The sequence below is a fragment of the Flavihumibacter solisilvae genome (genome assembly GCF_000814475.1).
GTDB lineage: Bacteria > Bacteroidota > Bacteroidia > Chitinophagales > Chitinophagaceae > Flavihumibacter > Flavihumibacter solisilvae.
In genome coordinates this window covers 115,343-157,855 of sequence record NZ_JSVC01000024.1, presented here as the reverse complement: position 1 = coordinate 157,855, position 42,513 = coordinate 115,343, and the positions used below count along the sequence as shown (strand labels likewise).

The following is a 42,513-nucleotide window of genomic DNA, read 5'->3' as shown; positions in this document are numbered from 1 at the left end:
ACTAAAACCGCCAATTACTCCATTAATTCAGTCCTTACCTGCCGGCAATACAGTTAACCGTTTAATCAGAATATAAACTTCAGTTTACAGTAAAACGAACCCGGAAATAACAGTTAAGCTGTTTACATCAGCAAAGGTTTCAGCGTGCAGGTTAATTTTAGATCCTGCATTTAAACTTAAGTGATGATCTGGTTGCAATTGGCGGTTTTAGTTATCATGATTCTCATAGGTTCGAGACTGAAAGGAATTGCGCTCGGACTTATGGGGATCCTTGGTATGTTCATCTTCGTGCAGGTTTTCAGGATGCGGCCCACCGCACCGCCGGGCGATGTGATGCTCATCATCATTTCCATTGTAACTACGGCCGCGGCATTGCAGGCAGCAGGCGGACTTGATTATCTTGTTTACCTCGCGGAAAAAATCATCCGCAAGCAACCTAAAGGCATCATTTTTATTGCTCCTTTTACGGTTTATGCCTTATGTCTTTTTGCCGGCACCGCGCATATCGTTTATTCTTTGTTACCTGTAATATCTGAAGTGTCAACAAATACCAGGATCAGGCCGGAACGGCCGCTGAGTATTTCGGTGATCGCATCGCAGTTTGCCATGACCGGAAGTCCAATGAGCGCTGCAACTGCCGCCATGGCTGCATTGCTGATGGTTCCCGGTGCCTCGCTTATGATCATGAAAGTTTGTATTCCCGCCTGCATTATCGGGTTGCTGGCAGGCGCCCTTTCCGTTTATAAGATGGGAAAGGAACTGAAAGATGATCCCGTGTTCCAGGAAAAGATGAAGGACCCTGAATTCGAAAAAGCTATGACTGCCGCGGCAGCGGAAACAAAGCGGGTAATAAAACCGGGCGCAAAAACTGCGGTGCTCATCTTCGCAATCGCCATCGCAATGGTAGTACTCGGCGGATCTTTTCCTCATCTTGTTCCCAATATGGCAGAGGGTGTTCCGAATTTCAGCGTCAATGCCGACGGTACGTTAAAGATGGTCACCATTATCGAAATTGTAACCTTATCTGCAGCTGCACTAATTATGCTGATCACGAAAACCAGTGCAGCTGATATCGTTAAAGCAAGTCTCTTCAACTCTATGGCTTCGGCCGTGATCAGCGTATTCGGCGTTGTATGGATGAGCAGCACTTTCATGGCGCATAATGAAGAAGTGATAAAGCAGGCGATGGGTGGACTTACAGCCAATTATCCTTGGACTTTCGCCATTGCCGTTTTCCTGATGGGAACGCTGATGTTCAGCCAGAGTGCAACCGCAAAGGCGATGATGCCGCTGGGCATGACACTGGGACTTCCGGTCCCTGTTCTCATTGCCATGTTCCCCGCAACAAACAGTTATTTCTTCCTGCCCGGTTATCCTACACTGGTTGCCGCTATCAACATCGACAGAACGGGATCAACGAAAATTGGCAAGTATGTACTTAACCACAGCTTTATGCGCGCCGGGCTGGTTACAACTACCGTGTCTATCGTGGTTGGCTTATTGCTGAACAGGCTGTATGGTTAGAATTTTTTATTGCAAATAAACAAGACATGCGACAAAGCAACGATCGCAACCTGCTGTCAGGTGAACGTTCACTATCCGATGAGCTTCGTGATTCCCATAAAGCCATGTCTGACCTGTGGCAGGGCGTAACCACGTTTTCCAATGTCAAAAACTGCGTTACGTTTTATGGTTCTGCAAGGTTCGGCGATGGTAATAAGTTTTACCAGCTTGCCAGGGAAACTGCCAGGCTGCTTGCCTCCAGTGGCTTTACCATTATGACGGGAGGCGGACCGGGAATTATGGAAGCAGCAAACCGCGGGGCTAAAGAAGGCGGTGGACTATCACTCGGTTGTAATATCAAACTGCCGTTTGAACAAAAGTTGAATCCTTATGTCGATCTGCAGGTTGAATTTGAATTCTTTTTCACCCGTAAAGTTATTCTCCGGAAAAATTCAATTGCCTATGTGCTGCTGCCGGGCGGCTTTGGAACCATGGATGAAATTTTTGAAGTGCTTACCCTGATCCAGACAGGCAGGCTTCCGCAACGTCCTGTTGTTTGCATGGGCACAGAATACTGGCAACATCTGCGCAATTTCCTGCGCGAAACCATGGTGGAGAATGGTACCATTTCGCCAACCGACCTGGAACTTGCATTTGTGACTGACGATCCGGAAGCGGTGCTCAGCTATATAAGGGAAAGAACTTCACCCCCGATGTATGCTGACACGGAGCATAATGACGTTTATTGAAGAAATGTATAATTCAAAAGGGCTTTCTATAAATCTGAGGTTATGAAAGATAAAGACAATAAAGACAAAATACGCGTTGAAGAAATTAACGCACTTAACAAGAAAGAACTGATTAAGAGAGCGAAAAAGTTTTCGCAGCAGTTTTGTGTATCAGATGGAGATGGATTCCGGTTGAAGGATTTTGATCCTTCTGAAGATGGAGGCATAGGTCCGGAGGGAAAAGCGGCGGCCAAAGAGATCCTGCAGCAAGGTGTGGAGGCGCTGGCTGCGATGCAGGACATCCTCTACGCGCAGGACAGGTGGGCCATCCTGCTCATTTTCCAGGCCATGGATGCTGCGGGTAAGGACGGCGCGATCAAACATGTGATGTCGGGTGTGAACCCCCAGGGGTGTCATGTTACTTCATACAAAGCGCCATCTGCAGAAGATCTCGACCATGACTACATGTGGCGTTGTACGAAGAATTTGCCGGAAAGAGGCAGGATCGGCATCTTTAACCGATCTTACTACGAAGAGGTGCTGGTGGTTCGCGTGCACGAGAAACTCTTAAGGTCACAAAAATTGCCGGAAGAACTGATCACGAAAGATATCTGGGAAGACCGGCTGAAAGATATCCGCAACTTCGAACGTTACCTCAACCGGAACGGCGTGCTGGTTTGTAAGTTCTTCCTCAATGTGTCCCGCAAGGAACAAAAGAAGCGTTTCCTCGAACGAATTGAGAACCCCGACAAGAACTGGAAGTTCTCAGCTTCGGATGCCCGGGAGCGGAAATACTGGAAGGACTACATGGAAGCATACGAAGACCTGATCACGCATACAGCCACTAAAAATTCGCCGTGGTACGTGGTGCCGGCTGATAATAAGGCTTTCGGTCGCATCGTAGTAGCCTCTGCAATTATCAATACCCTCGATTCCCTCGGGCTGGAATACCCGAAACTGAGCGAAGAAAAGCTGGCAGAACTGCAGGCCGTTAAACAGGAATTGCTGGCAGAGGAATAGGAAAATGTGTCGTTCGGGACAGTTGCCGCCTGAAATTTTTGCCGTTCATGCAGATTTCTCCGGTGATTGTATAACCGTTCTGTATGCTCGCCATATCCTTTCAATTGTGTTTTACGTTCCCGGCATCGCTTTTTGATGTTTGCCGATAGCTTCTTCTTAGCTTCTTCATAGCTTCTTCCTTCGGTCTTCCTATGGTTCGGTGTATATCGATGGGCGGCCTTTTGACTTAAATCGTGTCACTCGTGCAGGCGTTACACATAAATCTTAGTGTCACTCATACCATCTGTACAGGTCACTCATACAGATTTGTCCCTTCGCGCTATACTCATTCTCCCTTATTCCTCCCTTTATTTCCGCTTCGGCGCAGGCTCGGCGTAGCCTTGTTGTTACCTTTTTCTATAGTCAGGACGGCTTTAAGACGGCTTTGGGACGGCCTCAGGGCAATTTTTAGTTTTTCTCTACCGCGCCCCGTTTTCCAGCAAAAAACGAACCATATCCTCCTGTCCGTATTTAATCGCATAACCCAGCGGGGTAGCAGACAGCTCTTCATCAACGGCGTTTATATCCGCTCCATGTTTCAGGAAGATCTTAGCATTTTCAAGATCTCCTTTTTTCGCAAAGGTGTGAAGCGGTGTAATTCCCAGCCAGTTCCGGTAAGAAGCGTTCATGCCATGCCGGAACAGCAGTTCAATCAGCGACTCAGACTGTGCAACATCCTGTGGTCCCTGGCTGCGGACGCCCACTGCGATCTTCGAAGGAAGGCCTGGCTGATACCGGAGCATCAGCTTTACAAATGATTCGTGTCCTTCCATGACCGCACATTCCAACGCATAGGGATCATTAGCCATTTCCGGGTTGGCTGCAAAAACAGCCGCAGCAGTTTTAATATCGCCGTAGTAGGCGAGTATCGGAACATCCCGCGCTGCACCATAGGAACAGAGCAATTCAACAAGCCCGGGATCATCCTGCTCCAAAGCCATTGTGAGTGTATCTGCCGAGCTTTCTACAGGAACGTTCGGGTGTGCGCCATGGTTCAGCAGCAGTTCTACAATTTCGCGATGCCTGTTCACAACAGCTTCGTGTAAGGCCCGGCCTTTTGGTGCAATCCCTTCTTCGGGTAGGTTTGGGTCAGCACCACGTTCGAGTAAGAGCTTTACGATCTCAATGTGTCCGCCCTGCGCAGCATTCTTTATGGCCGGACCTGACCCTGCATAATAGGTCACATATTCCATATGATTCACGAGGGCAGGATTGTCGTCCAGCAGTTCACGAACGCGACTGATATTTCCAGTAAGCGCCGCCATGCCAATGTCCAGGTAAGCTCCCTCAGCAATCAAAAGGTTGAACATGTCGCGAGGTGTTGCAGCGACATCTTTCGGTACATCACGCCAGCCACGGAAATCGTAGTCGCCATTGCATAACTGTAATGGTCGTGCACTGTCCGCACGTTTCGCGTCAATGTCTGCTCCATGTGCAAGCAACTCCTTTACCATTTCAGGCTGCCTCGTCATCATAGCCCAATGAATGGGTTGATTGGAACGACTATCACGGGCATGGACGATTGACCCATCTCTATGCAACAGTTCCTTCAAAGCTGTTAAGTCACGGCTGCGGATCACTGCCGCAATTTTTTCTCCGCCGGGAGTGGCCTGGTGGTTGCCCGCAAGTGCTTTTTCCAGCATCGTGGCGAGTTCTGCGTAACCGCGATCTTTAGCCATTTGTAACAGCGTATCTGAAGTGCCGCTGTTTACCGGGTTCGCACCACGTTCCAGCAACAAGGCAGCCGCTGCTACCTGGTTTTCGCGGACAGCGAAATACATCGGCGTGCGGTAATCGTAATGACAGCGTACAAGCGAAGGGTCTTTTTCGAGAAGTGTGCGGATCGCACCGATATCTCCATCCCTGCACGCACAGAATAAGGCCCACACATCGGTACCGGTGCCGGTCGACCAGGTCAGTGGTTCGTTTTTACTTAGTGTTTCGGGTTGGGTCACATTTGAAAGTTAGAAGTAAAAATGCAAATTTTAAAAGGGGGTTACTAGATTTGATTAACCATGCGTCAGACTGCGAACCATACGATTTTACAACGGGCCACAAAGGCGGAATGGGAACAGGCCGCGGCCGAGAACCACCGGCAACTATTCTGCAGCGGCGCAATTGCCGCAGGTGGCGAAGTGCATAGTGAAGGGGGCATTACCTGGACTTACGCCGGTCCGGGCAAAGCTGCAAACATTGCTTTCCCCGATTTGGATCCGGAAACTGCGGGTGAATACATGGACAGGGCGATGGATTTTTATCGCCGCCATGAGGCTGTAAACGTGGGTTGCTGGTCATTGGATCCGCCCACTCCTGCCGACATCGGCATCCGGCTTCTTGCCCGCGGGTTCCAGCCCGGCTGGCAACCTTGCTGGATGGTGATGGATCTGCATGAGTTGACTGATGAAGAATTGCCGGCGGGTCTTCAGATTGAAGCGGACAATGATTCAGACATAACCCGGGTACCGGACCTTCCTTACGCTGATGATAACGCCTATATGTCGCGTACATTGCTGCAATCGCAGCCGGAAGCAGCACAGCGGCTGATCGCAAGAGTGGATAATGTTATCATTGGTCAGACCTGCCTGTTCATGACAACCGGTCCATTGGGCATTGCGGGTATATACAACGTCGGCGTTATCCCGTTCAAACGCAAACGGGGAATTGGAAAGGCATTGGTTATTGCCGCCTGCAAACTTGCCCGCAACAAAGGGTATCGCTATGCGATGCTGAATGCCAACCATCTCGGCAGACCGCTTTATGAAAAAGTAGGATTTCAGCTTGTTGGCTATGGTGCCACATGGTGGCTCATGAACAGCAATTATATTTCCACTCCCGCTCCCGAAGAATTGATTGCATTGACAGAATCCTGCGGCAGGGGCGACATTGCTGCAATGGAAACCGCTGGTGCCAGGCTCCCCCAAACTGTATTAAACACAGCCCTAAATAACGGAATGACGTTGTTGCAGGTTGCCGCCATGTACCGGCAGCCGGCTGCCGCCGAATGGCTGGTAGCGCATGGCGCAAATTTTACAGCTCTCGACGCCTGGGACCTGCAATGGGAAGAACGTGCCACAAACCTGCTGCTGGCAGACCCCGGAGAGGTTAACCGCCGCTACTTCGAATGGAATGGAACTTTGCTTCATATCGCCGCAGAACGGAACGACCTCCGGCTGGCACAGCTTGCCCTGTCAGCGGGAGCAGACCTCAGCATCCAGGATACAATCCATCATGGCAATGCTCTTGACTGGGCCATATTCTTTAAACGCCCCGAAATTATCTCCCTGATCAGGGAAAAGGGTCAACCCACAGCTCGCATGTGATTTATGCCGGTATAACTTGACTACGACAATTTCCCGGTGGGAAAATTCTTCGATTAAGGTATTACGATGATGGGAGGCCAGGCTCCTGCGCACAAATATGTTGATGAGTAGCTCGGGCATGTGGCAGCCGGAAAAGTAACTTTGAACGACATCATCACCCATAGCCTCCCGCTTTCAGAAATTGCCCATGGCTATCCCATATTTAATAAGAAGGAAGACAATTGCGTGAAAGTAGTACTCGATCCATGGGCTGATCAAGGGTGTTTTTCCTTGTGTGACTTCTGTGCCTCATCTATCGAATGCGACCTGTGAATATCAGTTTCTTCCTGTGCCAGGTCAACCAGCCGGGCATAGAATCTTTTTAACTGGTCAAGTTCATCATCAGTAAGTTCTTCAATTTCTATAAGCCGGTTGCTGGCTTTCGCATTGCAGGCAATCAGCTCATTCAACTTCAGCTGGATCGCAATGGTATCCCTGTTTTGAGATTGCTGGATGACGAACACCATCAGGAACGTAATGATCGTAGTTCCGGTATTGATCACAAGCTGCCAGGTATCGGAAAAGCCAAAAATTGGCCCGGCTACTGCCCAGGCGACAATGATCAAGACAGCAATGATAAAGGTGATGGGATTCCCGGTAGCCCTGGTCACTTTCGACGAGATTTTTGTGAAGAACCGCTTCGCCGGCGTTGGTTGAGCAAGAGGAGAATTGTTGTTTGTCATGGTGGCGCGTTTTTTTTATATCCGAATATAAAATTTTATGCCCGAGCTGCCGGACCTTGAAGTATTCAGCGCGAATCTTAACCGCGAATTGAAGGGAAGGATTCTGGAAGATATTAAAGTGAGCAGAAAGGCGAAGCTGAATGTTACAAAGCGAAAACTGTCGCAGGCGCTTAAGGGGCAACGCCTTACCGGCGTTTATCGCGAGGGGAAAATGCTTTACTTCTATTTCAGGAATAAAAATGTATTGGCACTGCATATGATGCTGCGGGGAAAACTATACCGGCTCGAAGATGAGAATCCCATACCGTACACATTATTCGAATTTGATTTCGATGGGGATAAAAAAATCGGCCTGGCGGATTACCTGGGAAGTGCACATGCCATTCTCAATCCGGAAGAGACAGGAGCTCCCGATGCACTTGATAAAAAGGTGAATCAAAAATTCTGGAAAGAAAAACTGCAGTCCCGCGCAAGCATTAAAAACCTGTTGTTGGACCAGCATGTCGTTCGCGGTATCGGTAGTGCATACGCTGATGAGATCCTTTGGGAATCCGGCATTTCTCCATTTTCTATTAGTAATAAAATTCCTGTTGATGCAATAAAACGGCTTGCAAAAGCAATTCCAAAAATTCTTAAGCATGCGGTTAAACAGATCAGGAAGGAAGCGCCTAAAATAATCGGTGGCGAAATCCGCGACTTCCTGCTGGTGCATAATGCCAGGCACAAAAAAAGTCCGGGCGGTGCAGTAATCAAAGTCACAAAAAAAGGGGGAAGAAAAACATATTACACCAATGAACAACAATTATTCAAATAAGCCGATGGTGACAGGGGAGTGGCGAAAGATCCTGTTTGCCAATTATACAGTGCCACCAGACTTGCTTGCAAAATTTCTTCCGCGTGGAGTCGGGATTGATCTGCTTGATCATTCCTGTTACCTTACTGTAGGTGGACTGCAATTCCTGCACATGCGTATGCTTGGTTATAAGAAGTTCACGATTCGGTGATGCTGATGGAAGGAAGTGATATAGTGATCAGGAATAAATTCCGGCTGGACTGAGATTATAGGATCACGAACTGTAACCTGGCCTGAGCAAATTGGTGAACGCCTTTCATGTTAACACGGTCAAGCTTGCCGTACCCATATGCGAAGCCAAGCCGCAAACTCGGTGTCAGGTACCAGTTTACGGCAGGTGTAAGGCGCCAGAATTTTCCACCGGTTATTGTGCCGTCAGTCAGGTCGAGCTGGGAATAACGGAGTAACACTTCAATTGTTCCAATCCCTCCTTTCAGAATGGAATTTGGAACCGGTACAAAAGAATAGATTCCACTAACGGTGGTGTATGGCCGCGACTGGCCCGTGATTATATAGCTTGCGACAATATCCCCACCCTGGAATACCGGGTCGCCTGATTTGGGTGCGTGAAATTTGTGCGCATAAAGTTCCGACCCAAGCATTAAAGGTCCTTTGGTGTAATAGACTTCCCCGCCAATGTGGGTGGAATGATCCGACTCGAAAGTTTGCGTGTCAATGATATATGGGGCAGGAAATGCTTCAGGCCTTGATCGGAGCCTGATCTTGCCATCAAGCGTCTTCCCATAACGAAGGCTGGTTCCGATATGCAGCACGCGTTTGCCCGATTCATCATTTATGGGCAGCCATGCCAGCCGGGCCGCCGTTTGCCAATCGTACGTTGAGAACGATTGGCCTTTTGATAACCAGTCTGTAAAGATTCCCAGGTTCCAGAGAAATTTTTTCTTCGGCAGGTAGCCCATCCATTTGATACCGTCTGCAAGTATCGGGATCACATCAATGGCCATTTGCCTTTCCATCGTCCAGCCGGCATAGCCATTCATGACTTTATTCAATGAGAATCCTTCCTTGGTCCTGCCGACAAAAATATGGCCCCACAATTCCGGTACTCCTACCATAACCCCCGATTCCCGCAGGAACCAGCTGTGAGTCGGACCGTCATACATAAGGCCGACTTTCCAGGTAATAAATCTTTTCGATTTTACCTGCCCGCTGAGTAATACACGAAAGTCCCTCAGTTTATATCCTGTTTCCGGGTCGTAACCTATGGAATCTGATTGCTCGTTTGCCGTTTTGTCCATTCCGAATGCTGCATATTCAAACAGGGCACCCACCCCAAATCTAAAAGTCGTAAATCCGAAATTGATCTGGTTCCATGGCTTGTCTGTTTTGCCGAAATCTGTTGTGTTTTTTTTCGTTAGGATCTCACCCTGTGTTCCATCGGGGACAGTATCTTTTACCTCCTGCGCAGGCAATTGCTGACACAGAAGGATGTGCAGGAATGCAGCATGCCATAACGTTTTCAATCCTTTCAACGCCTGTAGAACATTTGTGAGAAATTGTATTTGAATGAGAACTGAACCTTGGTAATGGAAGTGCTCCAGCCATCGGTATAGTTTCTCCTGTCACCCCATTGGAATTCAACTCCGGCCATTACATTTTTCACCGGATACCACATCAGGTTGGCCACAACATACTGGCCACTTTTGAATGCATCAGGTGTCATGGCATCTGAATTGTCAATGTCGATCCGCGAATAGCCTGCAGCAGTACTGAATTTTTCATTCCATTTATGATCAATGAATGCCACAAGACCAAATACCGGCAATGCAACGCCTTCAACAGGTTTTACAGGGTCATTGAAGTTGTTTTTGATCCCGATGTCAACCGGTGCATCGTTCATATAGTTTTGAACTCCCTCTCCATATAACACACTTCCTCTTATGACGTCGTTTTCGGTGAGGTTCACATTCGTACTCAGGTTCACACCCCAGCCAAGTTCGTCGCCGGAAAGATCGTACTGGTCAGTGCCCAGGTCCTCCCATTCCATTCTCCTGAAGATCGCCGCCAGCTCAATATATCCGAATTTGAAAGCCCTGCGGTATTCGGCGGAAAGATCGGGCCAGCGGAAATGCCCGGCTACATCATCTAATTCTATCCTGTTGGCATAAATTCCCTGGTCGGCGCTGGCTCCAGGTCTTTCCAATGCGATGGTGAGACGGGTATCGCCCTGGATCGGCATATACCTGAACTGTACGTTCCGGAAGAATGCCATGCCTGGCGGTCCCCAGTATTCCACAGTGTTCGGGAAGACGTCAATATCCATGAACGGGCTCCAGTATTGCCCGGCCCCGAACTTGCCCAGTTCCGCATATGCATGGCGAAGACGGATCGTTGTTTGCCCGGCATCCACACCAGTTCCGAACATTTCAAATTCGAATTGTGTCTTCAACTCACCAAGTCCCGTCGGAAAATAGTTCTTGAATCCAAGCCGGGTTTGTCTTACGGAAAAATAGAAGTTCCCATCGGCCCCGTATTGATTTTTAAAAGCAGGAAGTTTTGTCGTGCGGATGACATCATACCAGTCTGGTTGGATCTGGTTGAAGTTGTACCCGGCATCCATCATGATGAAACCATAGATCTCCATTGATTTCTTCTTCTCGTCCTCTTCCTGTGCCATTAATCCTGTGGCCGACAAGGCAATTATGCAAATCGCCAATGCCACGCTTTTGAATTTTGAATTCATAAATTTTACTTTGAGATCAGTAATCGCTAAACAGTTTCTGAATTTCTGCCGGTTTCCGCTGTTTCAGCAGTGCAACGGAAAGCAGGATCCTTGATTTTTGCGGGTTCAGGTCGTATGACGCAATGGTGCCTGCCTGGTCGTCATTCACCTCTACATTCCGGCCAACGTTACCTGTTGCAACCCGGGTACTCCTTACCACGGTAACACCTTTTTTTACGGCACGTGTACAGGCTTCGAGTGCTGATTTGGTCATATTGCCATTTCCTACGCCGGCAATCACGATTCCTTTTGCACCCTTCTCAACGGAACAATCGATCAGGTCGGCGGGCATGTCAACATCCGCATATATGATATCCACTCTGGGTAGTGCTGTTACATTGTCAACTGAGAATTCGCTTTGGGAACCATACTTGCTGTGTGGCAGGCGATAGTATTCATTTACACCATATGCTGTTGTGCCGATCAATCCGCGGATCGGTGACATAAAAGTCTGAACCGCTGTAGTGCTCACCTTGGTGAGCGACTGTGCAGAATGGATCCAGTCGTTCATAACCAGCAATACTCCCCGGTTTTTTGCATTTGGATCTGCGGCAACCGCAACAGCATCATACAGGTTAAGCGGACCGTCGGCGCTTACTGCTGTGGATGGCCGCATGGAACCTACAAGCACGATGGGCTTGTCCGTTTTACATACAAGGTTGAGGAAATAAGCTGTTTCTTCCATAGTGTCGGTACCGTGTGTGATCACAACACCATCCACATTGGCACCTTTAGTTAATTCGGCGATCCGTTTCGCGAGCTTCAGCATAATTTCGAATGACATATCCTGTGAGCCAACGTTTGAGATCTGTTCGCCTTTGATCTCAGCAAGTTTGGTAATGTCAGGCACAGCATTGATCATGGCATCGATTGTCACCTGTCCGGAGGTGTAACCGGACTGTACGCCCGAGCCTGCGGCGCCGGCAATGGTGCCACCGGTTGCGAGGATAACCACATTCTTTTTCTGTCCAACGCAAAGCACGCTGAACAGAATAAACAATAACAACATTGTATTGCAGCGCTTGATAAAGGAAGGTTTCATCTTGGAAGGTTTTGTGTGGGTGAATATTTTATTTCTGGCCCGTTAATGTTGCCGGGTCAAGCAGTTTTTTGATCTGATCCTCGGTCAGCAATTTCTTTTCACGGATGAGCTGGAGAATTCCTTTGCCGCTCTGCAGTGCTTCTTTTGCCAGCTCAGTTGTTTTTTCATACCCCAGCACAGGGTTCAAGGCAGTTACAATTCCTACACTTTGCTCAATATATTTTGTCAGGATCTTTTCATTCGCAGTAATGCCTTCTATACAATTCTTCCTGAACAACGGCAATGATTTATATAGCAATCCCTGTGATTCCATGATCGCAATGGCTTCAACGGGTTCAAAGGCATTCAGCTGCAGGAGGCCGGAATGTGCTGCCAGTGTAACTGTCAGGTCATTGCCGATTACCTTAAAGCAGACTTCGTTCATCAGCTCCGGCATTACCGGGTTTACTTTTCCCGGCATGATGGAGGAGCCGGGCTGAAGCGCCGGCAGGTTAATTTCGAAGATTCCTGTACGTGGCCCGGAAGCAAGGAAGATCAGGTCACTGCTGATCTTCGATAAGGCAATCGCAAAGCTTTTCAACGCAGAAGAATATATCACAAATCCTTGTTGGCTGCTGGTTGCCGCGATCAGGTCTTTACTCATGATTATCGGCTTACCTGTGATCTTCGCCAGGTGATCTGCGCATTTTTCGGCATAACCTGGTGACGCAGTGATTCCTGTTCCGATTGCTGTTGCTCCCATATTCTGTTCGCATAAAAAACTCTCCGATTTTTTCATGGCGGTTATCTCTGCATCCAGCTGGTTGCCAAAGGCATGGAATTCCTGTCCCAATGTCATGGGAACAGCATCCTGTCCTTCCGTGCGACCCATCTTCAGGAGGTTTTTGAACTCATCGCCTTTTTTATGGAATGCAGCAGATAATGCTGTTGCTTCCTTTACCAGTTTGTCGTTATGCAGCAGGAGCGCAATTTTTATCGCGGTAGGGTAGGTGTCATTTGTTGACTGCCCCATATTAAGGTCGTCGTGCGGTTCGATGTGGTGGTAATCGCCTTTTTTCTTACCGCTCAGTTCCAGTGCGATATTTGCGAGCACCTCATTTGCATTCATGTTCGCAGATGTACCCGCGCCACCCTGGTACAGATCAACCAGGAACTGGTCGTGGTATTTTCCTGCCATCACAGCTTCACATGCTTTTTCTATGGCCGAAAGTTTTTCCTTACTCAATCTTCCCACATCTGCATTTGCACGTGCAGCAGCAAGCTTTACAATTGCAAAAGCCTTTACATAATCAGGATAGAATGCGGTTGTCATACCACTGATCTGGAAATTCTCCAGTGCACGCGCAGTCTGCACCCCGTAGTATGCATTCGACGCGATCTGCTTTTCTCCAAGCAGGTCTTTTTCCGTTCGTGTCTGCTGCGCGGAAAGGCTGATGCAGACAAATGAAAAACAACAGATCGCGATGCTTCCATGTATTGGTTTCATTATATGCTTTTTGAATGAGAAAGATTGTGGCTAAAATTATTAAAGGGCCACGCCAATGGCACGAGTATAAAGGGTTTAACTGTTGACTGGAAGCGGGTTTTACAGTTAAATCCGTTACTGTTCGTTGAGTGTTTGATCTAGTTTTATGTCAAGGAAAAACACGCCCGATGAAGCGCAAAATTTACTTGCTTATTATTTCTGTTGCTTATTGCATGACAGTATCATCGCAATACACCACCGACAAGGTCGTAAGCCAGAAACACCAGGATCTGAAAGACAGTCTGAAAGGCTCTGAGTATCCTTATATCCTGCCTATATGGGGACAGAAAGCTGTTAAGGAGGGATTCAACCTGCCCTTGTCAGCCGGACTAAGCGCACAATACATCTGGCAGGAGTCAGATATCGTCATTGATAATTTGAAGGTCGGTTTCAATAATGGTGAGTTGTATAACATGGATGACCTTGTCCGCTTCAACAATGCGAAGTCTACTTCATATGGTGTAAATATCCGCCCAGATGTATGGGTGTTACCCTTCCTGAATGTATACGGCATCTTTGCGCAGTCAAGACTATCCACTGCAATCGATGCAGGCATCTGGCTGCCAAGGGATTCCACCTGGACAAAAGTCATGGATATTAATACCAAAGCCGAGTTCAATGCAACAACATTTGGTTTTGGTTTTACACCGACTATAGGAGTAGGCGGATTTTTTATGGCATTCGATATGAACTTCACCTGGTCTGATATAAATGAACTCGATAAACCGGCATATGCGTTTGTATTTGGACCGCGGATAGGAAAGAATATTCCATTCAAAAAGCCGGGTCGTAGTCTCGCTTTATGGGCAGGAGGTTTCCGGGTAAAACTTAACACCGGAACGCAGGGCTCATTGAGTGTTGGCGACCTGTTCCCGACTGACAAATGGGAGCAACGTATTGATACCGGTTATATGAAACTGGAAGAAAGCAGGCAACATGCCGACGACTGGTGGAACAGTCTTTCGAACGGTGAACAGAACAAACCCGGTAATATAGCCCGTTATGAACTGATCAATTCTGCACTTACAAGATTTGGCGGGGTGCTGGATGCCGCCTCACAGGCAATCGGAAATCTTGACAACACAACTGTTCAGTATTCCCTGGACAAAAAGCCGAAAGACATGTGGAACTTCCTGATCGGCGGCCAGTTCCAGATCAACAGGCAGTGGATGATCAGGGCAGAGTATGGCTTTCTCACCAGCCGCCATCAATTCATTGGCGGACTGCAATACCGGTTTGGTTTGTAATTACCCTGCGGCCATTCTCATCGCAACAGGCTCGGGCTTTGGATTGAATTGAGGAACAACCTGCAGTTCGTTGCACACCTGCCCCGTGATCTCGTCTTCCACATCAAAGACATTTGCCTGGCTCAGTTTGCCTTCGTACAGTTTGCTCCATACCTGTTTGCAGGAACCGCTGTTCATCATCTGGATGTTTGCCCGCAGGTCGCCTTTATGGAACTGGATACTCCCGGAAATGAGATACTCAGCACGGAGAATAGTTGCCACTTCGCGAACATCATGAATGTTTTCGCAAAGGGATTTAACAGCCTGGAACGAGATCACTGTAACTTTTTTCATATGCATCAGCGCTTCTGTCAGGTGCAGGCACAACCCCTCGGTGAACATCTGCAATGAAGCATGGTTGTTCAGGCAGAGGAAGGGCAGTACCGCAACTACAACAGATTCATCTGTCTTCTGTCTGCCGGAAAGTTCTTCATCATCCGTAATCACTGCTGACGACTCTGATGCCCGGTTACTGATCATGGGAATGTAGTTCCCTTTCGGTATGCTTACCAGTATTTCGTCTGTCATGCCGCTGCCGGAATAATAGTGATGAAGTGCCCTGCGAAGCCTTCCGGCATGGATCCGCACGATGCCGTTTTCTTTTGGATTGAAATCGACCGGTTTGTCCAGAACATTCACCGCGATCGTATATTCCTTGAGCTGGTTGGAGCGACCGGCGAGCATTTCTTCAATGATGAAAGTCAGGAATCTTTTAAGGATCTCGGAATCTGCAAAATGGGGATCAATAAAAATTTTTTCCAATTGCCTGGCGATGGCTTTGTTTGGAAAAACATTTTTACTTATCGCTGGTTGATAAGTACTCATAGAACAGTATTTAATTAAAGAAGCGTGTTGGTTGCTTACAGAGCGTAACTAATGACAGTTTTGGTGTAAGACTTCACAGGGACGTTAGACGGGGTAAAGGAAGTGTGATAAATCTTCTATACATAAATATAGAATTAAATACTGATTGTGCAACTTCGAAACTTGTGTCGTAGTTGTTGTGACACAGTGCATTAGTGGACATGGTAATAATGTTGTTTTTACTGTTAAACGAGAGCGATTGAATATTTTATGCGCGTTGCTCCCTACTTTAGCTTACTGCCACCAATCTTGTTGCTGAAGGATGAATGATCCTATACATACTCAACTCAGTTTGATAAAGCAACTGTTTCCTAAACACGAAAAGTGGATTGAACAGCTGTATAACCAGAACCCTGATTTTAAAGGGCTCTGTGATGATTATTATAGTTGTGTATTACACCTCCAGAAGTTCAGGAAGGAATTTGCGGACAAGGTAGATTCTATCAAGGAATACGAGAATGTCCAGAAAGTTCTTGAAGATGAAATGCGGGAATTCATCTCCGAATAGGAATTCCTACCTTTAGGTGTACTCCCTAAGGTTCACTTTTAATTTCTGTGTTATGCTGGAAGACATTGCTCCTGTTGCCCGGTCGGTAAGAAAAGTGAAAATGCTTGAAGCAGGTGTGGAAACTTCCCCAACGCACCTGCCAATTAACAGCCATATCTCATTTCGGCCTTTTGTTGAATACCTGAAACAAAAGCTGACTGGCGATTTCGACACCCGCTCGCGGATCTATGAACACCTCATTGAAAGATTCGGGGAACAGCCTGAATTATTGAAACCTGTCAGTGATTCGGAGGTGCTGGATAAGAACCGCGAACTGCTTGACCTCCTGGGTACTACGCTGTTCCCGGTTGTAAGCGAGCAGGAAAAGAACATTTTCACACTCGCCCTTCCTTACCACTTTTCGGTGTTCAACTATTCACCTCCATTCGGCAAGCTTTTCCTCGACGAAAACGAAAAGCAGTTCATGCTGCCTGTTGATACCTCAGAAGACCAGGTAAGGCAGGTTCAGTGTTCCCTGATCTATGACCATGTTCTCGAGAAATTCTACGGTATGAAGCTCAATGAGGGAACCGACCTGGTGTACCCGGTTATTGACAAGACAACAGGCATGAAGCGATTCTATAAGTTGCGGTACGACCGGAGATTCATTGACCTGAAATTAAAGGGCGAGCTGCCCCTGATCAGGGATTGTGGGGTATGCCTCAATACCTTCCGGATCCTCGATCTTGAAAAGCAGCTCGAGAAAATGCCGCTGAACCTCTTCGAGGCGGAAGGCTTCGGCGTCTGGATAGCTGAAGATGTGACCACACAGGAATCCATCGAGGCCATCAAGAAACTATTACTCCGGCAGGAAGGCTGTGATACCACCATAATCAATGAATTGAAAACCAGTATTCATGCGCTGGTGGGACTGAACGAGGTGCAGGTTGGACTGACACCATTTGTAAAGATCAACGACAGGTTTGTGATCCATGAAGCCTGTACCAGGCATGGACTGATGAGCAAAGAATGGAAGATGGCAGATGAAGAAAGCCAGGCTGCCTTCGAGATGAGTCTTGGCTTCCTGTCACAACATCCCGAACCGGTTCCGCTCTCAATCCTCGATGAACAGATGACCGAAATGGCGCCATTCCTGAAGAATCTCTGGAAGGAGGGCATGCGGAGTTATATCAGCTGCCCCATCCTGAATAATGACGGCCTGCTGGGCATCCTGGAACTGGCTTCGCCCATTCCCAACCAGCTCGACCAGGAAGTGTTGCGTCGGCTCGAACCTGCCATGCCGCTTTTGTCCCTTGCCCTGCTCAAGAACCGCGACAGTTTCAATGACAAGATCGAAAAGCTGATCAAGGAAAAATTTACTGCCCTGCAACCTTCTGTTGAATGGAAATTCGCTGAAGCTGCATGGGAATATATGCACGATACAGCCCCGGCAGGAAATGTAGTTTTCGATTATGTGTACCCGCTTTATGGTGCCGTTGATATCCGGAATTCTTCAATTGAAAGAAGTAATGCCATCCAGAAAGACCTGGCTGAACAACTCAATCTTGTTGATCTCACACTCAACCAACTGCAATCAAAGATCCAGTTGCCATTACTTGAAGAACTGACTTTCCGGAACCAGATCTTCAGGCAGTCGCTGGAAAGAGGACTGCTTGCAGAAGATGAAGTGCGGATCAAGGACTTCCTGGAGAACGAAGTGGGCCAGGTATTTGGCCACCTGCAGAAAAGTAACATGCAGACAGGTAATGTGGTGGACGATTATTTCACTAAAGTGCAGGACCCCGATGGTTATTTATACCGGTACCGGAATGAGTACGAAACTTCTATGAATGCGATTAATGAAGCGGTACTGGAAGCGCTCGAAAAGGAAGAAAAGGTTACTCAGCAATCGTACCCCCACTATTTCGAAAAGTACAAGACTGACGGGGTGGAGTACACGATTTATATCGGCCAGTCGATAGCACCGGCGATGCCCTTTGATTTGTTATTTCTCCGGAATATCCGCATCTGGCAATTATCGTCGATGGCAGAGATTGCCCGGGTCACCCACAGGCTTTTGCCTTCATTGAAAGTACCGTTGCAGACAACCCAGTTGATTCTTGTCCATGGCCAGCAGATCTCCATCAGCTTTCGGAAAGACGAGCGGCGGTTTGATGTGGAAGGTTCTTACAATGTGAGGTATGAGGTAATGAAGAAGCGGTTGGATAAGGCATTTGTCAGGGGAACCACGGAACGCCTTACACAACCTGGGATGATTGCACTGGTATACTCTAATCCAAGGGAAGCACAGGAATACCAGGAGTACATCAGTTTCCTGCAAAGCAAGAAGCTGTTGATGCCAGGCCTTGAATTCCTTGAGCTTGAAGAGCTGCAGGGCGTGAGCGGTCTCAAGGCATTGCGGGTGAAAGTAAACCAGGGCGACTAAGGTTCCTGCTTCTGCGCTTCTTCCTGGCTGGCGTATTCCTCTTCAGGGAAAGGCAATACCCTGAAGACGGATTCGCTGAGCGAGATCAGCGAAGACGCCGAATACAGACCTATGTCGTTACCCGAATAAGTGTAGTCCATCAGCGTGAGTTTAACTACGCCATCTATTGATAATTCTATATAGTGGCCATACCTGATCAGTGTGAACAGGAATGATCTTTCCTCATTTACTGAAAAGAATCCATCCTGGATATCATTGAAAATGAAATTCTGTCGGGTGTTTAAGGAGTTGAATCCCCATGTCCTGATCTTTACCTGCCCGTTGATAATATTGAACGAAATGAAATAGCCATTCCCGTCCTTATCCATATCACTGACGATACCGAGTTTTCCCATACCCTCAACCGTTATACGACCTTCCCAGATAAAACCCGGTGACGGACGTTTGAAACAAAAGATTTCGTAGCCGCTGCGTGTGCCTATTGTCCATTTTTCCGCCTCAATATTTAATGTGGCTGTGGGATTATTGAACAGCATATCTATTCTTTTTATTTCATGCTGCTGGATCACCTTCAATGCCATTTGCTGCCAGCGGTAATAACTTTTCAGCACCAGTCTTCCTGAGCTATCGGTATCCAGTTCTTTAGGCGGTGGCAACACCCGCAGTGCATCAATCTTCCCGTATGCATAGAAAAAGTTGTATACCAGCAAGTGATCTCCATCCTGAACAGTACGCGCGGCATAGTTACCCTGGGGCAACAATACATCTGCATGAAATGAATTGTACTCACCGAAAAAATCATTTGCAAACCAGTATCTCACTTTAATGTCTTCCCTGATAGAGCCGATAAGATAGTATCGGTCATTAAGTTCAAACACACATGGACATTCCACATCATCATAAACCTGCGGGCAAAATAAAGGCGGCATGAGCTTTGCTTCATCACCGGTTATGTTTACAATACCAACACAACCACGACGTGATACGGGCCCTTCGACAGTTCGTGCATCAACCAGCAAATACGATTCGCCTTTATGGTCGAAGCGGAAAGGGTCACGGAAGCTAAGCCAGGTACGCGGATTGGTAGTTGCTGTTTCATAATATACTCCCATAGGTTCGATAGGAAACTTCGAACCATTGCTTTTTGTCCAGTCGACCAGGTTATCCGATACAGCCAGTCCCACTCGCGATACGACCCCGCGGTCTTTTCGTTGTAAACCGGTATAATACATTTCAAACTTTCCATTTACTTCATACACATGCATAGTCCACAACATATCATCATCCCATTCACCCGGGTGCCCAACAAACAATGCATTGTTGACTCTTTTCCACGAAATGCCATCTTTGGAAGTGGCATGTGCTATGTAGTCATGGTTGGGAATGATAAGGTGGAACAAATGGTAGATACCATTGTTAATTATAACTGTAATGTCCCCGATCTCCCAGTCGCTGAATCCTGATCCTGAGTACATAACGTCATTTTAATTGGTTTTTAAAATTACGAATTACCGTTACTACTTACGATTCGGTAATTTTGCTATCCTCCACGCTAAATGAATAATGAAGATGAAAGAATTGTACATTCAGTTATTCAGTCCGCATGGGCTTATCCGTTACGAGAATCCTGAAATAGGCCGCGATCGTGATACCGGCGGCCAGGTAAAATATGTATTGGAATTATTGGACCACCTTTCAAAACATCCGCAGATCAGGAAAGTTGACCTTTTTACGCGGCGTATTTCAGATAAACGGGTCTCTTCTTCATATGAGAGTGAATTGGAACTAATCAATGAAAAAGCGCGCATTGTGCGGATCCCCTGCGGCGGTCATACTTATCATCCCAAAGAATCATTGTGGGAATACCTCGATGAATTTGTTGATAATACAATCCGCTTCATAGAAAGGCAGGACGATTTTCCAGATGCTGTACATGGCCACTATGCAGATGGCAATTACCTTGCCGGGCAGATCAGCGAGGTATTCGGTATTCCATTCATCGCTACCGGGCATTCACTTGGTCGCAACAAGCAGAATATTTTATTGAACCAGGGTTTGTCGCAGGAGAAGATCAATGAGAAGTTCTGTATGGAACGCCGGATCGAAGTTGAGGAAAATGTACTGCACGATGCCGACCTGGTCATAGTAAGTACGCAACATGAAATAGACCAGCAATATGGGTTGTATAAAAACAGGGAAGCAGGCAGGTTCCTGGTGATTCCGCCCGGTGTAAATAGCGAGTTGTTTTATCCCTTTTACCGCGCGGATATGCCAGGCTTCAAAATGACCATCGAACAGGAGCAGGCATTGTATCGCGTCAATTCCGATATTGAGCGGTTTCTTTTCAACCCTGCAAAACCACTGATCCTGAGTATTGGCAGGGCGGATAAGCGTAAGAATTTTGAGACTATCATCCAGTCTTTCGGCCAGGATAAGGAGTTGCAGGCAATGGCCAACCTGGCGATTTTTGCCGGTGTCAGGAAGGATATTACCAGGATGCCGGAGGATGAACAGGATACACTTACAAACCTGCTGCTGCTGCTGGATAAATATGACTTGTATGGGAAGATGGCAATTCCAAAAAAGAACGACCCGGTTCTTGATGTGCCCGAAATTTACCGGGTTGCAGCAAGGCGGAAAGGAGCCTTTGTGAATGCCACCCCGGGTGAGAATTTCGGTCTTACGATTGTGGAATCTGCAGCTTGCGGACTTCCGGTTGTTGCCTCCCCAACAGGAGGCCCAAAAGAAATTATAGAGAACTGTGACAATGGCTTACTCGTTGATGTGGAGAATCCCCGGGCTATTGCCGACGCGTTAAAAAAAATAATAGCCGACCAGGCATTTTGGGAAAAATGTTCAGGCAACGGTGTGCTGGCCACCAGCCAGTTGTATTCCTGGGAAGCGCATTGTAATAAATATGTTGAGACTATTGAAGCCCTGCTTTCGGGCAGGACAACACAAACCAGGAAGTTTTCAAACCGCACTGCCTTCGGGAAAAAACTGATGAAGGCAAAACAGTTTATCATTTCAGACCTCGATGGCACATTGGTGGAAGGAAATCAGACTGACGGATTGATCGAGCTCAAGCAATGGTTGCTGGAACATAAGGATGAGGTCGTGTTTGGGATTGCGAGTGGACGCAACCGTGAAATAACGAAAGAAGCGTTCGAAAAATATGATCTGCCAAAACCTGATATCCTGATCTGTTCAGCGGGCTCCGAAATTTATTACACCGACAAATTTATCCCCGACAAAGGGTGGGAGAGCCATATCGATTACAAATGGAAACGAAAGGAACTTGAGCGTGAACTCGCGAAATTCCCGGGCATCCGGCTGCAGGAACCCGCTGCGCAATGGCCATTCAAATTAAGTTATTACGTGAACCCGGACTTCGCTGAAGATGACTTTGCCAACCTGCATAAGTTCCTCGACGACCGGAGACTTCGTGCGAAAATTATGCTTACAGAAAACAAGTACCTCGACCTGCTGCCATTCCGCGCAGGCAAAGGGAATGCAGTTCGATACCTAAGCTCCAAATGGAAAGTGCCACTTCAACATATTATCACAGCGGGTAACAGTGGAAATGATATCGATATGCTGACCGGTCGGACCAAAGCCATTGTAGTTGCGAATTATAGCCCGGAAATGGAAGTGTTGCGCAATAATAAGTTCATCTATTTCACACGCAATAACCTATCGAAGGGAGTGTTGGAAGGAATCAACTTCCACTATTCGTAAGCTTTATCGCTCCTTTCCGAAGGTTTTGGAAATGCCAAGCCCGATGGTCCAGGTGTCATAGGCATTCCATCGGATGTCATATTGAAGTACACCAAACACTTCCCAGCCATTTCTTATTTCTGCGCCATATTCAACTGCCAGCCTGTTGAGTGCATAATTCTCTTCTTTTGCAAATTCAGCGCCCATGCCCAATCCGAAGCTCCAGCGTTCGTTCGGTTTGAATATTCCCATTAATGCAGGAGCGATAGGATGGGAGCGCTCGACAACCTCATTGTCAGCACCTGCGAGGTCCTTTTCTATTTTGAAGGATTCGATGATATAATCGGTATGAAGTCCCACTGCAAATCTGGCTGCGAACTGGAAATTATAATCAAGACCCCAGTAAGCGAGCACAGCGACTTTCCTATCACCATTTTCATCTTTGCCGCTAAATGAATGTTCATGACCGATGTTAAGACCTATACTATGCCTGGATTTAAATTCCTTTTTTTCCTGGGCGCAAGATGCCAAAGATGCGGACAGAAATACGATCAGTGGGATAAGTTTCATTATGCTCTACGATTGAAAAGTGAGCAATAAGTGAATAAGTTAATTAGTGACTTATTCACTTATTGATTTCATTCCAATATCGCCAGTCCAATGACGGACCTATTCTCAACTCGCTCCTGGAGGTGCTTCACTCATTTTCGCCAATGCATCATCTACTGTAAAGTTTCCAGGCTTTTGTTGTGCGGGAAACTCCTGGAAGGTCGATACGAATTGGGCTACCATTGCCTGGGCCGCATACAGGAAATAAGCGTTGTACAAAACCCAGTCATAGTACTTGTTTGAAGTAATGTCCGCCCGCTCATACGGGTCTATGCGAAGGTTGAAATATTTCGGTAGTCTCAGGCGGGTAAAAGGTTCCGCCCATACCTGCAATGTGCCCTGGCATCTTTGTTCCATGAAGACCAGTTTCCAGTTGTCGTAGCGCAAGGCGAGTACATCTCCATCATCGCTGAAATAGACGAACAGTTTGCGTGGACTTTCTTTTACTTCGCCCTTCAGAAAAGGAAGAAGGTTAAAGCCGTCAATATGGTTTTTGAATTTTTTACCATTAACAGTAGTTCCTTTCTTCAATCGGTCCATGCAGTCGTTATCTCCTGCCATGGCCAGGAATGTGGGCAGCCAGTCGTGGTGTTGCACGATCTCATTTGAAATGGTGCCGGCGGGGATCTTTCCTGGCCAGCGGACCAGTAAAGGGATCCTGAATGCACCTTCCCAGTTGGTGTTCTTTTCGCTGCGGAATGGCGTCATAGCACCATCCGGCCAGGTGTTCATATGCGGACCGTTATCAGTCGAATACATCACGAACGTGTTCTCCGCAATTCCGAGCTGGTCGAGCAGGTCGAGCAACTGGCCCACATTTTTGTCGTGATCGATCATGGTGTCGTGGTAAGGTGACTGCCATCTTCCAGCCTGTCCTACACTTTCCGGTTTGGTGTGGGTGAACAGGTGCATATGCGTGGTGTTCATCCAAACAAAGAACGGTTTCCCTGCTTCATGCTGCCGCTTGATGAAATCAACAGCTGCATTGGTGAATTCGTCGTCGCAGGTTTCCATTCTTTTTTTATTCAACGGTCCTGTGTCCTCAATTTTCTGCTTTCCAACGCGTCCCCATCTGGGTTGCTCGGTAGCGTCATCTTTATCTGTTGCCCAGCAATGGAGTACGCCACGTGGCCCGAACTTTTCGCGGAACTTTGGATCCTTTGGGTAGTTGTCCATTTCCGGTTCTTCTTCTGCGTTCAGGTGATAAAGGTTTCCGAAGAATTCATCGAAGCCATGAACGGTAGGAAGAAAGCGGTTCAGGTCACCGAGGTGATTCTTTCCGAATTGCCCCGTCGCATATCCCTGGTCCTTCAACAGGTCGGCAATAGTCACGGTTTCTGCCTGTAACCCCTGCGGGGCAGCTGGAATGCCAACCTTTGATAAACCTGTCCTGTACACGCTCTGGCCGGAGATAAACGATGACCGTCCTGCAGTACAGCTCTGTTCTCCGTACGAGTCCGTGAACATCATTCCTTCTTTTGCAAGCCTGTCGATGTTCGGTGTCTTGTAACCCATCAGGCCGTGCGAATAGCAGCTCAGGTTAGAGATGCCGATGTCATCCCCCCAGATGACGAGGATGTTTGGTTTGTTGTTTGCCATGATTATTCTTTTATTGATTAATGTGCTCAGCGAATGAGGCACCTGAATCCGATATGGGTCATCCCGGTATCGATCATTTGGGGTTGCCGGGCTGCAGGTCGGTATCGTAAACAATAATTGGGGGCACATAAATGCGAGCCGCCTTTAACCACTTTCCGCGGGATCCTGAATTGCGGTTGCCGCGGATCATAACTTGCCTCGGGTGAAATGACACGGGGATTCACCGAGGGCGTGCAGCAGCTCTTGAATACTTCAGCATTTTCATCAAGATGAGGAACGTACCAGTCACTTGTCCACTCCCATACATTCCCGGCCATATCATACAAACCATACCCGTTAGGCGCAAATGAGCCAACCGGTGAAGTGCTTTCATATCCATCGGTCACCAGGTTCTTAAATGGGAACTCTCCCTGCCAGGTATTGGCCATTGGTTGGGTGAGCTGGAGGTCTTCGTTACCCCAGGTAAAGTTCATTCCTGCCAGTCCGCCACGCGCTGCGTATTCCCATTCAGCCTCTGTCGGAAGTTCCTTTCCTGACCATGCGGCAAAGGCGTCTGCATCCTCGTAAGCCACATGAACAACAGGGTGTTTATCGAGGCCTTCGATAGTACTTCCGGGGCCTTTCGGGTTTTTCCAGCAGGCGCCGGGAACCCATGACCACCAGTTTGCGTAATTCTTCAGGTCAACCGGCTGTGAAGTTTTATGAAAGACCATTGAACCCGGGGCAAGATTTTCTTCCGGTACTCCGGGGAATAAAGCTGGGTCCAGCGATCGTTCAGCCAGCGTTATATAATTTGTCAATTTCACAAATTCGCTGAACTCAGCATTCGTAACGGCGTACATATCCATCCAGAACCCATCAACTGTTACATCGTGAACCGGCTTTTCTTCTGGATAAAATTTATCTGAGCCCATCATGAAAGTGCCTCCTTCTATGAAGACCATGTTTCGCCGGCTTGCAATTGTTTCACTTACACTGGTTACGTTTGTCATAAGTGTTGAGTTATTTTTTTGATGGCCTGCACGATTCGCAGGTGATCATCAGCATCCCGACATGGCACCCAGCCTTGTCAGATTGGTGTGGCAATTCGTTTTCGTCATCGGTTGCAGATGGACTGCAGGCAATGGCTCCCGTTCTTTTTGCATGCTGGCTGACGTTTGCTTCATATGCTGAAACCGTCAGGCCGTACAACATGAAAGGCAGGACGAAGAGGATCAGTGCCGATATGTGTTTTAATATTTCCATATTCTCTGTTTATTGTCTGAATAAAGCACCCAGGAACAGGATCAATCCATAGAGCAGGATAAGAAATGCAAGTGCCGACGAGATCGATCGTTGCATGGCCGGGTAATGCTGTTTCAGCTTTTTCAATGCTATCCGGTGCTGGATCTGTGCCAACAACAAACCGATAAATCCAAACAGGATCATCAGCATTCCCACTATCCGCGGGGTAAAGATCTTCGCATGAGCCTGGGGTGATTTGGTCAGTTCCTCGAAAAACTTATAGATCGTAAACCCGAATGAGATCATTGAGGTTGCCGTCCGCACCCACGCCATCAGGGTGCGTTCGTGCGCCAGTACAGTCCGCTCGTAGGCGAGCTCTGTATTGATGGGCATCTGGCCGGCAGTTTTTTCTTCATCAGGCATTATCGATGATGCAGTTTAATTTTTTTGCGTCCCGCCATTTTACATCTGAGATATCAGCATGGGAAAAGTCGGCGTTATGTATTTTGGAGCGGGAAAAATTTGCATTTGTAAGCCGCGTATTGCGGAAAGATGTGCCAAATTTTTGTGTGAAGTACGTGGCGATTTTATGCAGGGACTCAAATCCTTTCGTGCCTTTCAATGCCCTCTTGCTGATCACCGCGCAACTGAGGGCCATGACCAGGGTTCCTATTCCACCGCCAACGCTTTGTGCGAACATTCCCCCTGCAAGTGCCACTATGAAAAAGAGGATATTCGACAGATCTCCTGCAGCAACTCGCGAGATCGTGCCGACAATGAACATGATCACGATCAGTATAAGAGAAATGATCAGGTAAAGCATTCCCCTGCCTGTACCAAGCCCGGAGCTGTAATTGATAATTCCAATTATCAGGGCAAGTATAGCCGCAGGAATCACAAGTATCCTGATGGAATTTCCTACGCCTCTCCACATGGAAACCAGGATAAACAAAATGACAAGGGTAATCGTGACAATTCCCGAAACCCTGACTTTTACATCAGGGGAAGCCAGCATTTCCTGCATGGTGTGTCCCGCAAGCATGGCGATATACCCCGACAATGCGGAGACGATCAGTGCAACCAGGAATATCCAGGCAGTGGTCATTGGGGTCATTCCTGTCCTCGCATGGGTGAAATCGGCCCCCGTCAGGTTTGAACCACTGAAATCCGTTCCGCGAAGGTCTGAGTCTTCAAAGCTTGCATTCGACAAATCCAGGTTTTTCAATGACTGCATCTGAAGGTTTTTATGTGAATAGTCTAAAACCATATCAGCGTTACGGTTCGGTTTTTTGTGATTCGGAATTTGACAGTTTCATTTCTTCATTCAGCTCTTTGGATAAAAAATAGTTTAGGAAAGTCCTGATCACTGCTATCGCTCCGAGTTCTATCAAATGTCCCGGCGTTGGTGAAATAATAGTTCCTACTATATCAGCTGCCAGCTGGAACTCAAGTGCGACTACCAGCCAGGCGCCGAACTTGATCCGGAAATAAACATGCAGCGGGTATGATTCCGGCCGGGTGTACCTGTTCCTGATGCTTTGTACCAGGGAAGCAATAACACCCGCTACAATAAAAAACAGGGATATGGCATTCAGCACAACTTCTACCAGCTCACCACAGGTATCAAGCCTGGCCCGCATTAATGATATAACATCATCCATTCCCAGTATAGACACCCGGGGAAGCAGCGTTCCGCCAAAAGAACCAAAGAATTGTTGTGGCATAATTGTTTAAGAAATTGTTACGTGGTATCTAACAGCGAGCTAAGCAGGTTATTCAGCATTTTCGCCGAATTGTTGTTGTTACATGACAAGAATGTACGGCTTGCAGGACTATTGCCTGGAGCGGCATACCGACTCAAAAGAATGAACGCGGAAGTAATGGAAGTTGCGGTAAAAGAACTTGCTGCACAGTTCCGGCCCCAGGTCGCTGGTATCATCAGGGAACTTAAGAATACCGGCACTATTTCCGCGTTGGATGAACTGATCACCCTTACACCGCCGGGCTTGTTTGAAATGGTGAGCATCCGTGGACTGGGAGGTAAAAAGTTGTCCAGCCTTTGGAAAGTAGCGAAAATTGATACCATCGAAGGACTGCATGATGCTGCCAGGTCGGGCAAGCTGCGGAATGTGCCGGGCTTCGGGGCGAAAACAGAACAGAATATTCTTAAGGCAATAGAAACGTACAACGTAAGCCGTGACCGGTTTCATTATGCGACAGTGGCAGACAGTGCCGATGCCCTCGTGAAGCAGATGCAAAAAGTGTTCAGTACGAAACTCGTAAGTCTTTGCGGCGAGGTCAGGAGACAGACACTGACAGTTGAGGGTATTGAAATTATTGCGGCTGTGCCAGCCCTAAAGTTCCGCTCTGCGGCCCTGCGAAAGTCGCTGGTGGCACTGACTTCTGCCAAGGGAATTTCACACGCTCACACATTCGATGAGATCCCGGTCACTATTTATCATACCACACAAAAAAAATTCACCGGGGAACTTTTTATTCGCACAGGAAGCGCAGCCCATGTAGAAAAAGTAATGGCAAAAATAAAGTCAGACGGTGCTTTCGCCTCTGAAGAAGCTATTTATAAAAAAGCTTCGCTTCCTTTTATTGTGCCGGAGATGCGCGAGGACCTTGCCGAATGGAATTTTAAGTCCAAAACTCCCCGGCTGGTTACCCACGATGATATTAAAGGCGTGGTTCACAACCATACAACCTGGAGCGACGGGGTTGACAGCCTGCCGGATTTTGTAAATGGTTGTAAGACCCGCGGATATGAATATGTGGTGATCGCAGATCATTCCCGCAATGCCCATTATGCAGGTGGATTGAAAGAGGAGCGCGCCCTGCAGCAGTTAAAGGCAATCAACGACCTTAATAAAAAGCTTAAAGGTTTCCGGATCTTCAAGGGGATAGAATGCGATATCCTGGTATCCGGTGAACTGGATTATGGCAGGGACCTGCTAAAACAATACGAGGTAGTGATCGTGTCTGTACATCAACTGTTGAAAATGGATGAAAGCAAGGCGACAAAACGACTGATCCAGGCAATTGAAAACCCGTTCACTACGATCCTGGGACACATGACCGGCCGTAAATTGTTATTACGTCCCGGTTATCCCGTAAATGCAAAAAAAGTGATCGATGCCTGTGCGGCAAACAATGTGATCATTGAGATCAATGCCAACCCTTATCGCCTCGATATGGACTGGACCCATATTCCCTATGCCATAAAGAAGGGAGTAATGATCTCCATTGATCCTGATGCCCACAGTATCGCGGAAATTGACAATATCCGCTGGGGTGTTTCGGCAGCCAGAAAGGGCGGGCTTACAACTGATATGACCTGGAATGCCATGCCGGCTTCGGGTGTGGTTAAATGGCTGAAGGAAAACCGGAAATAACAATTCATTCAATGTGTTTGGCGGTTCATCCCTTGCGCGTTATAGTTATACATCAACCCACTATAGGTTTGTGGCACTATAAACCTTGTTCATGAAAACTGGTACATCCCGCAGCACCCCGGACATTGTTCTGACTGCATTGTTTTTTATTTGTTACCCGATCGGAGTTTACAAAATGTGGAAAGGAAAATTCAGGCCTGTATGGATTTTATGGGCCTATACGATCCTTGGACTGCCGGTATTCCTCGTCACCTATCTGTTTGCTGCTATTGTATTGTTCGGAGCTTTCCTGCCGGAACTGGACCGCAGCATCGGTGTGCGATCTGACCGCACCATCGTAAATTCTTCAGACGAATACAGTGTAACTTTTTTAAAAACCAGCAGGGAGACTAATGGTGCTTATGAAGAGGTGAAAGTGGTTCTGAATCCTGGCGGTGGCAACGAATGGCATTATCATACTGCCTTCGTTGAAAAGTTTCATGTACTCGACGGCGATCTTACAGTCGGAATGGAAGGGAAAGGTGTTCCTGTCCACACAGGGCAGGACACTTCCGTCCATAAAGGTACCATGCATAAATTCTATAACACTTCTTCAAAGCCTGTTTCTTTCCTGGTCAGGATAGAACCGGCAAGAAGTTTTGAAAAGACCCTTCGTTGCGCGTATGGATTGATGCAAACAGGGCAGTCATCACCCGATGGGATGCCGAAGAATCCCTGGCACCTGTTCCTGATCCTTGGCTACAGTGATTCGTATTTGCAGGGGCTTCCCGGTTTTATCCAGGAACCACTGATTCATGCCTTGTCTAAAATCGCGCAATGGAAAGGAGTTGCGAAAGATTTCGATCCTTTCTGTATGTAGTTTTAAATTCTCTCGATATCATTCAGTTTCCAGGATTTGTCAAATAGTTCTTTCTTCGGTCCGTAAAATCTTGCAAGTACTTCAAACCGGCCGTTCGGGTCGGTGGGAATCCAGTTTGCTTCCCCACTGGCCGGAGGTGTGGGACCAAAATAAATATCGACCGATCCATCACTGTTTTTCTGAATGCCAGTTGTCTGTGAAGACCGTCCCATAGCCTTTGTATTCCTGATGAAAGTATGGGTGTCGCGATTATACACGGTCATTGACCAGTATTGTGTTACCGGTGCATTTGCAGGAACGTTCAGACGATATTCAGCATTCCCTTCAAGTGGCTTCCCATTCCTGTCAAAGAGCGTCAGCAGGTAATATTGTGCCTCGCCGATATGTTTCGCGCTGAAAAAGGCCATCATGTAAATCATCCCGCGATTGTCAGTCGGGTAAGAGTCGGCAACACTGAAATCGTGCAGTATGCTCTGGTGAGTTTCCTCGGTAGCGGGGAAAAACCAGCGTTTGCCTTCATAAAACGGCGGCATAGATTCGTAATTGACTTCCAGCCATGCTTTCGCCTGCTTTACAGCACTGCTCAGTAGTTCCTGGCTCCTTGTGGAAGGATTGTATTTGGTGCCTCTTTCAATACCGATGCTTTTAAGCGGATCTATCATGGCTTTATCCCTTTCCAGCCAGGGCTCAGCCTGGATAATTTTATCCAGCACCTGGTAGAAACGATGATCATAGGGAATGGTGGAATCATAAACCGAGTTGCTCGCATCAATGTAGGTAGTATCCTTCGGATTGGAGGCTTCAGACAATGGATATACCCTGATACGCCGGCTATAGCTGACTGCCTGCCTGATATCTTCATCACTGTTTGATTTGGGTATGGAGCGCATTAGTGTATAACCCTGGTATGTTTGCGATTGCATGGGTATGTAGCCATTTGGGATCTTGCTTTTATCATAACCAGGCGGAAGAAAAAGATATTTCCCGCCCTTACCTTTATCTACCCCGCCAGGACCCACATCTTCTATCGCCGCCTGCCAGTAATCCATGATGCTTCCATTGACTATACCACTATCAGCCGGTGGAATTTCGAGTACTACCGGGCCAACATCTTTTGTATTAAAGAAGGCCATAGAATAGATCACATCCTGGTTTGGCGTAAGTGTCTGGTTTTTCCAGTCCAGCAATCCCGGCCAGATAACAACCTGGTTAAAATTCCCTTTGATCTTTACCAGCTCATCAAACATCAGCTGGTAATTCACCGCGGGTAATCCCCAGATTGCAGCTTCAACTGCGCGCTGGTAGATCATTTGCTCTTTAATATCTGCAGGAATTACAGTTGCTTTGGTGGTGTGAATTGTTTCAGTCATGGTTAAAGTTTTTTATTCGTTTATTTCGGGAAAAGCAGAACCAGCACTGCTCTCCATCCAAATGAACTGCGGCTGTGACCCGGGCCGATTATATTTATGCGCGGTCCAACAGCCAGCTGGATTTTCTGCTTACTGATGGACGTTACTCCGTTGATAACCGGGTTAAAGAAGACCATCGATGTTCCTGCTTCCCAGTTTTGTGTGTATTCGAAGTTGAAGCCAAGTCCTGCGCCGCTTTTCCAGTTGTGCGCAAAAAATGGTTGGAGGAAAAGTTGGTTTACCGGGGCGCGATCACTGCTTCCGGCAACACTCCAGATCTGGTTCACGAGCGCGCCGAAGGTGAATCCGCCCGACTGTTTCAGTGCCACGGCTGTCGGGCCGATTCCGAATTTGTCCCCTGTCAGGTAATCGTTAGTGCCGACGGGCAATAGAAAGACCGGTCCGGCTGCCCATGTGATGCCGTTTTTTGATTCGGCCGGGCCAAAAAATCCGCTAAGTACAAAATCACCCAGGCCCGCCTGCTTTTCACCGGGCCCAGTGATATTATACTGTGTGGTAACGGGCATGATGATCCTGATGATCAGGTTATAATCTTTGGTAAGTGACAAGGGCACAACCGGCTGGATGTTCATTGTATTGCGTGAACCATTTAGGTCTCCAATACCATAGTCGGTGTTGTTCTGGAAGGGAACGCTGATCAGCGAGGATACAGGATTGGCGAGTTTCTTTGCCAGCTCGGCATCATCATGCTGGGCCATGCCTGTAAAAGAGAACAATATTAAAAATGCCAGGATTGTTATTTGTCCCCGTTTCATCAGTTGCTGTTTAAATACAACAGTTTTGATAACAGCCAATCATTGATTGCCGGTAGTCGATGACGGGGGAAAGGTGAGTGCTGTGATTAAATTTAGCGAAAAACGATTATTCCGGAGATAGCCTGTGTCATATAGTCAGTAAGAAATCAGGGGGCAGACCTGGGAGAACCCTGGGTATAGGATGACTATAGGATGGCTATAGGATGGCAATAGGAATGAAACCGGTTTTTCAGATATTTTACCGTTAAGCAATGAAGCCGATGGTGCCAAATTGGCGTCGTTAGTTTGAAAGACCATCTGTTCTGAATGGTGAAGCGGGCAGGCCTTCCTTATTATACAGGTTGGCATCATCGGGGTTATCGCCCCATGCATAACGTACTGCAACGGGCGATGATATGGTATTGTTATAAACTATCACATTGTCGCCTTTGATTTCGGCTTTTGCCCATATGAATTTCTTATCGGTTCCTGCTATGGCAAATCCTTTCAGGTACCCATACCTGTCTTTCGCTACAAGGCCGCCACCGGTGTTGGTAAACTGCAGGAGGATCCTGTTTCCTTCTTTTTTCATTCCGGCTAACACGGGGCCACTGTACACAATGTCTTTTTGATAGGCTACTTTTTCTGCGGCCAGTGCAAGCCGCATCCCCACATCCTGCTTATTACGGGGATGGATATCCTTTGCTTCACCGATATCGATTATTACGGCTTCCCCGGTTTGCGGTAATGATAACGCCTGGTGTTGCGCTTCCCGTAATTCTGCCCATTCACTCTCTGCCGGCAATGAGTCTGCCTGCATAAAATTGGCAAGTTGAACCCACAAAAACGGAAACTCATACTTCCACTTCGATCTCCAGTCATTGATCATTTCCGGGAACATTGTCCGGTACTTAAAAGCTTCGTTGGCATTGGACTCTCCCTGGTACCAGATCGCGCCTTTGATGCGAAAGCGGGTAACAGGTGCGATCATTCCGTTGTATAACCTCGATGGAAATCCATTTGGCCCCACGTCGACAATGCCAAAACTGCCTGACAATACTGAAGCTTTATAATCCCAGTCGCCCGCAAGTGAAATTCGTTTACCAGAGTGCTCAATGAAAAGGTCCTCTGCCATGCCATGAAAGCCACCACGCTTGCCCATATCTGTTACTTTCACGACGATGGTGTTTTTGCCTTTTTTCAAGATACCTGCAGGGACCTGGTAAACGCGGGCCATGGTGGGATTATTTATTGTCCCAATCAGCTTGCCATTAATATAGGTGGAGTCAAGGTCATCTATCGGACCGAGTTGCAGGGTTACCATCTTCCCTTCTGTTAAATCTGGTAATTCAACCGTTTTCCTGAACCATACAATACCATCAACCACACCTATCTCTGTCCCTTCATAAGTATTGGGAAGTTTTATTTTTTTCCAGGCTGAAGATCCATCCTGTGCATACCATTTTTCTTCGATCCCCTTGTCAGTTCTGAATGCATCAAGGAAAGCCTGCTTCCGCTGCTGCGCTTCAGCGAAGGATTGTTCGATCTTGCTGAAATCAACTTCCTTATATTCTGCTTTGCTTCCCATCACATCCCAGCTTGTCCAGGCCTGGATATTAGTGCCACCCCATGAACTGTTGATCAGCCCGATGGGCACACCAAGGTCTTCATTAAGTTTCCGCGCAAAAAAATATGCTACTGCTGAAAACTTTGACGCATTGCCGGGGTTGCATTCCATCCACTCGCCGCCTGCGAGATCCTGCTGTGGCTGCATGGCCATAGCTCTCGCCACCGTGAACATCCTGATGCCGGCATGGTTTGCAGCGGCAATTTCCTGTTCAGCATTTCTCGTGTTCTTCAGGATCCATTCCATATTCGACTGACCGCTGCAAAGCCAGACATCTCCGATCAGGATATTCTTCAGCGTTATGATTTCCTTTTTAGTACTGATCCTCATCTCGAAAGGACCGCCATGTGTCATCGGTTTCAACACGGCTTCCCATTGGCCGGTACCGTTAGCTTTAACCTGTACCCGTTGCCCGTTGAACACGAGAGTAAGGGTTTCATTTTTCCCGGCTAAACCCCAAATGGTAACAGGATTATTTCGCTGCAGAATCATATTGTCTGTAAAGATTTCCGGCAGTTTTATGGAGGCTTGTAAGATAGTTGGTATTGATACAAGGAATACAAACAGCAAGGTCTGGAAACGTTTCATGAGCTATGCTTTTTCAAGGTTCAGTTCATCGTAGTCTTTCGCTTTCGGTCGAAGGAATGTTAACTGGATAACGAGTGCAAGCAAAACAATGCCGGCGAGGATCGCAAAGTCGCGTCCAAGATTTCCTGCATCTGTGGATTTACCCAGCCAGTTCGTTATGAATGCGCCGGAGAAAACTCCGCCCATATTCATCAATCCATATGCCGTTGCACGGTATTTTGACGAAACGAATTGACAGAGTATCGGCATATTGTTGGCATCGAACATGCCGAAGCCAAAACCAAAACAGAAGGCCGCGGCAATAACATGTAAGGTTGTGTGGCCAAATCCGACGAAGAGCAATGAAGGGAAAGTTAATGCTAACCCGATTGCGCTGGTATAGATCCGTCCCCTTACATTTTTCTGCACCCAACGGTCAGACAGGATACCGCCCGCAATTACACCTAAAAATGACGATGCTGCAATGGTAATGGTAGATAAAGGCCCTGCTTTCGCCATATCGATCTGCAGGTTGCCGGAGAACAGGGTGGGCAGCCAGTTCTTGATTCCCCAGCCCGGTAAACTCGGGATGGAAAAGTAAAAAAAGATGAGCCAGAAAGAAATATTCGGTAACAGGATCGCAAGTCCTTTGAAGACTGAAGGCCTCTTACCACCATGCATAACCGCAAGCTCCGCAGGCTCCGGGTGGCTTTCCCTGTCTTTCAGGAATAATACCAGTATCACTGAATAGATTATTCCCGCAAGTCCGAATGACTGGAAACTCAGCTGCCAGGAGAATTTATCCGCAATGGTAGCGCCAAATCCCCCCAATGCCTGTCCCATATACAGTCCTGTCATATGAATGCCAATGGCCAAAGACCTGGTGCGTGAAGAGTGGAAGTCGGCGATCAGTGATAGTCCTGCAGGTATATACAACGCTTCACTAACGCCCATCACCGCACGAAGGCAGTAGAGCTGGTTGAATGTGGTAGCGTAACCCATCGCGAACGTAACTGCAGACCAGACGAACAGGCTGCCGACAATCAGCCATTTGCGGCTTACCCTGTCGGCGATCATTCCGGCAAGCGGACTCATAAACCCGTAGATCCAGAGAAAGATGGCCATCAGCCGGCCAAAATTTGTTGCCGTTTCAAGCTCAACGATGTCGACCTGCATAGATGGTTTCATGGTCGACAGCATCTGCCGGTCCATATAGTTCAGCAATGCTACTACCCACAATAAACCAACCAGCACCCAGGGATAAAACTTTGTCTCTTTCTTCATTTCATTTTTTCGTTGCAGTTAATACCCGTGGTGTCCTTACTCCGGGCCGCACTTCGCCTCCGGGAAGGACAACCCTGTTTTCCCATACAACCAGCGAAGTGGTTACCGGCGACCAGGTTGCAGAGTTCGTATAAATCCTGCCGGCAGCAGACCATTCATTTTTGTCGCTGTTATATTCTAGAATGCTATCGCTGAAGCCCGGGTGCTTTTCCCTCAGAAAAGCTGCCTGAGCTGCATCCTTACCGGTATCGCCGCCAAAGAGGAAAAGCTTCTTTTCGTTGTCGCAGAAAGCAGGTGAGGGGGCAGCTACAACCGGGAAGGGAAGGTCGGCCAGTTTCTGCCAGCCTTTATCTTCTGTAAACGAATATGCATCCTGCAGGTAGCTGCGTTTGCCATCTGTCAGCTGTGTTCCGCTGAAGAGATAAAAGCCCGCCCCGTCCGATCCGGCAACACTGAGCATTCGCGAAGGTCCGGGCCATGTGGGAAGTTGCATCCAGCGCTTCGATTCAAGGTCGAATGACAGAAACAGTTTCTCTGTTGAAGGTGAGGAAGGGTTGATTATTCCTCCCGCTACATAGATTTTGTTGCCAACAAGTGCACCGCAGGAATTTGCAAGTGCGAATGGCATGGAAGGAAGTTTTTCTGTCCCGATCTTCCCGTTCCTGTAATGTATCAGGATTACATCGGAATAATGTCCCGCTGCATTGCTGCCGCCAATTATCATCAATCCCTGCGGGGTGGATACCGATACGCCATATCCCAGGGGGAAAGGAAGTTTACCCGTTTTCTTCCACGCTGCACCGGGATTTTCCAGCACAAAAATATTGTCATACCAGGTCTTGGTGCCTCCATTCCAGGGAGTGCCTCCATTTGGGAAATTACTCCCGCCCGCAACGATCAGCACTTCATTTGCCACACCGGCAAATGAGCCGGCAAAGCCAACGGGGTCGGGAATGGAAGGAAGTGAGTCCCAGCTGAACATTTCTTTCTTTTCGGGCAGCGACTGGGCCTCCGACGTTTTCACAGTTATCAAGAGCAGTGTATTTAGAATAACGGATATTGTTTTTAATGGCGGCATCTTTCCCGGTTATCAGTTCTACAAGTTAAACAATGCCTGGATCTCGGAAACGCTTAATGCTTTCCGGTAAATGATCACATCGTCTATTTCACCGTCAAAGAAGGAAGAGTTTGAGGCGGCTCCTTCCTGGATTCCTATTTTAAAGCCCTGGCTGTTGGAGACCGACTTCAGATTTGTCGTGGTCCGGTTCGCCACTTCAACACCATCTACATATACAGCGGTGACCATGCCATTTCTTACTGCAACCACATGATGCCACTGGTTATCAGCAAGGAAAGCCGAAGCTCCCATATTGATGATCGATGAACCACTGACATCTTCCACAGTGAACCGCAGCCTGCGGTCGGTAGCATTATCTCCCATCCGCAGCCATGCCTGGTTATCGCCGGTCCCGTTCTTTCCTGATTCCTGCCAGATCATCATCCTGCCTGCATTGCCGGTCTTAACCCAGCAGGCGATACTGAAATTCTCCGTGCCGAAATTCATGGCATTATGATCATCTACGATCACACCAGTAGCACCGTTAAATGTACCAGTATTGCCTGCCTGTGAAAACCTGTCGGCATTTGTAAAACCGATTCCTGCGCCAACTGAGTTGGATGGGACTGAGTTCGGTCCAACATCGCGGATATTACCGTTGAATGGGAAATAGGCGGCCAGGCCTGCTCCGGGGATTACCATGATGTAGTTATCAACTGTCTTCGTCGTGGACGCATTTGGATTGGAAGCTTTCAGGCTAACTTTATAGCGGCCCCGAGTGGTGAATTGAATCACCGGATTCTTTTCATTTGAAGTAAGGTTCACTGGTCCTTCGATATTCCATTCCCAGCTGCTGACGTTACCGAGAGACTTGTCTGTAAACTGTATACTTCCTCCTTCGTAGGTGGCTTTTTCTTCGCTGCTGAAATCGGCACTCACTGCATTGGGGTCAATGATGCGGATGAAATTTGATTTTGTCTTCTTGTTGGAATAAGAAGGATTGGATGCGGTCAGGCTCACCTGGTAGTAACCGGTGTCTGTAAAACTAAGCGAGGGGTTCTGTTCTGTTGAGGTGAGCGTTGTACCCCCGCTTACAGGCACAAACTCCCACTGCCAGTTTACCGGTCCACCGCTGGTCGAATCCCTGAATACCACCTGGTCACCAATATAAGCTGCCTGGATGCTGGCATTAAAATCTGCCTGCACCTGGTTGAAGTCGACCCGGATATAATCCTTTTTGGAAATTACCACCTGGTTCGCGGCATTGCTGAGTTCAAGTGTCACTTCATAGATGCCCGGAGTTGAGTAGGTAACGGTTGGTTTGGAAAGGTTGGATGAGGCAGGTGTTCCTCCTGCGAATGTCCAGTTCCATTTTGTTACATAACCATCTGACAGGTCCTTGAAGACGATGCTGTCGCCCGCACTGATTTCCTGCCTGTCTGATTCAAAGACCGGCTTGATGATGGTACTGGCGGCATCGTCCTTGTCACGGTTGCAGGAAGCAACGATGCCGGTGAACAGCAGCAGTACAGGTATGAGATTCCATTTCATGGCAAACATTTAGGGATGTTGATTTATGATTCGTTGGTTACAGTGAGTTCGAAGAACCCCGCTTTCTCCAGGTTCTTTTTCAGATCCGCTTCCTGCACGGCAGTAAGTGTTACCAGGGGCAGGCGACAGGGGCCAAGATCCATTCCCATCAGTTTGAGGATTGATTTCTGGGTGGGGATCGGTGAGTACTTGCCAAGGCACTGGATCATCCTGATGGAATGATATTGCATTTCCTGCGCTTCAGCGATCCTGCCTGCATTGAAGTGTTCAATGATGTCGAGGTAAATGGATGCTGCGAATGTATATGTACTGCCGATTGCGCCTTTGGCACCCACTGCGAGTGCACCAAGTAACATCTCGTCGTAGCCGAACAGGATATCGAACCTGCCATTCTTGTAATTCAGGCAGGCCTGGTATTCGTGCAGGGTGGAAGCCGTATACTTTACGCCTGCAAGTGTCGGGATCCTTTGTTCCCCGAGGTGTAAGAATTCGAGCACATCTATCGCCACACCGGTGAGTGCAGGAATGTGATAATAATAGAACGGTGTATTAGGCGCGGCAGCTGCGATCTCTGCCATGCAGGTAACCATATTGTCCGCTGATGCCGGTTTGAAGTAAAATGCGGAAACAGATGAGATGGCATCTGCACCGGTTTTCTCCGCATGTGCAGCCAGCTTCCTGGACTCTGCTATTGATGGGTGACCCACATGCACAAGTAATAAAATGCGTTTATTGATGGCGCGCGCATAGGCTTCCGTAATTGCCATTCTTTCTTCGATGGTCAGGTTGGGTCCTTCCCCGTTCGTACCACAGATAAATACACCCCTGATGCCATCTTCTATAAGTTTCTCCACCAGCGACGGGATGAGGTCCAGGTCTAACGAACCATCTTTTCTGAACGTGCTGAATGTTGCTGCAATTAATCCCTCTATTCTCATGTTTTCCGGTTGAAATTGAATTTTATTTTGTTATCCAGTTGCTGTTGAATTTCTTAAGCACAAGGCTGTAGTTCCAGCCTGTTGCCACTGTATTGGTTTCAAACAAACAGTAGATCGTGCCATCGCTGCCGACTGCGAGATCACTGTATCCTGAAGCACCACTGTTCAATACTTTTTGCACCGTCCAGGTTTTGCCCCCATCGTAGGAAAGTTTTGCGGTAAGATTTTTCCGCGGATGCTTTTCAATGTTCCTGCTGTCGGGGTTTACAAAAAGGATGGCTGACCTGCTTTTCTTACCTGCGGGAATAGCTGCAATGCTTGCCATGCAAGTGGGGTCGAACAATTCTTCCGCATACCTTACCCCGCTCCAGTTGCTTGTACCATCCGTGCTGGTACTGAAAGCGCGCCGCTTCATTTTTCCCGGGTTGCGGATACTCATGAGAATGGTTCCGTCTTCAAGCTGAACAGGCATACTTTCATTAGGATTGCTGATGGCTGCAGAACTGTCTGCGATGATTGATCCGCGGTTCCATGTCTTGCCGCCATCATCGCTGTATACTGTTGCAACGCAGGAGGGGCCATGACTTCTTCTCGGGACTGTTTTCACAGAATTGGCCAGCCAGACAGAGGCGAGGAGTCTGCCATTCTTTAACTGGATGCCATGTCCCGGCCCTGGTGCGAGCACATTCCAGTTGTATTCCGGCCTGAACCTGTTGAATACTTCGGTGATGTTTACCGACGGTTTCCAGGTAACGCCATCATCTTCTGAATAAGTGTAGAATGCTTCGTTATAATCCTTCTGGTAGAGGAGATGAACAATACCTTTGTTATCTACAATTGGGGTGGGGTTGCCGACTGGTGCGCCCTTTTTTGTATCAAGGATCTTTATTGGTTCCCAGTTGCTGCCACCATCAGTGCTCCTGCGCATGGCCAGGTTCATGTCGGCCCAATCGCTTGCAGTACCGATCCTTCCTTCACAAAACGCAAGCAGGGTATTTTTCGGAGTGATGACCAGTGCAGGAATGCGGGTTGATTTATAAGTTGAATCCGGTTCGAATACAATCGTATGCCCTTCAGCGTCAGGTGCTGTGGAGTTTTTCGTGCTTTTACACGAGACGGTGACCAGGCATGCCACAATTATACTTAGTGCTGTTATTCTCATGATTTGTTATCGCTTCTCTGGTTATTTAAATTCTGAGACTGGAACCACTTTGAATGCAATTCCATCGGTATATGCACCGACTCCCGCTTCATACAGGATCGCTGTCTGTTCATTCGATAACATTACAAGATCCGAATACGCAGATGGACCATTGAAGATTACTTTTTTCTTAGTCCAGGCCGAGCCGTCATTCACGCTCATTTTTATGGTCATATTGTTCCGGGTCTTACTCGCTGCATTTGAGAAGAATACGGCGAACCCGTTTTCGATGGAAGAGGAGACCAGGCTGCCCTGGCAAACCGGGTCAATAAGCTCGGGTGCCTGGATAAGGGCGGACCATGTGGTTCCTCCATCATCGCTGGTACTGTAAATGCGCTGGTTCTGGTTGCTTCCCACACGCATGTTCAGCATCAGCCTGCCGTCTGACAGTTCAGTTACCGTGCTTTCATTTGGATTTAATGCAGGATCTGCAGGCACTGCGCCGCCGAGTATCCAGTTTGCACCGGCGTCATCGGAATAAATAACGTGGGAGTTGCCCCTGCGACTGGCTCCTACCTCGATATAATCACACGGAACAACAAGACGGTCTTTGTGAGTCCCTTTTGTTATTTGAATGCCATGACATGGCCCTGTTGCATACCAACCCCAGTTGGATTGTTTAACACCTGTAGTGATTTCCTTTGGTGTTTCCCATTTGACACCGTCGTCGGAAGAGGAAGTGACAAATACGCGACGGGTGTTTTTACTTGTGCCGGCGTTGATCTCTCCGATATGATCATCACCATCATTCCAGGTCATCAGCAAGTGGATCTTGCCGGTATTCTGGTCCACTACAGGTGCCGGGTTGCCACAGGTGTGCACGCCGTCGCTCCAGATCACGGTCGCTTTACTCCAGGTCTTACCTGCATCTGTTGAACGTTTGACCAGCATATCAATATCGCCTTCATCCGTGCAATTGTTTTTTCTCCCTTCTGCAAACGCAAGCAGGGTGCCTGATTTTGTTCTCACCAGGGCAGGAATGCGGTAACAGCTGTAGCCTTCGGTTCCTTTCTGGAATACATACGACAGCACGGATGTAGGCGGTTCTACTCTTGGGTAGATCTTTTCGTCATTTTTCTTATTGCATGCCAGCGTACCCAACAGTGTTGTGCATAATGCGGCCTGCAAGAATATTGAACATTTTCTCATCTGTACATTTGTTTTTAGTAACCTTCTGTTTGTGTGATGTTGGGGTTATTCGCAAAGACAGTGGCGTTCAGTGGCCAGAATAACGGTGTGGTTTTGTCTTTCAGGTTCGGAACGTATTCGTATATATTGATCGTGCTGCCAAAATGAAAGCGCACGAGGTCGAACCAACGTTTGTTTTCAAAATACAGTTCGCGGCCCCTTTCATCAAGGATCTCACTTTCGACTGTTTGTTTATCCATCGCACCTGTATATTCACCGGTTCCGGCGCGCATCCTTACTGCATCGAGGTCGGCTTTGGCATTTGCGAGGTCATTCACGCCTGCATAAGCTTCAGCCCTCATCAGGAGGATGTCTGCAAGCCGGTAAATGATCACATCATTGTCAGGAATCCTGTCGTCACTGTATTTGGTGCCGGGATATTTGGTGATCCAGGAAATTTTCGGTCCCGTTGGCTGAATCTCCAGCACCCACGTATATGGGATCCTTTTGTCAGCCGCATTGGTGAAGAGCGATTTGGAGAGCGGACTGATCTGGTAAGCGCCCTGGCCGTTACCGGAAGAAACAGCATAAGGGATCTGGTCGATGTTTGTTGCACCCTGGACCAGTGATAAAAACGCCAGTGCATTCTTGGAATAATTTCCTCCCGGTGTTTCATCGCGGTGGTAATAGGCTGCCAGCAGTACTTCGTTGTTGGATGATGCTCTTGTGCCTGTTACATTTTTGAAGTCAGCATTGAGAGAAAGGCCGGTTTGCATTACTTCATTCAGGGCAGTAATGGCTGCTTCGTAGTCTGCCTGTCCGCCACCCTGCACTTTTGCACTCCACAGGCATGCATCTGCTTTTATCGCCTGTGCTGATCCGTAAGCAAATCGGTATTTGGAAGGGTAGGAGTTCTTTGAGAATTGGCTTACAGAACTGAACTGTGTAATGGCTTCATCGAGATCTGCTTTGATCTGTTTCATTACTTCAGAAGCAGGTGAGCGTGGGAGCA

The 42,513-nt window shown here is 47.8% G+C and carries 37 protein-coding genes (1 of these 37 running past the window's edge); 12 read left to right on the top strand and 25 right to left on the bottom strand.

Annotated elements, in window-relative coordinates:
- Positions 1-183 precede the first annotated feature (183 nt).
- Genes OI18_RS20130 through OI18_RS20120 form a run of 3 tightly spaced genes read left to right on the top strand, consistent with a single transcriptional unit; the run spans position 184 to position 3,251 of the window.
- Positions 184-1,524, top strand: a complete 1,341-nt coding sequence (locus OI18_RS20130; protein ID WP_039143185.1) for an anaerobic C4-dicarboxylate transporter family protein — start codon at positions 184-186, stop codon at positions 1,522-1,524.
- Positions 1,525-1,550: 26 nt separating this feature from the next.
- Positions 1,551-2,252 (top strand): LOG family protein, encoded by a 702-nt coding sequence (locus OI18_RS20125; protein WP_052273427.1) that lies wholly within the window; start codon positions 1,551-1,553, stop codon positions 2,250-2,252.
- 42 nt (positions 2,253-2,294) lie between these two features.
- Positions 2,295-3,251, top strand: coding sequence for a polyphosphate kinase 2 family protein (locus tag OI18_RS20120; RefSeq protein WP_082038063.1), 957 nt, complete (start codon positions 2,295-2,297; stop codon positions 3,249-3,251).
- Positions 3,252-3,709: 458 nt separating this feature from the next.
- On the opposite strand, the gene OI18_RS20115 is transcribed toward OI18_RS20120, so the two are convergent.
- On the bottom strand, positions 3,710-5,245 hold the full coding sequence (locus OI18_RS20115; protein ID WP_039143240.1) for an ankyrin repeat domain-containing protein: 1,536 nt from the start codon (positions 5,243-5,245) through the stop codon (positions 3,710-3,712).
- Between the two features lie 60 nt (positions 5,246-5,305).
- On the opposite strand from OI18_RS20115, the gene OI18_RS20110 reads away from it, so the two are divergent.
- Positions 5,306-6,610 carry a GNAT family N-acetyltransferase gene (locus tag OI18_RS20110; RefSeq protein ID WP_039143183.1) on the top strand — a complete coding sequence of 435 codons (1,305 nt, stop codon included), beginning with the start codon at positions 5,306-5,308 and terminating at the stop codon, positions 6,608-6,610.
- Between the two features lie 254 nt (positions 6,611-6,864).
- Here the strand turns inward: OI18_RS20110 and OI18_RS20105 are convergent, their stop codons facing one another.
- The gene (locus OI18_RS20105; protein ID WP_052273426.1) at positions 6,865-7,332 is read right to left on the bottom strand and encodes a low affinity iron permease family protein; all 468 of its coding nucleotides are present in this window, start codon (positions 7,330-7,332) and stop codon (positions 6,865-6,867) included.
- 37 nt (positions 7,333-7,369) lie between these two features.
- On the opposite strand from OI18_RS20105, the gene OI18_RS20100 reads away from it, so the two are divergent.
- Both OI18_RS20100 and OI18_RS20095 read left to right on the top strand, forming a co-directional pair.
- On the top strand, positions 7,370-8,146 hold the full coding sequence (locus tag OI18_RS20100; protein WP_039143180.1) for a DNA-formamidopyrimidine glycosylase family protein: 777 nt from the start codon (positions 7,370-7,372) through the stop codon (positions 8,144-8,146).
- Positions 8,124-8,336, top strand: coding sequence for a DUF2071 domain-containing protein (locus OI18_RS20095; RefSeq protein WP_039143178.1), 213 nt, complete (start codon positions 8,124-8,126; stop codon positions 8,334-8,336). Before OI18_RS20100 ends, OI18_RS20095 begins: the two co-directional genes overlap by 23 nt.
- 55 nt (positions 8,337-8,391) lie before the next feature.
- Here the strand turns inward: OI18_RS20095 and OI18_RS20090 are convergent, their stop codons facing one another.
- The 4 genes from OI18_RS20090 to OI18_RS20075 are packed head-to-tail and all read right to left on the bottom strand — an operon-like array spanning position 8,392 to position 13,456.
- A complete protein-coding gene (locus OI18_RS20090; RefSeq protein WP_152616897.1) occupies positions 8,392-9,669 on the bottom strand; it encodes an OprO/OprP family phosphate-selective porin in 1,278 nt (425 codons plus the stop codon).
- Between the two features lie 5 nt (positions 9,670-9,674).
- Positions 9,675-10,889 carry a DcaP family trimeric outer membrane transporter gene (locus tag OI18_RS20085; protein WP_052273424.1) on the bottom strand — a complete coding sequence of 405 codons (1,215 nt, stop codon included), beginning with the start codon at positions 10,887-10,889 and terminating at the stop codon, positions 9,675-9,677.
- Between the two features lie 16 nt (positions 10,890-10,905).
- Positions 10,906-11,970: a type II asparaginase gene (locus tag OI18_RS20080; RefSeq protein WP_082038062.1), complete on the bottom strand. Its 1,065-nt coding sequence runs from the start codon at positions 11,968-11,970 to the stop codon at positions 10,906-10,908.
- Between the two features lie 28 nt (positions 11,971-11,998).
- Positions 11,999-13,456 carry an aspartate ammonia-lyase gene (locus OI18_RS20075; RefSeq protein WP_082038061.1) on the bottom strand — a complete coding sequence of 486 codons (1,458 nt, stop codon included), beginning with the start codon at positions 13,454-13,456 and terminating at the stop codon, positions 11,999-12,001.
- Between the two features lie 167 nt (positions 13,457-13,623).
- On the opposite strand from OI18_RS20075, the gene OI18_RS20070 reads away from it, so the two are divergent.
- Entirely contained in the window at positions 13,624-14,742 is a 1,119-nt protein-coding gene (locus tag OI18_RS20070) for a hypothetical protein (protein ID WP_039143177.1), read from the top strand.
- Here OI18_RS20070 and OI18_RS20065 read toward each other — a convergent pair whose 3' ends face one another.
- Positions 14,743-15,606 carry a hypothetical protein gene (locus OI18_RS20065; protein WP_039143174.1) on the bottom strand — a complete coding sequence of 288 codons (864 nt, stop codon included), beginning with the start codon at positions 15,604-15,606 and terminating at the stop codon, positions 14,743-14,745. It abuts the gene before it with no gap.
- Positions 15,607-15,907: 301 nt separating this feature from the next.
- Here OI18_RS20065 and OI18_RS20060 point away from each other — a divergent pair, with 301 nt between their 5' ends.
- Both OI18_RS20060 and OI18_RS20055 read left to right on the top strand, forming a co-directional pair.
- Positions 15,908-16,153: a hypothetical protein gene (locus OI18_RS20060; RefSeq protein ID WP_039143171.1), complete on the top strand. Its 246-nt coding sequence runs from the start codon at positions 15,908-15,910 to the stop codon at positions 16,151-16,153.
- 52 nt (positions 16,154-16,205) lie between these two features.
- Positions 16,206-18,578 carry a GAF domain-containing protein gene (locus tag OI18_RS20055; RefSeq protein ID WP_039143168.1) on the top strand — a complete coding sequence of 791 codons (2,373 nt, stop codon included), beginning with the start codon at positions 16,206-16,208 and terminating at the stop codon, positions 18,576-18,578.
- Here OI18_RS20055 and OI18_RS20050 read toward each other — a convergent pair.
- Positions 18,575-20,053 (bottom strand): glycoside hydrolase family protein, encoded by a 1,479-nt coding sequence (locus tag OI18_RS20050; protein WP_039143166.1) that lies wholly within the window; start codon positions 20,051-20,053, stop codon positions 18,575-18,577. The genes OI18_RS20055 and OI18_RS20050 overlap by 4 nt on opposite strands.
- Positions 20,054-20,147: 94 nt before the next feature.
- Here OI18_RS20050 and OI18_RS20045 point away from each other — a divergent pair, with 94 nt between their 5' ends.
- Positions 20,148-22,316: an HAD-IIB family hydrolase gene (locus OI18_RS20045; protein ID WP_052273432.1), complete on the top strand. Its 2,169-nt coding sequence runs from the start codon at positions 20,148-20,150 to the stop codon at positions 22,314-22,316.
- A gap of 3 nt (positions 22,317-22,319) precedes the next feature.
- On the opposite strand, the gene OI18_RS20040 is transcribed toward OI18_RS20045, so the two are convergent.
- The 7 genes from OI18_RS20040 to OI18_RS20010 form a co-directional block, all read right to left on the bottom strand.
- Entirely contained in the window at positions 22,320-22,865 is a 546-nt protein-coding gene (locus OI18_RS20040; protein WP_039143162.1) for a hypothetical protein, read from the bottom strand.
- 105 nt (positions 22,866-22,970) lie between these two features.
- Positions 22,971-24,503: an arylsulfatase gene (locus tag OI18_RS20035; protein ID WP_039143159.1), complete on the bottom strand. Its 1,533-nt coding sequence runs from the start codon at positions 24,501-24,503 to the stop codon at positions 22,971-22,973.
- Positions 24,504-24,529: 26 nt separating this feature from the next.
- Entirely contained in the window at positions 24,530-25,495 is a 966-nt protein-coding gene (locus OI18_RS20030; RefSeq protein ID WP_039143156.1) for a formylglycine-generating enzyme family protein, read from the bottom strand.
- A gap of 10 nt (positions 25,496-25,505) precedes the next feature.
- Positions 25,506-25,748, bottom strand: coding sequence for a hypothetical protein (locus OI18_RS20025; protein WP_039143153.1), 243 nt, complete (start codon positions 25,746-25,748; stop codon positions 25,506-25,508).
- Between the two features lie 9 nt (positions 25,749-25,757).
- Positions 25,758-26,150, bottom strand: coding sequence for a YidH family protein (locus tag OI18_RS20020; protein ID WP_039143150.1), 393 nt, complete (start codon positions 26,148-26,150; stop codon positions 25,758-25,760).
- The gene (locus tag OI18_RS20015) at positions 26,143-26,961 is read right to left on the bottom strand and encodes a pentapeptide repeat-containing protein (RefSeq protein WP_240312808.1); all 819 of its coding nucleotides are present in this window, start codon (positions 26,959-26,961) and stop codon (positions 26,143-26,145) included. The genes OI18_RS20020 and OI18_RS20015 overlap by 8 nt, the downstream gene beginning before the upstream one ends.
- 40 nt (positions 26,962-27,001) lie before the next feature.
- Complete coding sequence (locus OI18_RS20010; RefSeq protein ID WP_205410079.1) at positions 27,002-27,451, bottom strand: DUF1622 domain-containing protein; 450 nt, start codon at positions 27,449-27,451, stop codon at positions 27,002-27,004.
- A gap of 21 nt (positions 27,452-27,472) precedes the next feature.
- Between OI18_RS20010 and OI18_RS20005 the strand changes: the two genes are divergently transcribed.
- Both OI18_RS20005 and OI18_RS20000 read left to right on the top strand, forming a co-directional pair.
- Positions 27,473-29,125 carry a DNA polymerase/3'-5' exonuclease PolX gene (locus tag OI18_RS20005; protein ID WP_052273423.1) on the top strand — a complete coding sequence of 551 codons (1,653 nt, stop codon included), beginning with the start codon at positions 27,473-27,475 and terminating at the stop codon, positions 29,123-29,125.
- A 91-nt stretch (positions 29,126-29,216) separates the two neighbouring features.
- Positions 29,217-29,984, top strand: coding sequence for a cupin domain-containing protein (locus tag OI18_RS20000; RefSeq protein WP_039143142.1), 768 nt, complete (start codon positions 29,217-29,219; stop codon positions 29,982-29,984).
- A 2-nt stretch (positions 29,985-29,986) separates the two neighbouring features.
- Here OI18_RS20000 and OI18_RS19995 read toward each other — a convergent pair whose 3' ends face one another.
- From OI18_RS19995 to OI18_RS19950, 10 genes are all read right to left on the bottom strand, one after another.
- Positions 29,987-31,354 (bottom strand): DUF1214 domain-containing protein, encoded by a 1,368-nt coding sequence (locus tag OI18_RS19995; RefSeq protein WP_082038059.1) that lies wholly within the window; start codon positions 31,352-31,354, stop codon positions 29,987-29,989.
- 20 nt (positions 31,355-31,374) lie between these two features.
- A complete protein-coding gene (locus tag OI18_RS19990) occupies positions 31,375-32,169 on the bottom strand; it encodes a hypothetical protein (protein ID WP_039143216.1) in 795 nt (264 codons plus the stop codon).
- Between the two features lie 280 nt (positions 32,170-32,449).
- Positions 32,450-34,363, bottom strand: a complete 1,914-nt coding sequence (locus tag OI18_RS19985; RefSeq protein ID WP_052273421.1) for a sialate O-acetylesterase — start codon at positions 34,361-34,363, stop codon at positions 32,450-32,452.
- Between the two features lie 3 nt (positions 34,364-34,366).
- Entirely contained in the window at positions 34,367-35,626 is a 1,260-nt protein-coding gene (locus tag OI18_RS19980) for an MFS transporter (protein ID WP_039143140.1), read from the bottom strand.
- 1 nt (position 35,627) lies between these two features.
- Entirely contained in the window at positions 35,628-36,650 is a 1,023-nt protein-coding gene (locus OI18_RS19975) for a galactose oxidase (RefSeq protein ID WP_240312807.1), read from the bottom strand.
- 72 nt (positions 36,651-36,722) lie between these two features.
- Complete coding sequence (locus OI18_RS19970; RefSeq protein ID WP_160290266.1) at positions 36,723-38,234, bottom strand: LamG-like jellyroll fold domain-containing protein; 1,512 nt, start codon at positions 38,232-38,234, stop codon at positions 36,723-36,725.
- A gap of 23 nt (positions 38,235-38,257) precedes the next feature.
- Positions 38,258-39,172, bottom strand: coding sequence for a dihydrodipicolinate synthase family protein (locus tag OI18_RS19965; protein ID WP_052273420.1), 915 nt, complete (start codon positions 39,170-39,172; stop codon positions 38,258-38,260).
- A 22-nt stretch (positions 39,173-39,194) separates the two neighbouring features.
- A complete protein-coding gene (locus OI18_RS19960; RefSeq protein ID WP_039143133.1) occupies positions 39,195-40,334 on the bottom strand; it encodes a sialidase family protein in 1,140 nt (379 codons plus the stop codon).
- Positions 40,335-40,355: 21 nt separating this feature from the next.
- Positions 40,356-41,522, bottom strand: a complete 1,167-nt coding sequence (locus OI18_RS19955) for a sialidase family protein (protein WP_039143131.1) — start codon at positions 41,520-41,522, stop codon at positions 40,356-40,358.
- A gap of 14 nt (positions 41,523-41,536) precedes the next feature.
- Positions 41,537-42,513, bottom strand: the 3' portion of a protein-coding gene (locus OI18_RS19950) for a RagB/SusD family nutrient uptake outer membrane protein (protein WP_039143128.1). The gene runs 496 nt beyond the window's last position; only the last 977 of its 1,473 coding nucleotides appear in the window; the start codon falls outside the window, past its right edge; it ends in the stop codon at positions 41,537-41,539.

Bases quoted from the DNA above. Each gene is read 5' to 3' on its own strand.
- OI18_RS20085 (WP_052273424.1), bottom strand. From the start codon at position 10,889: ATGAATTCAAAATTCAAAAGCGTGGCATTGGCGATTTGCATAATTGCC.
- OI18_RS19955 (WP_039143131.1), bottom strand. From the start codon at position 41,522: ATGAGAAAATGTTCAATATTCTTGCAGGCCGCATTATGCACAACACTG.
- OI18_RS19960 (WP_039143133.1), bottom strand. From the start codon at position 40,334: ATGAGAATAACAGCACTAAGTATAATTGTGGCATGCCTGGTCACCGTC.
- OI18_RS20105 (WP_052273426.1), bottom strand. From the start codon at position 7,332: ATGACAAACAACAATTCTCCTCTTGCTCAACCAACGCCGGCGAAGCGG.
- OI18_RS20040 (WP_039143162.1), bottom strand. From the start codon at position 22,865: ATGAAACTTATCCCACTGATCGTATTTCTGTCCGCATCTTTGGCATCT.
- OI18_RS20050 (WP_039143166.1), bottom strand. From the start codon at position 20,053: ATGTACTCAGGATCAGGATTCAGCGACTGGGAGATCGGGGACATTACA.
- OI18_RS20000 (WP_039143142.1), top strand. From the start codon at position 29,217: ATGAAAACTGGTACATCCCGCAGCACCCCGGACATTGTTCTGACTGCA.
- OI18_RS19995 (WP_082038059.1), bottom strand. From the start codon at position 31,354: ATGACTGAAACAATTCACACCACCAAAGCAACTGTAATTCCTGCAGAT.
- OI18_RS20130 (WP_039143185.1), top strand. From the start codon at position 184: ATGATCTGGTTGCAATTGGCGGTTTTAGTTATCATGATTCTCATAGGT.
- OI18_RS20035 (WP_039143159.1), bottom strand. From the start codon at position 24,503: ATGGCAAACAACAAACCAAACATCCTCGTCATCTGGGGGGATGACATC.
- OI18_RS20025 (WP_039143153.1), bottom strand. From the start codon at position 25,748: ATGGAAATATTAAAACACATATCGGCACTGATCCTCTTCGTCCTGCCT.
- OI18_RS20110 (WP_039143183.1), top strand. From the start codon at position 5,306: ATGCGTCAGACTGCGAACCATACGATTTTACAACGGGCCACAAAGGCG.
- OI18_RS20010 (WP_205410079.1), bottom strand. From the start codon at position 27,451: ATGCCACAACAATTCTTTGGTTCTTTTGGCGGAACGCTGCTTCCCCGG.
- OI18_RS19965 (WP_052273420.1), bottom strand. From the start codon at position 39,172: ATGAGAATAGAGGGATTAATTGCAGCAACATTCAGCACGTTCAGAAAA.
- OI18_RS20120 (WP_082038063.1), top strand. From the start codon at position 2,295: ATGAAAGATAAAGACAATAAAGACAAAATACGCGTTGAAGAAATTAAC.
- OI18_RS19980 (WP_039143140.1), bottom strand. From the start codon at position 35,626: ATGAAGAAAGAGACAAAGTTTTATCCCTGGGTGCTGGTTGGTTTATTG.
- OI18_RS20065 (WP_039143174.1), bottom strand. From the start codon at position 15,606: ATGAGTACTTATCAACCAGCGATAAGTAAAAATGTTTTTCCAAACAAA.
- OI18_RS20080 (WP_082038062.1), bottom strand. From the start codon at position 11,970: ATGAAACCTTCCTTTATCAAGCGCTGCAATACAATGTTGTTATTGTTT.
- OI18_RS19990 (WP_039143216.1), bottom strand. From the start codon at position 32,169: ATGAAACGGGGACAAATAACAATCCTGGCATTTTTAATATTGTTCTCT.
- OI18_RS20030 (WP_039143156.1), bottom strand. From the start codon at position 25,495: ATGACAAACGTAACCAGTGTAAGTGAAACAATTGCAAGCCGGCGAAAC.
- OI18_RS20045 (WP_052273432.1), top strand. From the start codon at position 20,148: ATGAAAGAATTGTACATTCAGTTATTCAGTCCGCATGGGCTTATCCGT.
- OI18_RS19970 (WP_160290266.1), bottom strand. From the start codon at position 38,234: ATGAAATGGAATCTCATACCTGTACTGCTGCTGTTCACCGGCATCGTT.
- OI18_RS20095 (WP_039143178.1), top strand. From the start codon at position 8,124: ATGAACAACAATTATTCAAATAAGCCGATGGTGACAGGGGAGTGGCGA.
- OI18_RS20020 (WP_039143150.1), bottom strand. From the start codon at position 26,150: ATGCCTGATGAAGAAAAAACTGCCGGCCAGATGCCCATCAATACAGAG.
- OI18_RS20100 (WP_039143180.1), top strand. From the start codon at position 7,370: ATGCCCGAGCTGCCGGACCTTGAAGTATTCAGCGCGAATCTTAACCGC.
- OI18_RS19985 (WP_052273421.1), bottom strand. From the start codon at position 34,363: ATGAAACGTTTCCAGACCTTGCTGTTTGTATTCCTTGTATCAATACCA.
- OI18_RS20075 (WP_082038061.1), bottom strand. From the start codon at position 13,456: ATGAAACCAATACATGGAAGCATCGCGATCTGTTGTTTTTCATTTGTC.
- OI18_RS20060 (WP_039143171.1), top strand. From the start codon at position 15,908: ATGAATGATCCTATACATACTCAACTCAGTTTGATAAAGCAACTGTTT.
- OI18_RS20070 (WP_039143177.1), top strand. From the start codon at position 13,624: ATGAAGCGCAAAATTTACTTGCTTATTATTTCTGTTGCTTATTGCATG.
- OI18_RS20015 (WP_240312808.1), bottom strand. From the start codon at position 26,961: ATGCAGTCATTGAAAAACCTGGATTTGTCGAATGCAAGCTTTGAAGAC.
- OI18_RS20125 (WP_052273427.1), top strand. From the start codon at position 1,551: ATGCGACAAAGCAACGATCGCAACCTGCTGTCAGGTGAACGTTCACTA.
- OI18_RS20055 (WP_039143168.1), top strand. From the start codon at position 16,206: ATGCTGGAAGACATTGCTCCTGTTGCCCGGTCGGTAAGAAAAGTGAAA.